Annotated in this window: 51 protein-coding genes (1 of these 51 only partly in view); 22 read left to right on the top strand and 29 right to left on the bottom strand. The window is 34.9% G+C overall.

Annotated features, from left to right (window positions below):
- The 9 genes from ABYK18_RS00555 to ABYK18_RS00515 form a co-directional block, all read right to left on the bottom strand.
- Window positions 1-1104: the 5' portion of a M3 family metallopeptidase gene (locus ABYK18_RS00555; protein ID WP_373034604.1), read on the bottom strand. The gene continues 861 nt to the left of window position 1, outside the view; only the first 1104 of its 1965 coding nucleotides appear in the window; the start codon lies at window positions 1102-1104; its stop codon lies off the left edge, out of view.
- Between the two features lie 55 nt (window positions 1105-1159).
- Entirely contained in the window at window positions 1160-2251 is a 1092-nt protein-coding gene (locus ABYK18_RS00550; RefSeq protein ID WP_373034603.1) for a trypsin-like peptidase domain-containing protein, read from the bottom strand.
- 5 nt (window positions 2252-2256) lie between these two features.
- On the bottom strand, window positions 2257-3573 hold the full coding sequence (locus tag ABYK18_RS00545; protein ID WP_373034602.1) for a hypothetical protein: 1317 nt from the start codon (window positions 3571-3573) through the stop codon (window positions 2257-2259).
- A 79-nt stretch (window positions 3574-3652) separates the two neighbouring features.
- Entirely contained in the window at window positions 3653-6838 is a 3186-nt protein-coding gene (locus tag ABYK18_RS00540; protein WP_373034601.1) for an NAD-glutamate dehydrogenase domain-containing protein, read from the bottom strand.
- 60 nt (window positions 6839-6898) lie between these two features.
- Window positions 6899-8536, bottom strand: coding sequence for a protein kinase (locus tag ABYK18_RS00535; RefSeq protein WP_373034600.1), 1638 nt, complete (start codon window positions 8534-8536; stop codon window positions 6899-6901).
- 1 nt (window position 8537) lies between these two features.
- Entirely contained in the window at window positions 8538-9398 is an 861-nt protein-coding gene (locus tag ABYK18_RS00530; protein WP_373034599.1) for a hypothetical protein, read from the bottom strand.
- Window positions 9399-9420: 22 nt separating this feature from the next.
- Window positions 9421-10215 carry an ABC transporter ATP-binding protein gene (locus ABYK18_RS00525; protein ID WP_373034598.1) on the bottom strand — a complete coding sequence of 265 codons (795 nt, stop codon included), beginning with the start codon at window positions 10213-10215 and terminating at the stop codon, window positions 9421-9423.
- A complete protein-coding gene (gene ntrB, locus ABYK18_RS00520; protein ID WP_373034597.1) occupies window positions 10215-11030 on the bottom strand; it encodes a nitrate ABC transporter permease in 816 nt (271 codons plus the stop codon). The genes ABYK18_RS00525 and ntrB overlap by 1 nt, the downstream gene beginning before the upstream one ends.
- A 67-nt stretch (window positions 11031-11097) precedes the next feature.
- Window positions 11098-12477, bottom strand: coding sequence for a CmpA/NrtA family ABC transporter substrate-binding protein (locus ABYK18_RS00515; protein WP_373034596.1), 1380 nt, complete (start codon window positions 12475-12477; stop codon window positions 11098-11100).
- A gap of 167 nt (window positions 12478-12644) precedes the next feature.
- Here ABYK18_RS00515 and ABYK18_RS00510 point away from each other — a divergent pair, with 167 nt between their 5' ends.
- Entirely contained in the window at window positions 12645-14630 is a 1986-nt protein-coding gene (locus ABYK18_RS00510) for a molybdopterin oxidoreductase family protein (protein WP_373034595.1), read from the top strand.
- A 42-nt stretch (window positions 14631-14672) separates the two neighbouring features.
- Here the strand turns inward: ABYK18_RS00510 and ABYK18_RS00505 are convergent, their stop codons facing one another.
- The 10 genes from ABYK18_RS00505 to ABYK18_RS00460 all read right to left on the bottom strand — a co-directional run bounded on the left by ABYK18_RS00505 (window position 14673) and on the right by ABYK18_RS00460 (window position 22462).
- Window positions 14673-15023 (bottom strand): DUF3147 family protein, encoded by a 351-nt coding sequence (locus ABYK18_RS00505; RefSeq protein WP_373034594.1) that lies wholly within the window; start codon window positions 15021-15023, stop codon window positions 14673-14675.
- Between the two features lie 46 nt (window positions 15024-15069).
- Window positions 15070-15417 carry a DUF6488 family protein gene (locus tag ABYK18_RS00500; protein ID WP_373034593.1) on the bottom strand — a complete coding sequence of 116 codons (348 nt, stop codon included), beginning with the start codon at window positions 15415-15417 and terminating at the stop codon, window positions 15070-15072.
- Window positions 15418-15428: 11 nt separating this feature from the next.
- Window positions 15429-16202, bottom strand: a complete 774-nt coding sequence (locus ABYK18_RS00495; RefSeq protein WP_373034591.1) for a HupE/UreJ family protein — start codon at window positions 16200-16202, stop codon at window positions 15429-15431.
- A 43-nt stretch (window positions 16203-16245) separates the two neighbouring features.
- Window positions 16246-16554, bottom strand: a complete 309-nt coding sequence (locus tag ABYK18_RS00490; RefSeq protein WP_373034589.1) for a hypothetical protein — start codon at window positions 16552-16554, stop codon at window positions 16246-16248.
- Between the two features lie 76 nt (window positions 16555-16630).
- A complete protein-coding gene (locus ABYK18_RS00485) occupies window positions 16631-17209 on the bottom strand; it encodes a hypothetical protein (protein ID WP_373034588.1) in 579 nt (192 codons plus the stop codon).
- 24 nt (window positions 17210-17233) lie between these two features.
- Window positions 17234-17854, bottom strand: coding sequence for an EAL domain-containing protein (locus tag ABYK18_RS00480; protein WP_373034586.1), 621 nt, complete (start codon window positions 17852-17854; stop codon window positions 17234-17236).
- Window positions 17855-17973: 119 nt separating this feature from the next.
- Window positions 17974-18663: an FKBP-type peptidyl-prolyl cis-trans isomerase gene (locus ABYK18_RS00475; protein ID WP_373034585.1), complete on the bottom strand. Its 690-nt coding sequence runs from the start codon at window positions 18661-18663 to the stop codon at window positions 17974-17976.
- A gap of 76 nt (window positions 18664-18739) precedes the next feature.
- Window positions 18740-19978 carry a DEAD/DEAH box helicase gene (locus tag ABYK18_RS00470; protein WP_373034583.1) on the bottom strand — a complete coding sequence of 413 codons (1239 nt, stop codon included), beginning with the start codon at window positions 19976-19978 and terminating at the stop codon, window positions 18740-18742.
- 61 nt (window positions 19979-20039) lie between these two features.
- Window positions 20040-21065, bottom strand: a complete 1026-nt coding sequence (locus tag ABYK18_RS00465; protein WP_373034581.1) for a polysaccharide deacetylase family protein — start codon at window positions 21063-21065, stop codon at window positions 20040-20042.
- Window positions 21066-21181: 116 nt separating this feature from the next.
- Entirely contained in the window at window positions 21182-22462 is a 1281-nt protein-coding gene (locus ABYK18_RS00460; protein WP_373034579.1) for a nitrate/nitrite transporter, read from the bottom strand.
- Between the two features lie 196 nt (window positions 22463-22658).
- On the opposite strand from ABYK18_RS00460, the gene ABYK18_RS00455 reads away from it, so the two are divergent.
- Both ABYK18_RS00455 and ABYK18_RS00450 read left to right on the top strand, forming a co-directional pair.
- On the top strand, window positions 22659-23237 hold the full coding sequence (locus ABYK18_RS00455) for a CheB methylesterase domain-containing protein (protein WP_373034577.1): 579 nt from the start codon (window positions 22659-22661) through the stop codon (window positions 23235-23237).
- A complete protein-coding gene (locus tag ABYK18_RS00450) occupies window positions 23237-24016 on the top strand; it encodes a protein-glutamate O-methyltransferase CheR (protein ID WP_373034575.1) in 780 nt (259 codons plus the stop codon). The genes ABYK18_RS00455 and ABYK18_RS00450 overlap by 1 nt, the downstream gene beginning before the upstream one ends.
- A gap of 5 nt (window positions 24017-24021) precedes the next feature.
- On the opposite strand, the gene ABYK18_RS00445 is transcribed toward ABYK18_RS00450, so the two are convergent.
- Complete coding sequence (locus ABYK18_RS00445; RefSeq protein ID WP_373034574.1) at window positions 24022-24903, bottom strand: diguanylate cyclase; 882 nt, start codon at window positions 24901-24903, stop codon at window positions 24022-24024.
- Window positions 24904-25026: 123 nt separating this feature from the next.
- Here ABYK18_RS00445 and ABYK18_RS00440 point away from each other — a divergent pair, with 123 nt between their 5' ends.
- A complete protein-coding gene (locus ABYK18_RS00440; RefSeq protein WP_373034572.1) occupies window positions 25027-25224 on the top strand; it encodes a hypothetical protein in 198 nt (65 codons plus the stop codon).
- A gap of 43 nt (window positions 25225-25267) precedes the next feature.
- Here ABYK18_RS00440 and ABYK18_RS00435 read toward each other — a convergent pair whose 3' ends face one another.
- Complete coding sequence (locus tag ABYK18_RS00435; RefSeq protein WP_373034571.1) at window positions 25268-25741, bottom strand: tetratricopeptide repeat protein; 474 nt, start codon at window positions 25739-25741, stop codon at window positions 25268-25270.
- 298 nt (window positions 25742-26039) lie between these two features.
- On the opposite strand from ABYK18_RS00435, the gene ABYK18_RS00430 reads away from it, so the two are divergent.
- The gene (locus ABYK18_RS00430; protein ID WP_373034569.1) at window positions 26040-27953 is read left to right on the top strand and encodes a ferredoxin--nitrite reductase; all 1914 of its coding nucleotides are present in this window, start codon (window positions 26040-26042) and stop codon (window positions 27951-27953) included.
- 6 nt (window positions 27954-27959) lie between these two features.
- Here the strand turns inward: ABYK18_RS00430 and ABYK18_RS00425 are convergent, their stop codons facing one another.
- Window positions 27960-29699: an EAL domain-containing protein gene (locus ABYK18_RS00425; RefSeq protein ID WP_373034567.1), complete on the bottom strand. Its 1740-nt coding sequence runs from the start codon at window positions 29697-29699 to the stop codon at window positions 27960-27962.
- Complete coding sequence (locus tag ABYK18_RS00420; protein WP_373034566.1) at window positions 29692-32610, bottom strand: PAS domain S-box protein; 2919 nt, start codon at window positions 32608-32610, stop codon at window positions 29692-29694. Before ABYK18_RS00420 ends, ABYK18_RS00425 begins: the two co-directional genes overlap by 8 nt.
- 143 nt (window positions 32611-32753) lie before the next feature.
- Between ABYK18_RS00420 and ABYK18_RS00415 the strand changes: the two genes are divergently transcribed.
- The 7 genes from ABYK18_RS00415 to ABYK18_RS00385 all read left to right on the top strand — a co-directional run bounded on the left by ABYK18_RS00415 (window position 32754) and on the right by ABYK18_RS00385 (window position 41023).
- Complete coding sequence (locus ABYK18_RS00415) at window positions 32754-34022, top strand: response regulator (protein ID WP_373034565.1); 1269 nt, start codon at window positions 32754-32756, stop codon at window positions 34020-34022.
- An 88-nt stretch (window positions 34023-34110) separates the two neighbouring features.
- Entirely contained in the window at window positions 34111-34821 is a 711-nt protein-coding gene (gene pyrH / locus ABYK18_RS00410; RefSeq protein ID WP_373034564.1) for a UMP kinase, read from the top strand.
- A 14-nt stretch (window positions 34822-34835) separates the two neighbouring features.
- The gene (locus ABYK18_RS00405) at window positions 34836-35057 is read left to right on the top strand and encodes a DNA-directed RNA polymerase subunit omega (RefSeq protein WP_373034562.1); all 222 of its coding nucleotides are present in this window, start codon (window positions 34836-34838) and stop codon (window positions 35055-35057) included.
- Window positions 35058-35061: 4 nt separating this feature from the next.
- Window positions 35062-37212, top strand: a complete 2151-nt coding sequence (locus ABYK18_RS00400; protein WP_373034560.1) for a bifunctional (p)ppGpp synthetase/guanosine-3',5'-bis(diphosphate) 3'-pyrophosphohydrolase — start codon at window positions 35062-35064, stop codon at window positions 37210-37212.
- 114 nt (window positions 37213-37326) lie between these two features.
- Complete coding sequence (gene tyrS / locus ABYK18_RS00395; protein ID WP_373034558.1) at window positions 37327-38526, top strand: tyrosine--tRNA ligase; 1200 nt, start codon at window positions 37327-37329, stop codon at window positions 38524-38526.
- Window positions 38527-39618, top strand: a complete 1092-nt coding sequence (locus ABYK18_RS00390; protein WP_373034557.1) for a nitronate monooxygenase — start codon at window positions 38527-38529, stop codon at window positions 39616-39618.
- 7 nt (window positions 39619-39625) lie between these two features.
- Window positions 39626-41023, top strand: a complete 1398-nt coding sequence (locus ABYK18_RS00385) for an N-acetylmuramoyl-L-alanine amidase (protein WP_373034556.1) — start codon at window positions 39626-39628, stop codon at window positions 41021-41023.
- Between the two features lie 4 nt (window positions 41024-41027).
- On the opposite strand, the gene ABYK18_RS00380 is transcribed toward ABYK18_RS00385, so the two are convergent.
- From ABYK18_RS00380 to ABYK18_RS00370, 3 genes are read right to left on the bottom strand one after another with little or no spacing between them, the layout of a single operon-like run.
- The gene (locus ABYK18_RS00380; RefSeq protein WP_373034555.1) at window positions 41028-42107 is read right to left on the bottom strand and encodes a DHH family phosphoesterase; all 1080 of its coding nucleotides are present in this window, start codon (window positions 42105-42107) and stop codon (window positions 41028-41030) included.
- A gap of 29 nt (window positions 42108-42136) precedes the next feature.
- Entirely contained in the window at window positions 42137-44308 is a 2172-nt protein-coding gene (flhA, locus tag ABYK18_RS00375) for a flagellar biosynthesis protein FlhA (RefSeq protein WP_373034554.1), read from the bottom strand.
- A 4-nt stretch (window positions 44309-44312) separates the two neighbouring features.
- Window positions 44313-44714: an Rrf2 family transcriptional regulator gene (locus tag ABYK18_RS00370; protein WP_373034553.1), complete on the bottom strand. Its 402-nt coding sequence runs from the start codon at window positions 44712-44714 to the stop codon at window positions 44313-44315.
- A 106-nt stretch (window positions 44715-44820) separates the two neighbouring features.
- On the opposite strand from ABYK18_RS00370, the gene ABYK18_RS00365 reads away from it, so the two are divergent.
- From ABYK18_RS00365 to ABYK18_RS00350, 4 genes are all read left to right on the top strand, one after another.
- On the top strand, window positions 44821-47160 hold the full coding sequence (locus tag ABYK18_RS00365) for an EAL domain-containing protein (RefSeq protein ID WP_373034552.1): 2340 nt from the start codon (window positions 44821-44823) through the stop codon (window positions 47158-47160).
- A 74-nt stretch (window positions 47161-47234) separates the two neighbouring features.
- A complete protein-coding gene (gene rpsO, locus ABYK18_RS00360; RefSeq protein WP_373034551.1) occupies window positions 47235-47510 on the top strand; it encodes a 30S ribosomal protein S15 in 276 nt (91 codons plus the stop codon).
- A 153-nt stretch (window positions 47511-47663) separates the two neighbouring features.
- Window positions 47664-48494 carry a protein-glutamate O-methyltransferase CheR gene (locus tag ABYK18_RS00355; RefSeq protein ID WP_373034550.1) on the top strand — a complete coding sequence of 277 codons (831 nt, stop codon included), beginning with the start codon at window positions 47664-47666 and terminating at the stop codon, window positions 48492-48494.
- A 75-nt stretch (window positions 48495-48569) separates the two neighbouring features.
- Complete coding sequence (locus tag ABYK18_RS00350; RefSeq protein ID WP_373034549.1) at window positions 48570-49355, top strand: response regulator; 786 nt, start codon at window positions 48570-48572, stop codon at window positions 49353-49355.
- A 17-nt stretch (window positions 49356-49372) separates the two neighbouring features.
- Here ABYK18_RS00350 and kdsB read toward each other — a convergent pair whose 3' ends face one another.
- Window positions 49373-50089, bottom strand: a complete 717-nt coding sequence (gene kdsB / locus ABYK18_RS00345; protein WP_373034548.1) for a 3-deoxy-manno-octulosonate cytidylyltransferase — start codon at window positions 50087-50089, stop codon at window positions 49373-49375.
- 78 nt (window positions 50090-50167) lie between these two features.
- Between kdsB and ABYK18_RS00340 the strand changes: the two genes are divergently transcribed.
- The 4 genes from ABYK18_RS00340 to trpC are packed head-to-tail and all read left to right on the top strand — an operon-like array spanning window position 50168 to window position 53310.
- Entirely contained in the window at window positions 50168-50863 is a 696-nt protein-coding gene (locus tag ABYK18_RS00340; protein WP_373034547.1) for a tRNA1(Val) (adenine(37)-N6)-methyltransferase, read from the top strand.
- Window positions 50851-51243, top strand: a complete 393-nt coding sequence (locus ABYK18_RS00335) for a YkgJ family cysteine cluster protein (RefSeq protein ID WP_373034546.1) — start codon at window positions 50851-50853, stop codon at window positions 51241-51243. The genes ABYK18_RS00340 and ABYK18_RS00335 overlap by 13 nt, the downstream gene beginning before the upstream one ends.
- Entirely contained in the window at window positions 51236-52528 is a 1293-nt protein-coding gene (locus tag ABYK18_RS00330; protein ID WP_373034545.1) for a hypothetical protein, read from the top strand. Before ABYK18_RS00335 ends, ABYK18_RS00330 begins: the two co-directional genes overlap by 8 nt.
- On the top strand, window positions 52525-53310 hold the full coding sequence (trpC, locus tag ABYK18_RS00325; RefSeq protein ID WP_373034544.1) for an indole-3-glycerol phosphate synthase TrpC: 786 nt from the start codon (window positions 52525-52527) through the stop codon (window positions 53308-53310). Before ABYK18_RS00330 ends, trpC begins: the two co-directional genes overlap by 4 nt.
- A gap of 52 nt (window positions 53311-53362) precedes the next feature.
- Here trpC and ABYK18_RS00320 read toward each other — a convergent pair whose 3' ends face one another.
- Complete coding sequence (locus tag ABYK18_RS00320) at window positions 53363-53806, bottom strand: GatB/YqeY domain-containing protein (protein WP_373034543.1); 444 nt, start codon at window positions 53804-53806, stop codon at window positions 53363-53365.
- Window positions 53807-53872: 66 nt separating this feature from the next.
- Between ABYK18_RS00320 and flgH the strand changes: the two genes are divergently transcribed.
- Both flgH and ABYK18_RS00310 read left to right on the top strand, forming a co-directional pair.
- Window positions 53873-54595 (top strand): flagellar basal body L-ring protein FlgH, encoded by a 723-nt coding sequence (flgH, locus tag ABYK18_RS00315; RefSeq protein ID WP_373034541.1) that lies wholly within the window; start codon window positions 53873-53875, stop codon window positions 54593-54595.
- Window positions 54540-56105 (top strand): hypothetical protein, encoded by a 1566-nt coding sequence (locus ABYK18_RS00310; protein WP_373034540.1) that lies wholly within the window; start codon window positions 54540-54542, stop codon window positions 56103-56105. The genes flgH and ABYK18_RS00310 overlap by 56 nt, the downstream gene beginning before the upstream one ends.
- Here ABYK18_RS00310 and ABYK18_RS00305 read toward each other — a convergent pair.
- The gene (locus ABYK18_RS00305; protein WP_373034539.1) at window positions 56102-57640 is read right to left on the bottom strand and encodes a SulP family inorganic anion transporter; all 1539 of its coding nucleotides are present in this window, start codon (window positions 57638-57640) and stop codon (window positions 56102-56104) included. The two genes, ABYK18_RS00310 and ABYK18_RS00305, sit on opposite strands and share 4 nt — an antisense overlap.
- Window positions 57641-57671: the final 31 nt, after the last annotated feature.

Raw genomic sequence — 57671 nt, 5'->3', positions numbered from 1 at the left:
CGCTTTTTCATCCCATAGTTTTTCATCTACTTTTTTAAAACTGATGCCAAAGAGTCTGTTTAAAAACTCAAACATCCCCTTTACGACACTAGTCTGTTCAAAGTATGGACGGTACAGCTCTTCGTCAATGTCATATTTTGCTTTTTTGAGTATCTCGCTGTAGTAAGCACTATCGAAGCTTTGTAGAGGCTCTGGTGCCATCTCTTGAACCTCTTTTAGCTCTTCTTGCGCCTGAGCTTTTGACTTTGTAACAAGAGTCTGTAAAAACTCTTCTACACTCTTCGTATCTTTTGCCATTTTAGATGCCAAAGAATACTCTGCATAATTGTTAAATCCGAGTATTTTACTCATCTCATCTTTTAGTGCCAAGAGTTCATCAATGATAGCTGCATTCTCAGGCGCTCTTGTGACATAAGCTTTATAAAGTTTTTCTCTGATTTTTGCATTTTTACCGTAGGTCATATATGCTATGTATGATGGCATCTGAAGAGTAAACCTGTATTTTGTCACTCCGTCTTCTTCATATTTCGCCGTCTCTATGTCGCTCTTTGGCAAGCCCTCTACATCTTCCTCATTTTCAGTAACATACTCATAAGCATTTGTAGCATCCAAAAGGTTTTGAGAGAAGTTATTTGAGAGTTCACTCTTTTTTATGTTTATCTCTTGAAGTCTCTCTTTAGCCTTTGCATCCAGATGGGCACCGCTTAGTTCAAAATTTAAAATATTTAACTCTAAAACTCTGTTTTGCTCATGATTAAGACTCTTTGCTTCATTTTTTTGTATCTCTTTGTAGGCATTATAAATGTCAAGGTTTTGAGATAATTTTGTAGAATATTCCGTTATGATAGGCAGTGAATCGGCATAAATTCTTTGTGTTTCATCAGAATTGTTTACAGAGTTTAGATGTGACAGCGGAGTGAAGAATAGTTCAAGGCGTTCTTCTAGCATCTGCAGTTGTTTTACAAAGTTGGCATATGTCTTATGCTCTATTTTTAAAAGTTCTTGTATCTTATCATAGTTTGATTTTACTCTTGTGTTTAAATCGTTTATAAAGTTGTCCAGATCTACACTGAACTTTAAAAATCTATTACGACTCGGCATCATCGTCCTCCTTTGTTGAGGGTTAGTGCCTCCCTGCATTGAACTTTAGTTCTTATCATTAGTTGTCTTCCTCGTCTCGTTTTAATTTTATGGTGTTATATTTGTTTATTAAAATCTCATCATATTTATCTGCGAGACTAAACAGTTTCTCCAGAGCTATCTTTCCCTCATCAAATGTCAATGATGAATCTACGATAAGATAAGAGAGATAAATGCTGTTTTCATTAATGGAAAACTGCAGATAGGTGAGTTTTTTATTTTCACTTAGCAGATAGTCGTAGATTTTGTTTATGTTCTCTTTTGGAAGTCTGCAAAGTTTCGCATCACCGATGATTATACCGTTTTCATAGTAGTTTATCTCTATTCTTGCACTTCCGTGATCTACTCTCCATGAAGCCTGTGAACGTCTTGCTAGTGTAACATTTACGTTTAAAGAGTCAAGTATCTCTTCCATAAGCTTTGTGGCACCTGTGGGATTGTAACCCTTTCGTCTTTGCTTTGCAACTTCAAGTTTTGTGCCACACTCCGGGCAGTAGTCATTTTTGATCTTTTTTTCTTTGATGAGGTTTTTACAAGAGGGACATTTTATGATGTTTGTGTCATTTTCACTTTTGAAATTTTTAATTGTTTCATCAACATAAAAGTAAGGAAGAGCAAAACCGAGATTGTTTGCATTTTGGATGATAAAAGTGTTTACACCGATGACTTCACCGTCTTCATTTAGAAGGGGTCCACCGCTGTTCCCTGGATTTATGGCTGCATCTATCTGAATATATTCCAAATCTTCATATAGCCTCGAAGCTTTTGAGACAATGCCTTCTGTTGCCGTATAGTTAAGCCCGTAGGGATGACCGATAGCAACAGCTATGTCACCGTTTTTTACCATTTTTGTAGATAGTTTCAGCGGATTTTTTAGTACCACATAATCTGAACTAATAAAAGCCAAATCATAATCCGGGTCATCATAAATTACTTGTGCAATTGCTCGTTTGATCTGTTTTGAACTTATCACCACTTCACTTAAACCGCCGACGACATGAGAATTTGTAATGATTAAGTCACCGATAATAAAACCTGTACCGGTACCGTAGGGTGTCATAATTTGAATGATGTTATCTACATATTTATCTAAAATGATTTGAGTATTCATATCTGTTATATCTCCTCAAAGTTTAGATGTTTTAGTTGAATAAGATAACTGTTGCTAAGTTCATTCAGTGATGAGAAGTTAAGCTCATCTCCAAAAGGTTTAAGTTCTTTATACTGACTTTGATGCGGAGTAATCGCATCTTCAATTTTTGAGATAATCGTTTTTTTGGCAAAAGTTTTTTTCTCTTCATCATAAAGCGGAGTATAATCCAGAGCTTTAAAAAATGCGGGATTTTGAATCTCTACAAGTGTATGCATAAGCGCTTTTGTTACTGGGTTTAGTCCATAATTATATAGAATATAAAAAGAGATATATTTATAGATAGTCGGTATGATTTGATTGTATCTGTTGTTTTTATACCATCTGATTTTTATAAATGATTCGCTGATAAAGTTACTTATTTCTTCATGAGAAGTCTTCTCCATCGGGTTGAAAGTATATTTTGCATTATAAAACTTTGTGCTGAAATCTTCAAAATTCATCTCTTTTAGTTTTACAATATATTTTCTAAGCTCTTCATTTTTGGACTCTGTAGTACTTCCTTCATCACTGAAATAAGTTTGTATCTTTCTACTTGTTTTTTGATATATCTCGCATTTTGGTACTAGCAGGTAGTCCATCTTAAAAAGAATATTCAGGTATAAAAAAGATTGCATTCCCGTATTGTCATTTGTCGGAAGTTTTGATATTTTGGTCTCAACTTCATCTATCCAATTATGTAAAAAATCATATTTTATTTGCAGTTCCTCGGCATCTAACTTGACTATGTGACCTGTGTCTTGAAGTATTACATCACTAAACTCTGTTTTGATGTACTCTTTGTCAAAGTCGGCATTGAGTGCTATCTCTCTAAGGGGAAAAAATATCTTTTGCGGAGATGCTGTTTTGTTATCGTGGTAGAGTTTTAGTTTTATGTACTCATCGTCACTGAAGTAGTAAGCATAAGTAAGTTGATAGTTTCTCTCTAATATATAACGCTTCAGAGCCACTTGTGCATCTGCAGTTTTTAACATGATGACTTCAGCATAAAGATTGTTTTGTGTAACGACACCGACTACTTTCGCACTTCCTTGATAAAGCACAAAGTTTAGTCTGTCACCGTCCAAGTCGGTTGTTATATTTTCATTTGAGATCTCACCTGAGAAATTTTCCAAAGATTTAAAAAAGCAGTTGTAAGCTTTTAAGATATCCTGCTTTTCAAATGCCTCGTAGGATTTGTTGAAAAGCTCTTCCTCGTTTGGAGATATATTTGCATTTATACCTCTTCCAAACGAGTGTCGTAGTTGTGTTGTTTTGTTGTAAAAAAAATTTAGCCAGTTCAATTGTCATCCAGATAGTTATCTTAAATTTATTCTTCTCATTATAATGAATAGAGCCTTATAAACAAGCAATATTTTATGCTTAAATAAGAGATGTCATAATCTGGTTTACCGTAATGCTGACTTCTTCAATAGTTTTTGTTTCTTTCGACATGAAGTCACTTATGTTGTTTTTTATCTCATTAAAATCTTCTTTTTTATTTTCAAGATAAGATACAAATGCCGTCTGAGGTGTCTCATTTATCCTTTGAAAGCCTAACACTTGCTCTGTATAGTGAACGACTATGTACTCTATATATTGAAGTATTTGGTGACGCAGAATTTTTTCGCTATTTGTTTTTATCTCTATTGTGTTTAACAGAGTAATCATCTCCAGGATTTTAAATTCATTCACTACAAGATAAAACAGCACAGCGACATTGTCAAACGTGTGAAATGAGTTTTCTTTAACCATAATTGCAGCTACTGCAAATTTCAGATAATCGATTGCACTGAAGAAGAGGTTGAAATGATGATTTTCAGGAATAATATTTATGATTTTGTCTTCATTTATATTTCCGAGTATTCTAAACAGGTCTTCTTGATAGTCAAGTATATGGTTTACATCGACTTTATGCTTATCCAGATATTTAAGCATCCATCTTGTGCTGAATCCAAGTGTACGTTCTATATCGTCAAGAAGCTTGTACTGCTGTTTTATATCCATATTAAAATCATTTCTGTATATCTCAAATCTAATGTCGTTTGCTTCAAAGAGCTGGTTTGTTATAAGGTATGATTTTATTTTCAATAAGAAATTCTCTTTGCCTCTTCTGGCAAAATCAGATACAAAGGTAGCACCCTGAAGGTTTACAATGGTATCGGCCATGACAGTTGCTATAATCTCGCGGCGAAGCGGATGATGTACAACCTCATGCTCATATGCACTAAGAAAAGATTTTGGAAAATACTTAAATAAAAACTGAGTAGCAAATGTCTCATCTATGAGCTTTGATTCTAGTAAAATATTTTTGATGAAAATCTTTGAATATGAAATTATTGAACTCAAAACCGGTCTTACAATAGAACCGTCAGAACAAAGGATCTCGTTAATGTTTTCATTTTTAGGTATGTAGAAATCATGTCTGCTAAAGCTTGAGAGATTAGTATCTAATATTTCAATGGTAGATAAGAAATCATCCAAGTAGCGTCTGCTAAGACTTGAATCTCTTGAGATTGCCAGAGATTGATGATAGTTGTTCCAAAGAACCAGGTTTACGACTTGCTCAGTCAAGTTTTGAAGGGACTGATTAGCTTCTTGCTCATTTAAGAGATGTTTTGATTTTATGATATTGAAAAGTATTTTAAGATTTACTTCATGATCAGACGTATTTACTCCGGCTGCGTTGTCAATGCCGTCTATGTTTATCTCTCCTCCGTTTTTTGCATACTCTATGCGTGCTTTTTGAGTAAAGCCAAGATTCCCGCCTTCACATACTACTTTTGCTTTTAGTTCATATGCATCCAGCCTTAGCGCTTCATTTTCTTTGTCGCCTAAGTCTATGTTACTCTCTTCAGAACTTTTAACATATGTTCCGACACCTCCGTTGAAAAGCATATCCACTTTCATCATCATAACTTTTCTGGCCAACTCTTCACCGCTAAGAGTTTTTTTAGTAGTTCCTATCATCTTTTTAATCTGCTCACTCAGTTCTATGCTTTTTTGAGAACGTGAAAAGACTCCTCCTCCGGTTGATATTAGTTTTTTGTCATAAGCACTCCAACTTCCGTTTTTTGAATGAAATAGACGAAAACGCTCATCAAAGCTTATTTGCGGATCGGGATCGGGATCTATAAATATATCTTTATGAGATATTGCAGCTAAGAGTTTGAATTTTTTGGAGTATATCATTCCGTTTCCAAACACATCACCGTTCATACTCCCTATACCTACGACGGTGATGGACTCTTTTTGAATATCAATGCCGCGCTGTATAAAAAATCTCTCTGAAGACATAATTGAACCCTTAGCCGTAATACCAAGTTTCTTGTGGCCAAATCCGTTACTCCCCCCGCTGGCAAAGGCATCTCCGAGCCAGTAACCGCGACTGACTGCTATTTCATTGGCAACATCGCTCATTGCAGCCGTCCCTTTGTCCGCCGCAACAACAAAGTAAGAATCATCACCGTCATAGGCTATGATATTTTTATCTCTTGCAATCTTGCCGTCAACCATATTATCAACAAGGTCAAGCATATTATGTATAAATTCGCTATAGATGCTCTTAAAGACATCAGGAGTTATCTCAGAAGCGTCTTTGTTGATAACAAAACCTCCTTTTGCACCGTCAGGGATGATTATAGAGTTCTTTCCTTCTTGGGTAATCATAAGTGATTTTATCTCTTGACGGTAATCTTCATGTCTTTCACTCCATCTAAGTCCGCCTCTGCTGATCTTGCTCATTCTTAGATGCAGACCGCTAAAGTCCGGATGATAAACAAAAGCTTCTATTTTTGGTTGAATCCCTCTGAGATTTTCTGAGTAAGACTCAGTGTCTATTTTAAATGATATAGCTCTGTTGTTTAAAAAGAAGTTGGTTCTGGTGAGATTTTTAATGAGAGCATATGTGAGTTTTAAAATCTTGTCATCCATAATATTTGGAACATCTTTTATAAGCTCTTCTATTTTGATCTCTAAATCTTTCATCAGCTTGTCACGTTTAATTGCCAAAGGGTCAAACTTTGCTATGAAATAATCTACAAAGAGTTTAGATATTTTTGAATAAGTCGTTATGGTGTGAAGTATTGTGCCTTGGTTGAGCGATATTATAGATTGGTCAATATATTCGATAATGGCACGAAGTAAAAGCACTTTTCTGATTGAGAAGTTTTGCTCATAGACAAGTGAGAAGAGTCTGCATCTAGGCAGTACTACACCGTTTAATGAATCCGATATTACATGTTCTATGTTATATTTAGATTCAGTTATATTATTAGTACTATCGAGTTTCAGATTAAACATGTTTATGTAAATATCTTTGTCGTTCTTTTTAATCTTGTAAGCGATTTCATCAATAATCGTAAAACCGAAGTCATGTAAAATAGGCACTATAGAAGAGAGATAGAGTTGTTCGGTTGCAAAAATATTGACGGAAGGTTGTTGCTCATCATCCATAATTTGAGTGATTATTTTCTTCTCTTGGATGCTGCCAAAGAGCTCGTTACTTATGGTAAGATCTTTTTTCGATAGTACACCTGAAAAGACAGCGTTCATTGAAGAGGATTGCATAAAATCTCCTTGGAAATTAACTTATATGCATCATTGTAACACAATGTTAATTCTAGTTTATTATGAATTCATCCAGATTAGCAGTGCAATATTGATTAGTAACATAATGATAAATCCGCTCTTGTAAAATGTAAGAGGTGAACGCTCGATAATGGTGGCATCTTTTGGAAAAAATGGTTTAACATTTTTTGGACGTTTAAGCTCATAATTCATCTCGGAATAGTGCTCATATCTACGCTCTTTATCTATGGCAATAGAACGAAGTATTACACTGTCTAACCAGTCTGGAATGTTGTTGTTGTAAAAGCTTGGTTTTTTTGCTTCTTTAAAAGCGGGTGTTTGAAAAGGCTCTATCTCACCGTATGGATATTTGCCTGTTAAAGAGAGGTAAAGCGTAACACCGATAGAAAATATCTCACTCGACTCACTTATGGCTTCGCCACTAAATCTCTCAGGAGATAAGAAACTTGGAGTTCCTGCTCTGGTGTTTTTAGAAAATATCTCGGTAATACTTCCAAAGTCGATTATTTTAAACTCCAGGTTTTCATCATTATCTTTTGCAATCATCACATTTTGAGGTTTTATATCTCCGTGGGCCAAATCATAATGGAGTAAAAACTGTGACATCTTCAAGAGAGTAGAAGCTAATTCAACTCCGTCATCTATGGTTAGTTGTTTATGAGTAAGATAACTGTCCAGATTTTCGCCGTGAAACAGCTGCATTACGTAGTATCTGGTAGATCTGTTTTTAGGGATTACAGCTTTTGGAAAAAAATCGGCTTTTAACCTTTTTGCATTCCAAGCTTCTTTTACAAACAGGTCAAGGATTGTCTCACTGTCGATAGCTTCTCTTGGAGCGAATTTAACAACGTACTGTTTTGTTTTTTTAGAACAAAGCCAAGTCCTTTCATTTTGAATCAGCGATTTTTCAAGTGTGTATCCATCGACTATCTGACCGACTTTTAGAGAGTCCAAAATCGGAAGGTTCTGTTGTTTTAACATTTGGATTTCATTTACATCCAAAATCTCCAAAACAACTGCCGTGGTATCATCAGGGAGATTGTCATCCAAAAGTTTAGAAGCTTTTTTTACTAACGATGAAGCCCCGAGTGAGATAGCATTCTCAAGGCGGTTTTCGCTCATAAGTGTATAAAGACCGTCACTGCACAGCAGAATCTTGTCATGTTTTTGAATAATGTTTTCAAAGTAGTAAGGCTCTACATCTTTGGCTATTCCTATAGCCTGAGTTAGTACATTCTCAAAGCATGCTTCATTCATACTATGGTCTAAAGAGAGTTGGTTGATTTTTTTGTCTCTGTAGAGATAGACTCTGGAATCTCCAACATTTGCACCGTAGAGTTTGTTCCCCTCGATTACTACAAGAGCAAGAGTCGTAACCAATTCTGTTCGCTCATAGTTTAGGATTGATTCTTCATATAAAATAGAGTTGATTGATTTTACAAATGTGTTGATAGATTTCTCAATACTCCACGTTTTTGGACGTATTTTGAAGTTGTTCATAAGATAAGTCGTAACTCTCTTGGCCGCTTCGGCACCTGCATCTGCACTTCCAACACCATCACAGACTATACCAACCGTCAAGTTTCCTATAGTCTTGATGTCGTAAAAATCATCACCCGTTAAATCTTTGCCTTTGGCAAGTGAAAAACCTGATGTTTTCATGTTGTTGTTTTGCATGTCAAGCTTTCTTTTTTGTAAAATATATAAACAGTCCTAAAGCTATAATCAAGACGGAAACACCGCCTATAAGATAAAAAGCATGAACCATGTGAGAATAATCGTCTATAGCAATTTTAAATACTACCATAAGAGATTCTATTAGTAAAGCAATAATTATGGTAATCGAGAATTTTGTTAGTACTTTATACTCTTCATGAGAGTTTTTGGAATAACTTTTAAATACAACCTCTTGTGCGAAAACCGTTTTTGCAAGGTCAAATATTGCAAGTCCGAGTGTTAATGCGATTACAGGTTTAAATATGGCTTCTATGGACAAGCCTTCTTTAAAGAGCAGTTCATACGCAAACTCATAGACAGAATATCCGATGGTAAAAAGTGCCAGAACCATCATGATATTTGCTGTAAGAAAATAAAAACTTTTACTTACAAAGTTAAAGCTTTTATGTATCTCTATGAGACCGAGCCTTTGAAGCAGGGCAGATAGATTGAAGTCTAAAAAATATACTTTATTGTTTTCTTTTTTTGCCACTGTTATACATGTCTCACCTGTAGCGCTGCTGATGTAAGGTTTAGTTGTCGCAATCAGGCTGTCATCAAAATCCAACTTGCTCAGGAGATACTCTCTGTTTCTTCCTATTGGCGTATCGCTTTTTTTGTTTTTGTAAATATTTGCAGAGATTTGAAGCATTGTCACTTCGTCGCAGGTGTATATGAGCTCCAAAGAAGGAAAGACTTTAAAGACTCGTTTGAAGTCATTGTTTTCTCTCTCTTGCAGATCTCCAAGATTGAAAACCGTCTCTATGAGAAAGTTTTCAATGTCAAGAACATTTTCCTTGTATGTGGTCATAAATTCTTGCATCATTTTTTCCTTTTAATTTGGATTATTCATCATCTTTTGCAAATTTTTCATATAAGAAGCTAAGTATTGCTTCACGGCATCTGATGTACTCAGGATCACTTTGAAGTGATACTCTGTCTCTTGGACGTTCAATGTTTACTTCTAAAATCTCTCCGATGGTCGCATCCGGACCGTTTGTCATCATGATGACTCTGTCACTGAGAAGTACCGCTTCATCGATATCGTGTGTAATGATGACTACCGTGTTTTTAACGTTTTGCTGGATTCTTATCAGATGCTCCTGCAGGTTTGCACGAGTAAGTGAATCAAGCGCTCCAAAAGGCTCATCCATCAGAAGGACTTTTGGTTTAATAGACAAGGCTCTTGCAATCCCTACACGCTGTTTCATACCGCCGCTTATCTCATCCGGCAGCTTGTCTTTTGCATGGTCAAGGTTTACCATAGAGACAAATTTTTCGACTCTCTCTCTAAGCTCGGCAGAACTCAGCTCAGGCATAACTTTTTTCACTGCCATCTCAATGTTTTGATAGACACTTAGCCAAGGAAGAAGCGAGTGGTTTTGAAAAACTACCGCACGTTCAGGTCCCGGACCTTGTACATGTTTGTTCTCTAAAAGTATATTTCCTTTTGTCTGTGCATCCAGCCCGGATATCATATTTAAAAGTGTACTTTTCCCGCATCCACTGTGTCCGATTATGGAGATGATCTCGTTTTTCTTTATTTCAAGACTTACGTCTGTTACTGCTACATAGTCATCTTTTCCCGGTATAGGAAACCTTTTTTCAATGTTTTTGAGGCTTAAAAATTTATCATTCATTACGATCTACCTTTCTTTGTATAGTCAAAATAATTTGCAAGTTTTCCCATCATTAGGTCTAAGAAGTAACCGATAAGACCGACTACGATAATACCGATGATGATGTTATGATAGTTGAGGTTGTTGTATTCATCCCAAATCCAAAAACCGATACCGATACCGCCAGTTAGCATCTCTGCTGCTACGATAACCAGCCATGCGATACCTAAAGAGAGTCTCATCCCTGTAAAGATATACGGAACTGAAACCGGCAGGATAATCTGTACGATCTTCTCCATAGGAGAGAATCTTAAAACTTTTGCAACGTTCATATAATCTTCGCTGACACTTTTAACACCTAAAGAGGTATTTATGATGATAGGCCAGATAGATGTTATAAATATAGTTGAGATCGCCGTCATGTTTATATCTTGAAATATAAACAAAAGCAGCGGCAGCCAAGCAAGCGGTGAGACAGGCTTAAATATCTGTATGAACGGGTCAAATGCGTACTGGGCACTCTTACTCATACCGATTAAAAGACCTAATGGAACACCTACTAGTATTGCTAAAACAAAACCTGCAAATACTCTCTTTAATGATTCGAGAACTTGCCAAAACAGACCTTTAACATCTTGATTTTCTACATAAAAAGGGTCAGATAAAACACCAATTATCTCATCGCCGTCACTATTTACTCCGCCAAATGCCGCCACATAAGTATCGCTTGGAGTCGGAAAATCTGCTACGACTGTAGCGATTCCCGACCAAATCTGAATGATTAGTGCAAATACCAAAAGCGGTAAGAATATTTTTTTTATTAGTTCATTGTTCATTTTTTTTCCTTCATGTTTAAACTCATTAGGCATCTAGCTGTGAGTAGATGCCTATCAATTTAAAAACTTATTTAGTCACATATTTCGGATCGGCACAACCTGCAGGTCCATAAGGACATACGTAGTCTGGCTGTTCAGTTTTAACTGTCCATTTGTTTGTTTTAAGAAGTTCTTCTTTTGAGACTTTTGATTCATCAATGCCTGTAGAGAAGATATACTCAACAGCTTTGTTTGGGTCCCAGACTTTTCCATCCATAAACATGTTGTACTTATCTACACCGTCTTTTTTCCAAGGGCTTGGAGGAAGGCTGTAACCTACTTCTTTAGCGACTTGTGCAAAAAGGTCAGGGCGGTAAACTGATTCGATAACCGCTTTCATGTCAACTGCTTTATCAATCTGTCCCCATCTGTACATCTGAGTTATAAACCACATACCGTGAGAGTAAAACGGATACGCCGCATAGTAGTTGGCAAAAACGTTAAACTGAGGGTTAGCTTCAGAGTTTTGACCTTTTAAGTACTGAAATGTACCTGTCATTGATTTCTCCAATACTTTTACAGGAGCTTTTACATAGTTAGGTTTACTAAGAATCTTTGCAGCCTCCTTACGGTTTTCCCATGAAGCGTCCAGCCACATCTGAGCTTCCAAAATCGCTTTCATTACAGCTTTTGTAGTCTCTGGGTTTTTCTTGATAAAGTCAGCACGAGTCTGAAGTACTTTTTCAGGGTTGTTGTTCCAAATATCGTAGTTTGTTACAAGAGTTGAACCTTTTTTCTTTAAAACGATTCTCTCATTCCAAGGCTCACCTACACAATAACCCTCTATATTTCCTGCAATCAAGTTAGAAGGCATTGTCGGTGGAGGAAAAGGTTTAATCGTTGTGTCACGATCAGGCACGATTCCAGAACTTGCCATCCAGTATCTTAACTCATAGTTATGAGTAGAAACCGGATGAACCATACCAAAAGATAGTGGTTGATAAGAAGAACCTTCCGCTTTATGTTTTGCATCTATATACTTTTTGAGTGATTCAGAACCAAGAGGTCTTTTAGTCTCATCCATTCCGTATTTTTTCATCTCTTTAATGATGTTATTTCCAAATGTAATTCCATTACCGTTAAAGTCAAGAGATAAAACAGCTTGAAGATTAGCGTTACCGTTGATACCAAGAGTTGCTGCAATAGGCATACCAGCTAAAGCATGTGAAAAATCATACTCTCCGCTTATTACTTTTTGCTGGATTCCAGGCCATCCGCCGCCTTCTTTAACAACATGAACATCTAAACCGTATTTGTCAAAAAAACCTTTTTCTTCAGCAATTACAATCGGTGCACAGTCAGTTAGAGCAATAAAACCTATGGTTAACTTTGTTTTTTCCGGTGCTGCCATAAGCGAGGCAGTAACAACTGAAAGACCTAATCCGATACTTACTAATTTCTTTAGCATGTGTTCTCCTTAAATTTACATTTTTAAAATGCTTGTAGAGAAATTGTACTATTAAAAATATACTAAATAAACAGTTTAGTGATTAAAAAGTAATCAACATAATCTTAGTTTTTCATTAAATTAGTTCTATAATACCTTTATGAATTAACTATATATGGATAACTATTATGATAATAAAGTCAGTATGCGGGTATTGCGGTGTTGGTTGCGGATTGGAATATGATAAAGAAAAACTGATAGGTGACGTTACATATCCGACGAATGAAGGAAAGCTTTGTTCTAAGGGTATATCAGAACTTATAAGTATTCAAACTTCTACAAGATTATTGAGACCCTTATATAGAGATAGCATCTATGATGAGTATAAAAGTACGGATTGGGATGATGTTGTTACAAAGATAGCAGATAAAATCAAAAGCACTTCTAAAGAAAAGATTGGTTTTTACCTATCGGGTCAACTTTTAACAGAAGATTATTACGTTGCAAATAAACTCGGCAAAGGATTTATAGGCACTAACAATGTAGATACAAATTCCCGTACTTGTATGTCAAGTGCGGTAGTCGCTTATAAAAAATCAATTGGGGCGGATTTTGTGCCTCTTAGAATGGATGATATCTTCAGCAGTGATTTACTTATACTTGTCGGTGCAAATACGGCGGAAGCTCATGTGGTTTTTCACAACCAGATAAAAAAAGCCAAAAAGCAGGGGCTTAAAGTTGTCGTTATAGACCCAAGACAAACAGATACCGCAAAAGCTGCTGATTTGTATCTTCCACTAAGAGCGGGAAGTGATATAGACTTTTTCAATCTTATTTCAAAACGACTCATTGATGAAGGACTTTATAATAAAGAGTTTATTGATAAGCACGTAAACAACTTTGAACAACTGAAAAACAAGTTCAAAAGAGCACCTGTTACAAAGATGCTAAAAAGAACGGGTCTTACAAAAGGGCAGTTTGAAGAGTTCTGGCAATTATATATCTCCAGTGAGAACATTGTGTCTGCTTGGACGATGGGACTGAATCAGTCTGCTCAGGGAGTAGACAAAAATCTGGCTCTTATAAACACGCATCTCTTAAGCGGCAAGATATTTAAAAAAGGAAACGGTCCTTTGAGTCTTACAGGTCAGCCAAATGCAATGGGAGGAAGAGAAGTCGGAGGTCTCTCGACTTCACTCGCTGTTCATCTGGACTTTGATGCAAGTTCCATTAAAAAAGTATCAAAGTTTTGGAAAACAAACAACATAGACAATAAACCAGGACTTACGGCTACACAGATGCTAGAAGCCGATTTGGATATTTTGATTATCTGTCATACCGATCCTGTTTACCACCTGCCAAACAGACATAAGGTAGAAAAATTAATTAAAAAAATACCGATGGTGGTTGAGATAAACGCTTACGATAACTCAGAGACATCAAAGTTTGCACATATAAAACTGCCAGCAGCTCCGTGGGGAGAAAAGGAGGGTACACAGACCAACCTTGACAGAAGCATCACAAAACAGGAAAAGCTTACCAGAACTTCCATCGACTGTAAGCCGGATTGGGAGATATTTCAACTTATAGCTAGGAAACTTGGATTTGAAAAAGAGTTTGATTATAAGCATCCAAAAGAGATATTTCAAGAGTATCAGGAAATGACAAAGCTCAATAAATATATGGATATGCATAAAGCGGATTATGACAAACTCTCTTATAAGCCTTTTGTATGGGGGCAGGATGTAAATAACTTTTTAACAAAAGATAAAAAAGCAAATCTTTATTTTGTAGAGAACAAACTACTCAGTGAAAAGACAAGTATGAAGTATCCGTTTGTCCTTTTAACAGGACGCACAAGAGATCAATGGCACAGTGGTACAAAGACAAATCTGCCTCAGACATTGCTTAAATATAAAGAACTTGATTTTGTAGAGATAAACAATGAAGATGCAAAAGAACTGGATATTAAAACAGATGATGTGGTGACTATATCATCTGTAAGAGGTCAGATAACTACAAAAGCCGTAGTAACTAACAAGATTAACAAAAATACTCTCTTTGTCCCTATAAGCAATAGAAGTGTGAACTATCTGACAAATGATTTGCTGGACAAAGAATCATTTGAGCCTGATTATAATCACAGTGCAGTTAAAATCTATAAAAAGGTTTGATACTTTTCATAATTTCGTGTCAATAATTCTCTAGCTTAATAGTTACATTTTTATTCCAAATTTTTCAAGAATTAAAATCATTAGATAATAAGCTATTATTGTAGATGCGACTGATATGGCCATGCTTGGATAAAAATGAATTCCTTTTTTTATTAAGATAGGAAACATTATAAACAGTGTCATTGATGGAGCAATCAACCAGACAATTTTATTTGAAAATTCTACTGCTGTATTGCTAGTGTTTGTATCTATATACATCCAAGTCATAGCTAATATGGATACTAACGGGACAGCTGCTAAGAGAGCACCAACTAAACTACTTCTTTTTGTTATTTCAGATATAAGTACGATTAAAAGTGTCGTAATGACAATTTTTGTAATGTAATAATACAAATTATTTTCCTTAATAATGCCAGCCTATAATAGACTGGCATAATGGCTACTCACCCGTAAAATTTGCACCTGTCATTGCACCATATTGATTTATAAAAATATATAAACTTTGTTGCTTTGGATTCGGTTCTTTTGGATTTTTAAATGTAAACACCCATTCTGGCATTGATTGGTAAGTTTGTTGTTTTACATTAGCAACTTTAACATTATTCCAACTTTTATCAATTTTACCATTAAGAGTATATTTTTTTACTTGTCCTACAGCAATCTTTTTTGCTTTTATCTCATTGATTTTTACACTTGAATGTTTATGTCCGTCTCCATGAGCATATAGCGGGTTTAACCCAAGTGTTATTATGACTACAAAAGTCACCAGTGTTATAATTTTTTTCATCTTTTTTTCCTTTATAATTTACCGTGTAAAGATTGTTTTGCTTCTTCAGCTTTCATATCCACATGAATGTGGTAATGCTCATCTCTATTAAATCCGAACTCTTCTTCGTTTGTTGTATGCAAATAACCATGTAGTTGCATAAGCAGCAACATAAATCCTGCAAACATAATAGCATGATTAGTTACCTTGCTATGTTGCATAAAGGACTCTTTTTGACGCCAAAGCATTAAAATGAAAAGTATTGGAACCAATGCAATTATCTGCCCAAATTCAACACCGATATTAAATGAAATAATTTTCATTAGTATCTCAAGACTATCTTCACCAAGCGGAAGCTGTTGAAGACGCGTTGAAAGCCCGAAACCATGAATGAGTCCAAATAAGAAGACCATCCACAGCATGTTTGGAGACTTAATGTGCAAATAGTTCTGAAAGCCTTTATTGTTATCAAATGCTTTGTAAATAACACTGATAGCAATTACAGCATCAATTAGATAATAGTTAGCATTAACTCCCATAAAAGTTGCCAATATCAATGTTATACTGTGTCCCAATGTAAAGACTGAAACGAACTTAACAATATCTTTAATCGTATTTAGGAAAAAAACCACTCCAAATAAAAAGAGTAAGTGGTCATATCCTGTAAGCATATGTGTTGCACCAAGCCAAATATATTTGAGGTTTCCTCCATCAAGCATTGCTTGTTTATCTGCAGCTGAAATACCATGTGCATAGGCTGTGGTATTGAGCAGAAACAATGCACTTAAAACTAAAAGTGTTCTCATAAATTTCCTTATATGAATTGTATATAATTAAAGTAATAATGATTTAGATGATAGGTGGGCGAAATATTCCTGGTGATATAGAATAAAAATGTTCTTGCGTAAATTCATAATTGTTCTTTTGGAGATAGGAAGATAGTTTTATTTCTATGATATCTGAGATATAAAAATCAACAAGGTTGATTTTATGACTATGATTATGTGTATGTTTCAAAGTATTGTGGGTATGTTGGTGTTCATGAAAAGAACAAGAACTACCGTGAATGTCGTGTTTATGAAGTCGTTCAACTGCAGCAAATAGGTTAAGGTTAAAAATAGAAAGAATAACGAAACTAATAATTATGTGTCGTTTCATTATTCTCCTTCATAACCGAATCTAAATAGTATTTGTTGAAGTATATCATATATTGAGAGTGTCGTATAATCTAGTTTCAAGTATTTTTTTCAACTAGTCTTCTATCGGATTGAGATGAGAGATACAGATCAAGGCAGAGTATCAACTCTTTATCATCATATGAAAATTTTCTTGTAAATGTACGGCACATGTTTCCAGACGCGCTTGAGATATATTTTTCAGATATGAACTTACCGTCAATAGAGTTTTTGCATATATAGAAATACTCTTTCAAAGAGTGGTCTTCACCGTCGGCAGAAGGTTCATAAAAGCTTTTTTGCTCAGCCAGAAAAATAGTCTCTCCGACTTGCTTAGACTCCTCTGCATCTATAAGATAGAGAGCTTCAATCTTTTTCTCTTGTTTTATCAGCTCCAAAATCTCTTTATTTTTGGCAATCTCTATAGTGTTTATCATAGAGATGATTTTTTGAGATATATCGGAAGCTTCAAGGTAGAAATTGTTTTTTTGTTTTGTGATTGATTCCAAATAATATCTGTGCTTATATCCGACATGCTGTATAGTTTCTAATATGTCTTGTCTATCAGGTGCATCTGCACTTGGATGAGCAAACAGATATCCTTGAAAAAGATCTATTCCATAGTTTAGAGACTTCAATACTTCACTCTCATATTCGACACCTTAAGACAGAGCAATTGCACCTATTTTGTAGCACATCCTTGCAATAGCTTTTAAAATCTCTGCATTTATGTCATTTATATCAATATCTCTTAAGAGAGATTTGTCTATCTTGACGATATCCGGTTTTACGATAGATAGCCTGTCAAACTGCGAATCGCCCGTTCCAAAATCATCTATGGCAATATTAAAGCCTCCCTCTCTATAATAATTGGCAAAACTCTTAAGTGACTCCGTGCACTCTATCTCATCTTCTTTGACTTCAAGGACAATGTTTTTTGCGGGAATTTCTAAAGAGTTTAATATCTCTTCAAAATAATATTGGTCGCTTTTAAACGTGTTGTTTATGGATGAAGATTCAAAGTTTAAAAAGAGCAGGACCTGATTGTCGCTGTCATAATACTCTTTAAATTTTTTTATAGATTCTATTCTTACCACTCTATCAAGCTCCAGGGCTAAACCGGCTTCTTTTGCTTCTTCAAATAAAAGATTCGGCGGTATGTAGTCTGCGTTTTTGTAGCCTCTTAAAAGTGCTTCATACCCGAAAATCTTTTTCTTTTTAACAGATACAATAGGTTGAAAATATATATCTATGCGGGTTATGCCTAGTTCTTCAAAATGCATGTTTAAGCCTGTTATCTTATTTTCTCATTAGAAGTAAATATTATAATTTTTGAAAAAAATGTTGATTATTAAATAAGCTTAGATGATGAAGTGTTCATCATCTAAGAAGCTGTAGATTATTAGTTGATTTTTAGCAGTTCAACGTCAAATATAAGTGTAGCATCAGGACCGATTGAAGGAGGAGCACCTTGCTCTCCGTATGCTAAGTTTGAAGGGATGACAACTTGCCATTTATCTCCGACTTTCATCTTTTGTAAAATCTCTGTCCAGCCTTTAATAACTGCATTTACAGGGAAGCTTACCGGTTGTCCACGATCGTAAGAACTGTCAAAAACAGTGCCGTCAATCAGAGTACCGTGATAGTGTGTTACTACTTTGTCTGTATCTTTTGGAGATATTTTTCCGTTACCTGATTTTAATACTTTGTATTGAAGACCGCTAGGAAGAGTTATGACACCTTTTTTCTTTTTATTGGCTGCTAGATATGCTGCACCCTCTTTTTTGTTATGGTTTGAAAACTTACTCATCATAGCCAGTTCTCTTTTTTTCTTACTCTCTTGAAAGTTTTTCATTGCCGTTTGCATCTCATCGTTTGTAAGTCTTGGTTGATGACCGCTAAAAATATCTTGCATCCCAAGTTTCATAGCATTCAAGTCAATATCATCTTTAGAAATCATTAGTTGTTTTCCAAGTTGCAGACCGATAACATAACTAGCTTTTGCTTCTTTGCTTTTAAGCGAAGTATTCGCCATTACAGAGGTTGTTATCAGTCCTATACAAACGATAACAGCGGGTAGAAATTTTGTCATAAATATCCTTCTTCATTTTATTTTAGTTTGTTGAAAAAGGATTATAGCAAGTAATATTGTCAAATGTAAACATATATTACTTCGACTCTCTTTGGGCTTTTTCTCGTAACTTGTCTTTTTTACTTTTTTTCTTCCCCTTTACGGGAGCAGGGCCTTTTTCTTTTTTTGGAGCTTCACCTTTGAGCTCAAAACCTTTTATCTGCTCTTTTTCTATTTTGACTTTGCATTTTTTCTCAATAAGATTAAAGTGGGCCTGATCTTCGTGAGAGATAAACGAGATGGCAAGTCCTGGTTTTCCTGCTCTTGCAGTACGTCCGATGCGGTGTATGTAGTCAGTTGGAGAGCGGGGCAGGTCATAATTTACAACGCACTCTATGTTGTCTATATCTAAACCTCTTGCTGCTATGTCGGTCGCAAATAAGATGCGGATTTTTTTATCTTTGAACTCATCAAGTGTATAAGTTCTATCTTCTTGAAGCAGGTCTCCGTGAAATGATTCGGATGCAAATCCGTACTTTCTAAACTTCTCTGCTATGTTGTCCGTCGCTCTTTTGTTCGCCATAAAAACCAATACATGTTCCAGTTTTTCTTCTTTTATGAGATGTCTTAAAAGAGGTCCGCGGTTGTCACGGTTTACTTCGATGGCTCTTTGGGTGATGCTCTCAACTGTAGGTACATCTTCTTGGATGCTTACTTCTACAGGGTTTAGAGTTATTTTAGATGCAATGTTTAAAATCTTCTGTGGATAAGTGGCTGAAAATAGAAGGTTTTGACGTTTTTTCGGGATGGATTCAAGTATCAGGTCAAGCTCCGCAGCAAACTCTAGGTTTAGCATCTTGTCTGCTTCATCGAGAACCAAAAACTCTAAGAATGAGAGATTCATCTGCTTTTTACTAAGTACATCCAAGAATCTTCCGGAGGTTGCTACCAAGATATCGCACCCTTGCTGGATTGCGTAAAGTTGGTCACCGATTCCCTCTCCGCCGATTAGGCTGACAACCTTTGGACTTTTGTCCATAAACTCACCGAATATCTCAAAAGTCTTGGCAACTTGAAGTGTCAACTCTCTTGTTGGAGTAAGTACAAGAACTTTTATCTTTGACTTTCCCTCTCCTTGTCTGTTTTGCAGCATCTGAAGTATTGGAAGTATATAGCCGGCACTCTTACCGCTTCCTGTTTTTGCTTTTGTCATCACATCTCTGCCCTCAAGCACAAGAGGAATGACTTTTTCTTGAATAGGTGTAGGCTCAATAAAGTTGTTTTTTACAAGTGCTTTTTGTATACTCGGAGATAGTTTAAGTGAAGAAAATGGCATTTGAGGTGTTCCTGAAATAATTTTACGTATTGTAGTGGGTTTGGGCTTTAGAAGAGGTTGATTACTCTTTTACAATCCAAAGATGACTGTACCAGTACCATTTTCCGTCTTTGCCCGGTGCGGTACAGGTGTATTTTTCCCTAGGCGGTTTTATCGGCTCATTTGCCGTTACTACAATCTCTGTCTGCGATATCCATTTAATATCTATTGCTTCACCGTTTGAGATATAACAGCCCATATTTTCAAGAGGTTCTTTTAGTTTTATGTAGAGTTTTGGAGAATTGTGCTTTTTGACAATAGATCCTTGATGCGAAACTGATTCTATGGGCATAGGTATAGTGTTTAGTTTGCTTATGAAGCTGTTTGGATTTGCAAAAGCTTCTGCCATAGGAAATCTTGGTATTGCTCTTAAATCGCAATTTTTTCCGAGGGGTCCTGAAGTCTGTGTGATGCCTATGTAACCGAGATTTCTGATAAGTTCTGAACTCTTTAGGTCATACTCTCCAAAAGGGTAGGACAAAAGACGCGGATTTTCATTTGTCTGCGCTCCAAGTTCTTGATGAAGTCTCTCCTGTGCTTTTTCTATATCCGCAGTTATTTTTTTCCTCCATATTGATTCCGTCTCACCGTTTTGCGCAAGAAGGAAGTCATGAGAGCTGGAATGGTTTGCAAATTCAGCACCGTTTTTTTGCATCTCCCGCATCTGATCCCATGTCATGTAGTTTTTAGAGTGGCTGTCTACCTGATTTGTACTGACAACCACGGTAAAAGGAAAATTTTTGCTCTTTAACATAGGGTAGGCATTTGTGTAAGTGCTGATATAAGCATCGTCGATGGTGAGTGCAACGGTCTTTGGCGGAATCTCTTGTTTGTTTATGATATGTCTTAGTATTTTTGATAGATGCCAGACATTGTAATCATTTTTTTGAAGGTAGTCTAACTGGTATTTAAACTGTTCTATTGTGATGTTAGTAGAAGGATATTTAAACTCGCCAAAGCGGTGATACATAAACACAACGGCACTGCCTGCAAATATTGGGGAAGTTATGAAAAAGAGCAGCAGCAATAAGATTTTCTTTGAATTCATAAATTTTATCCATCTTATAGTTAATAAAAGAACATTATATATGTCCTAACCTTAAATAACTAAAACAGTGTATTATCCAAATGAAGAACTCCGCATCAGCAGAGTCCTTTATCTTGTTAGATTCTACCGCCTGCCACAACACCCCAAGTGGTTCTCCATCTGGTTTTTACCAGGCTTATTCCCATAATGGCAACAAGAACGACTGCAGCAAATATCATGAAACCTGCCGTATAACCGTCAAACGTGCCTTTACTCCATCCAAGAGTCTTAATAAGCGCAGTACCGCCAAGACCGCCGGCAGCACCGATAATACCAGTCATGATTCCGATATCTTTACCAAATCTTTGAGGTACGAGTTGAAAAACTGCACCGTTTGCCATACCAAGGTTAGCCATGATTAGAAAAAGTACAAAAATCGCAACACCAAAAGGCAGAGCCACAGTAGCATTTAAAACAGCTAAAAGTGAAACCAGACCAAAGAAGATGTAAAGAGACTTGATTCCGCCTAGTTTATCTGCAATAGCTCCTCCGACGGGACGAAGAACAGCTCCTGCAAAGATACATAATGCACCAAAATATCCAGCGATTACTTTTACGTTTTCTTCATTAAACACATCAACGCCGAATGCACTCATATCTGCTTGATAAGTGTTCATAAGATATACCTTCATATATCCTGCAAAACCTACAAAACCGCCAAAACTTACTGCATAAAAAAGGTTAAACCACCAAGTGTCTTTGTCTTTTAAAAGCTTTGCGTAGTCTTTTAGTTTTTTAGGACGTGCCGTATAAACTTCTGATGGAGCATTTTTAGCTAAAAAAGCATAAGCTATAAATACAGCTATAGCCATAACAGCACCTACGCCAAACACTGACTCCCAACCCCAAAGCTCCGCTATTTTTGGGGCAAACAAGAAGTCGATTACAACACCGATGTTACCGGCACCTGCGATTCCTAAAACAACGCCCTGAAGTTTTGGCGGATACCATTGACCGGCTTGTGGAAGTGCCACGGCAAAAGAAGCTCCTGCAAAACCAAGACCAAGTGCTACAAGCAACAGTGTATTGTAAGATATAGTGTTACCTTGCATAAAAGCGGTGAGAAGTGCAATGATTACAACACTTTGAGCCAGTAAAGCCGTTACTTTAGCACCTAGTTTATCAACACCGAAACCAAGAAGTATTCTTAAAAGTGCGCCTGATAGAATAGGAAGTGATAGCAGTGTAGCTTTTTCACCGGCACTCATAATATGACCGCCTAGTGCCAATGCTTCAGCTATCTCTGTAGAGAGCGGACCGAGCATAGTCCAAACCATAAAACTCATATCGAAGTATAAAAAAGCCATGAACAGTGTCGGTGCATGTCCTTGACCTTTTAAATCCTTAAATCCTGCCATATTATTATCCTGTAATTAATTTATGAGAGAATTATAATGCAAGAGTGAACTAAAATATACTATATTATGATTAAATAATAATCATATTGTGAAATTCATTATGCTGAATATATGTGCAATAAAAATATTTTATCTGTTTTAAGTTATAAAAAACTATCTCTTGATATAATCATTCTATAAAGATTAAAGGCAGTTTTTGAAAGACTCAACTCCCAGTAAAATTGTTCTCTTAGGTGCTTCAACAGGAGGACCTGGGCAAATAGAAAAAATTATAAATGCTCTTCCTGAGCTGCATAATACAACCGTTATCATTGCTCAACATATGGCAATCGGGTTTATGTCTAGTTTTGCAAAAAGGCTGCAAGAGAACCATGTAAATATTATAGCAATCGCTGAGAATAATGACATCCTTAAAAGTGGGAGAATATATGTGTGTTGTGGATTGACAGGAATAAATAAAAAAGGTTCAGAGTTTATATTTTCTCAGGAAAAATCACCGCAAAACAGTTTCAATCCGGATATAAATAATATTTTTAACTCTTTTATTTCATTCACCAAAGAGATAGAAATACTAAGTGTGATATTGACCGGCATCGGGCATGATGGTGTTGAGGCTTGTAAAAGGTTGAGTGAGGGTGGAAGTCTATGTATAACAGAGAGTGAACATAGTGCTATAGTAGACGGTATGCCAAGTAGAGCAAGAAAAGAAATTCAAAATATTAGAGTTCAAGATATCAATGAGATAGTAAATACAATAAAGGAGTTTTGCAGTTAATGTTTAGTTTTTTTAAGAAGAAAAAATCAGTGCAAGCACAAGAGGTTGAAGTCATAGAAGAAACAGATTATAGAGATGCGACTATAGTAGCCGAGTATTTTAAAAATGAGACAGGCGTGACATTTGATAAACAATTAAGTATTCTTACAAATAAAGCAATGACCTTTTGTACCCAAAGAGGTATCAACTCATTTTCAAAACTTCTTACACTGGTAGACACAGATGCAAATATAAAACAAGAACTAATCGACTATCTGACTACGAACGAAACGTTCTTTTACCGTGAATTCAGGCAGGTGGAAGAGTTGGTAGGGCTTGTTAAAAATCATTTTAACAATGTAGATATACTTTGCGCTCCATCTGCAACGGGTGAAGAGCCTTACAGCATAGCCATAGCACTTCTTGAAGCAGGGGTGCCTTCGAGCAAATTTAAAATAGTCGGTATAGATATAAACTCAGAAGCATTGGAGAGGGCACAAATAGCTATATATAAAGAGAGAAATGTAAGAAATCTCTCAAAAGAGATCTTGACTAAATATTTTGATGAACAAGATGGACTCTATGTTTTAAGAAGCAGTGTCAAATCTCTTGTGACTTTTAAACTGCATAATCTGTTTGAACCGTCTTTTACAAATATTGGAAAATTTGATTTTATCTTTTCAAGAAATATGTTTATATATTTCGACAAAGAGACAAAAGTAAAAGCAAAGAAGATCTTAGAGAGCATGAGAAAAAATGAAAATCAGGAGATATTTTTCGGACATGCCGACCAACTGTAAAAAGTTTAAATAATTTTTACAACATTGTTACGTTTTTCTTTTGCTTTATACAGAGCTTCATCTACACGTTTTAAGCAGCTATTTATATTATCAGTGCTATTTACTTCAGTCACCCCGGCACTTATTGTGACTGAAGGCAGTTTCTTATTTACATAAGATTCTATACTCTTGCGTAATACTTCAGCTTTTATATAAGCACCGTTTACATCTGTTCTTGGTAGCAAAATTATAAACTCTTCACCGCCCCAGCGAGCAAAAATATCATTGATACGCAACTCTTTTTCAATGATTCCTACAATCGCAATAAGTACAAGATCACCGATAAGATGTCCATAAGTATCGTTGACTGTTTTAAAATGGTCTAAATCTATTAAAATCACAGAAAGTGTATCTCCGTATCGCTTTTTATTTTCAAATGCTTTTAAAAACAATTCATCAAATTTTTGTCTGTTAAATATTTTGGTTAGATGGTCATGGTATGCAAAATATTCATACTCATTTTTTTCAGAGATATATATGCTAATATCATTGAAAACAACAATATATTCTGATTCATCTTCTATTTTTTTCAAAGTTATTTCAAAATCTATTAGCTCATTATCACTATTCATAATAGACACAATACGATTTATTTCAGGTCGTAAGAATAGATAATCTGTCCAATATTCATTATTCTTAATATCAGATGGAGAGAAAAAATTATTATTTTTTATAAAAAGCTTGGCTACGGAACCATAGACAGCATTAAACTCTTCTATGGATGAGAGAGAAAAAAAATCCAAAAATGCATTGTTTGCACTTTGTAATTTGTCATTACTGACCACAATGACCGGATTTGGAATAGCGTTGATAACAGAAAATACTGTGTCATCTATATTATGTTTCATAGTATAAGTATATCTTTTTTTAAAATATTCTACTACATTTATGCTTGAAATTTAAGCATACTTTAGTGATACGAATAATCAAGATATAATTTTCACATTAACGAGTATATGGAGAATTAAGTCGTGCAGACAGCTTTAGATAGTTTCATAGATTACAAAGCTGATACTCTAATGCAGTGCGGTAATTACTCTATAGATATACCAAAACTGCAAGAGGGTGAACAGTGGCAGTTCCATTGGTTGCCCCTATCATTGCTTTTGATTTTTGCGAGAGAGTTTAGTGACAGATTTTTATTTTATTTTACTGTTGTTCCCCTTTGAATTGCAGGTGGATTCTTCGTAGGAAAGTCAAGATAGAACCGGTTTAGTAACCAGACTCTTCAAGAATTCTTTCTTCTTTACAACCTAGACGATTGTTGCCATCACAAGCTTTTGCAAAATACTCTTTAGCTTTTTTATAGTCTCTATGGAGTGTATGTGAATCTCTATGGAGTCGTCCAAGATATATGCATGATTCAGTATAACCTCCACTGCAAGCCTTGTCATAAAATTTTAGAGCTATATCTTTAATCGCTTTATTGTCACTTTTTGAGTAAGTTACTGCTACATTATGACAGGCAAAAGCATAGTCGCCTCCACAAGCTTTTGAGTATAGATTAAATGCTTTTTTCATATCTTGTTTAACAAGCAGGTCTTCTTCATATATGATGGCTAAATGAGAACAACTCACATAGTCATCTCTTTTACAAGCTTCTGTGTAAAATTCAAAATCTTCCATGTTGTAAGCATAAGAAGCGGTAAAAAATAAGATGCTAAGTATATAAATAATTTTCTTCAATGTAAATTCCTAACTGACTAATAAATGAGTTATTAGAAGGTCTTCCTATTTGTCATTTGCGCTAAAATTATATCAACTAAATATAAAGAGCCACTATGATAAATAAATTAAAAGATTTTTTAGGTTTTGATATATAAAGTGGAGAAATATCTGGACAGATAGAGCATGTAAAGAGCGCTTATAAAGGAATCAGTATTAAAGAAAAGCAAAAAATTGTATAAAATATAATCATAAAACTGCCTATCATGACCTGTAAAGTAGCTAATATTATATATATAAATAATATTGGAGCTTTACTATGGAAGCACTACAAAAAGCTTATGAAGCAAGAAGCAAAAAACTAAATAAAATTGAAGAAGTTAAAGAACTTAAAAACCCTCAAGAAGCATTTGACAAGCTTGAGGAGTATGCAAAAAACGGTTATGACTCTATCCCTGATGAAGACAAAAAATACTTTTTAAAATGTTTTGGCATCTACGACAGACCTGCGACACCTCAGAAGTTTATGATTAAACTTCGTATCCCCGGAGGATACCTAAATTCTGCTCAGGCAAGAGCAATAGGTGAGTGTGCTTTAGCATACGGTCAAGATTACATAGACCTCACTACAAGAGCTCAATGTGAACTCAGATATTTGGATATCAAAGATATTCCTACAATATTGCAAAAGCTAAAAGAAGTCGGAGTCGATTCTTATCAGACTGGTGTTGACAACTTCAGAAATATTATGACAGACCCTTTAGATACTCTTGGGTTTGATAATGTTCTGCCTTCGTACAATCTGCTCTTAAAACTCCAAGAGACTTTTCTCTATTCACCAGAGTGGATATCAACACTTCCTAGAAAGTTTAACACTTCAATATCTGGTTCACTCTCAAACAGATGTAATGTCTTTGGACATGACTGCTGTTTTGTTCTGGCTCAAAAAGATGGTGTTTACGGCTACAACATGTATCTTGGCGGAAAGGTTGGAAAGATAGCTAAGAGCGCAGACATATTTTTGACAAACGAGGATGAAGTCGTAAAAGCTTTTGAGTCAATCACAGATTTATTTAAAAGGTTCGGTTTTAGAGATAACAGAAACAAAAACAGACTTCACTTTCTTGTAGATGCCGTCGGCATGGATGAGATATCAAGTGCCATAAGAGAAAATGCCGGAATCGACTTTGCAAAAGCAGGCGAGACTATGACGAAGATAGACTTCAATGATTCTGATCAGGGAAAAGTGCAGCTTCGTGACGGCTCGTTTGGAGTTCACGTAGTAGTGCCTTCAGGAGTCTTTAGCGGAAGTGCTCTTGTAGAAGTCGCAGATCTTAGTGAGGTTTATGGAAACAAAGAGATACGTTTTGACATGGAGCAGAGCTTATATATACTCGGTGTCAAGGATGTAGACTCTTTACTAAGTCAAAAGTTTTTTGAAAAATACAAGAGTGTTAACTCTCCTTATTTTAACCATCTCATTGCTTGTGCGGGAACTGAGCATTGTCCTTTTGGAGTCATTGAGAACAAAAATGATGCTATTAACATGTCTACATATCTGGATGAAAAAGTTCCGCTAGAAAAAGGCAGAGTCAGAATGTACTGGTCTGCTTGTGTAAAAGGGTGTGGCATCCACGGTCTTGGAGATATCGGTTTTGAAGGTTGTAAGACTAAGGTAGATGGTGAAGCCGTAGGCGGTGTGAACATCTCTCTTGGAGGACAGCTTGTAAGTGAAGGCGTAGAAGGTTATACGGTGTTAAAGTCTGCTCCGCTTTCTCATGCCCACTTTTATGTCGAGTCTTTGATGTTAGAGTATAAAAAACACAAAAAAGAAGATGAAAACTTTGAGGGGTTTCACACAAGAGTTTTAAAGCAATATACTTCGGCATCTATTGGTTTTATGATGAAACTGGGCGCTTACTTAAGAGCTAAAAATATAACTGCAGAGTTTGGGTTTAGTGAAAAAACATATACTGGTAAAAATGAAGAGTTTGAAGTCTTTGAGACAGGACGCAGACTCTATTACGCTCTTTGTAAAAAAGAGGCGTACTCGGCATATGACAGATTTACAAATGTTCTTAAAAATGAAAAGCTTGAAGACATAAGGGATTTAGTTCCAAATATTGATGAAAATATTGCTTTGATGCTAGAGAAGATACTCTCTACAAAAGAGCAAGACAGAGCATTGGTTTTCTCTGAAATAGATTCAATTATAGCACTTTATGAGAGTTAAGATATGTTATATATCCCTTAGTGGTTCAGAGAAGTAATAACCTTGAAACTCATCGATTTTAAATCCTTGCAGAATATCGTGAATTGTTTTGCTGTGCACATACTCTGCAATAACTTTAATACCGAGTTCATGAAAGAACGAAACAATAGCATTTGTTAAAATAAAAGCATGAGAATCAATATCTATGTTTTCAATAAGTGTTCCGTCAATTTTAATATAATCAGGATGAATTTCAAGTATTTGACTAAAATTAGAATATCCGCTTCCAAAATCATCAATAGCAATTCGTACACCCAAACGGCGGAATTTTTTAATGCTGTTTTTTAGGATTTTATAGTCTTGTATACTTTCATTTTCGGTTATCTCGACGATGAGTCTATCCCCGATACCGTCTTTAGCGACTCTTTTATAAATACTATCCATAAAATCTTTATCTAAAATATCAAAATAGCTCAGATTAATAGAGATGATGTGCTCATTTGTTTTAAGAAAATCAAGGACTTTGTAAATCATCATGGCAGAGATTAGAGAATACTGCTTAGCTTCTATCGCAACATCCATAAAATGAATCGGTGAGATTAAATTCTCAATGCCATCTTCTACTTCAAGAATTCGCATAAGTGATTCATACTTGACGATTTCTCCTTTTGTGTTTACTATAGGTTGATATACGGGAACAATACGGTTATTTTCTATAGCATTTGTAACCCTCTGTCTCCATTGCATTTTTTGCTGTATCTCTTTTGTCGTATCTAATAGAGTATTGTAAACGGAGTAAGTCTTATGGTTTTGTTTTGCATTTTTTAATGCCATATCTGCATTTTTAAGTGAATATTCCTGTCCCATCGACATACCGATAGTGGCATTTACATCGAGCTCTTCTTGTGTGCCAGTTATGCAGTAAGTAAATTCTTTGATTTGTTTAAGTAAAAGCTCTAACTCTATTTCATATTTTTCTGTGTCTATATAAGCTACCTGATCTAAAAGGACAAATTGATCACCTGCAGTATGGTAGAGCTCATATGAGTTTTCTTTGGCAAAATTCTTTAGAAATTCAGAAAAACTTATAAGAACCTTGCTTCCGACTTCATTCCCATAAAGATCATTTATATATTGCAGGCTGTCAATATCTAAAAGAATTAAAACAGTAAATTCAAGATGTTTACGTTTGATTGAATCAGCGTTATACATGAAGGCACATAAGTTGTCTAGACCCGTCAAACTGTCTCTGTATATTTGGGTATTGATTATTTGACTCTTCTCTTCAAGACTTTTCTCAAGATCCATGTTTTGTTTTTTAATTGATACATGATAAAGATATGCCATTCTTTCATTGTGTTTAGCTTCTGCAAATCTAAAGATTACTTTCATTAGTTGTTTTATATCAACCGGCTTTAGAACATAGTACTCTATCCCCGTGTTTATTAGTTCCAGAAGATATTCGGATTCACTATATGCAGAGTTTATGATAATAGACTGGTTCGGTGTTTTCTCTAAGATTGCCTTAGTCATTTCTATGCCGTTCATATTTGGCATATTGATATCACTGATAACTAAATCATAAGTGCCTTTTTTATAAAGTTCAAGACCTTCTTTTCCATCATGCGCTAAATCCACAACAGGAAAAAATCTTTTTAAAAACTCATTCATCTCTTTTTGGATTAACGCGTCATCTTCAACATATAGGAGATGCATATCTTTTGTGTATTCTTTTAGTTTTTTATAATCAACCACGTTATTACTCATTAATACTCTTTAAGGGAAGTGATATCTTAAAACAAGCACCCCCATTAATATTTTGTGCTGTTATCATACCTTTAAGATGTTTTTCCACAATCATCTGAGACATATAAAGTCCCAAACCTGTGCCTCCCTTTTCATCTTTAGTAGTATAATACGGCTCGAATATTCTAGGCATGACGTCATCGGGAATACCTCCTGCATTATCACATATCTCAATATAAACATTCTCATCATCATTGTCTACAAGAATTTTAATTGTCCCTTTATCTATATTTTTAATGATTATAATATCTTTTGAATTGTTGATGATATTGAGCAATACTTGAATCACTTCACTAAAATATGTAACAATCTCCGTATCGTTGGTTATTGATTTTTCTATAGAGATATTGTTGTTTTCTAAACTTTTTCCGACAAGTCCGAGTGCGCCTTCTATTATCCTCGATGGTCTACATGTGTCAGGTTTTTTATTTGGTTTAAGGAAGTTTCTAAAGTCATCAATAGTATGAGATAAAAATGCAGTTTGTTCAACAATCTTAGTTAGTTTTTCATCAAATCGTTTTGGATCAATATCTTCCAATTCAAGATCAAGCTGCATATTTTGAGCACTCATACTTATGGCTGTAATCGGTTGGCGCCATTGATGCGCGATCATGCTTATCATATCTCCCATAGCAGCCTGGCGTGATTGAGCCAGCATAATATTATCTTTTTCTTTAAGTTCATTTTGCATTTTTTTAGTCTCGGTTATGTCACGCATAAATCCGATTCCATGCCACTTTCCATCTATTTGAACACCACTAAGTAAGAGTGAGACAGGAAATTCAATACCGCCTTTCCTAATAGCCGAGAGTTCTAATATTTTGCTAATTGCGTCTCCTTTACCGGTTTTGGCAAACTTTTCATACCCTTTTTTGGCAGCTTCATGAAAGGCTTCAGGAGCAACTATTTTATGAAAATCTTTTCCTAAAAGTTCTTCTTCTTCATAACCGAGTATTGCTTTTGCTTTTGGATTCCAAAATATAAATTTGCCTTCATGATCAAGCATAATAATGCCGTCTAGAGCAGAGTCTGTTATGGCTCTTAGTTTCGTTTCATTCTCTAAAAGAATTGCATTACTATTGTTTAGTTCGTTTTGTATGATTTGAATCTCTGTTACATCCGTAAATGTTACAACAGAGAGTTCTGCTTCATTTATATTATCTATAGGCAGTTTTTTTGCCTGAACAATAAAACGATGTATTTTACCTTTATGCATCATAGAAGCTTCATGTATATCAGCCGGATTTCTAAACATATACTCAAGCCAGGTCATATCATCCATAAGCGGCATAAGAGTGTTCTTTTCTTCAATAAAATAATCGCAAATGCAATCGTGTTCTTCTTTGAACTTATCTAAAGTGTTATATCCCGTAAAATCAAGCATGGTACGGTTTGCTCTTTTAATCTTTTCTCCGTCTGTAACTATAACTATATTTGGAATCACGTCTATAATATTTTGAAGATAGTCACGATTAAACTCTAATTCGTGTTGAAGCTCTTTTTGTTTTGTAATGTCTTCCAATGTACCTATAGATACTAAAGCATTACCATCTTTATTAAACGTAGTCTCACATCTCTCTTTTACAAACTTAACGCGTCCGTCTTTCATCAGCAAACGATGCTCTAAAGAGTAAGGTGTTTTATTTTGCAAAGATTCTTGATATTTGGTGTTGACAACTTCTCTGTCTAGCGGGTGTACAGCCTCTAAAAAGGCATCATATGTAGCATCGAAAAATTTTGGATCTATTTCAAATATCCTGAAAATCTCCTCTGACCAAATAAGCTCATCTGAAATAATGTCTAGTCTCCAACTGCCAATATGGGTAATTTGCTGCGACTTTGCAAGAAGATGCTCACTTTCATAAATCTTTCTGGTTTGCTCTTTATATATTTGTAAAACGCTTTTTTCATAGAGTCTAATGCGTCTGTAAACAATCCAAATTAGTAAAGCAAGAGATATTAATATTAAAGATGATTGGATTATTAATAAAAGATTTTCAAAAGTCCATTTTTCTATGATGCTATGAAAGATAAGGATTTTTATTTTTGGTTGATGTTTATAATCATTTAACGTAAAAATATGAACTTTGTAGTTATTTTCTTTTGCCTTGAGTATAACATCGTTTTTTTTGTAATTAATAGTCTTTAATTCTTTATAGATTGTCTCCAATTCTCCTTCAGGTTCGGATATCAATCTATACCCGTCTATAATCGGATAATTTGTTTGATTAAGGTCTGATAATTTTTCATCTTTAATAAATACAAGCCCGTTAATGCCATTTATATCATGAAGCTCGCGAATAATGAACTTTAGATCAAGTCCAAATTCAAGTGCTCCTATGTATACCTGATCTTCATCATATATAGGTGTTATTATTCTATATAACGAGGCATGTTTTCCAGTTTCATAACCACTCATGAACTTATGTGATTTGCCAACTTCATCTATCATATTTTTAAGATTTGAAAGTTCATCACCAAATGACTCAGGCATATGAATTCTCAAAAAAGTAATGCCGTCTTTCCTGTAAAAATGCATAGTCCTAAGAGAACTCTCTTGTTCTTTCATCAGATCCCACTTGGGCTTAAAGGTTGTGTAAATTGTTTCACAATCTTCTTCTTTAAGAAGTTGCACAAGATTAGTGGTTTGTATTATTCTTTTTGAAATATATTGATACTCTTTAACATAATGATCAATAACTTTATCAATACTTGTTTGAATTTTTTTTGAATGTGCTTGATCATCCACATTGTGAATATGTTTATGAACCAGATTAGTCACCACAATTATGACAATAATTAAAAAAAACATTGTAGCGGCAATATACGTAATTACACTTTTGCGGAGCGACGACGTATTTAGTTTTTTCATAAACTTCCTTTTTTTCGCTTGAGAGAGATGATAATTTAATAGGTGCACATAAATAATAACATAATAGTAATGATAAAAACATTATGCTAAAATACATGTAAATAAAATAAAAGCGATACCAAAAGAAAGATTTTGGAGCAAAAATGATTACTATTAGCAAGCTGATAAAATATGCATCTGATATAAAAGTGCTTTATGTTGAAGATGATGATAATATCCGAGAGGAAATACGAGACTTTTTAGGACGTTTTTTTCCAAGTATAGATTTAGCCGGGAACGGTGAAGAAGGATTGGAGCTTTATAAAAATGGAAACTATGACATTGTTATCAGTGATATAAATATGCCCAAGATGAATGGTATAGAGATGATTCATGCTATTAAAGAGATTAATGAAGAGCAAAAGATTATCGTTACTTCTGCATATAATGAACCAAAATATCTTGTAGAATTAATTGACAGCGGTGTTGATAAATTTGTATTAAAACCATTTAACAACAAGCAATTTTTACTTGTACTGTATAAAATAAGCGAGCAAATTTATAATAAAAAACAAAATGAACTTCTTCAAGAAGAAATAGCAAAAAATATATTGCAGGCACAAACAATAGTTGATATGATTGAACACGGTATTATAATCATAGATGCCGGAAAAATTACACAGGTTAATAAACAGTTTTTAAGTATGGCAGGTTATGAAAATCAAGAGGCTTTTTATCAAGAGATTGTACATGTATCATCGCTTTTTGAAGTTCGTAAAGAGTATATAAGCGCAAATAGCAACAAAGAACTTATTGAGCTTTTAGAATCTAAAAAAGATGAGATTAATAAAGTCATTATGAAAAAAGATACTCGAGAGAATATCTACTTGTTAAAATGTAAAAAAGTTCCTGCTGAGGATAAATATGTTATATCATTTACTGATATTACAGAAGAAGAGGAACTTATAAATATCGATATAAAGACGGGCTTGCCGAACAGGTATGCAATGACTTCAGAGATTGAATACAGACTTGGCAAAGGTGTACTTTTTGTAATTGATTTAGTTGTAATTGAAAATATAGAAAAAATGATTAAATGGCATGGAAAAGATATAAGAAAACATATTGATGAAAATGTTGCAAAAGTGCTCAAAAAAGAAAAAAAAGAGCTTGATGAACATTCTGTCTTTGTCTCTTATTACGGACATAACAGGTATGTGTTTGTTAGAGAACATAATCTAAAAGATATTGTAGATTATGTTATCAATAAAATATCCTATATATCGACCGTGGAAGATTACAATGACACTAGACTCGATAGAAGTAACATACTCTATCAGCCTATGCATCTATGCATAGATGCAAATATTTATTCGACAATAGATAATTTACTCAAAGAGATAGAGGAAAAATTTGATGATATGCTTTTATAAAAGAGTAAATAATATAGAGTAGATTCTCTCAAAGCAATATCAAAGACATTTTTGAATATAATTCGCGGATTAGATACAAAGGAATTTCATGGCTAACAAACGGGTATTGGTTAAGTTTTCAGGTGAAGCTCTTGCAGGTGAAGCAGGTCATGGGATTGACACACAGATTTTAAACTATATCTCTCAGGAGATAAAGTCACTGGTAAATGCAGGTATTGAAGTAGGTATCGTTATCGGTGGCGGAAATATTATCCGTGGTGTTACAGCAGCCCAAGATGGAATTATTAAAAGAACAAGCGGTGATTACATGGGAATGTTGGCAACCGTAATAAACGGTGTTGCGATGCAAGAGGCTTGTGAACATGCAGGACTCCAAGTTCGTATGCAGACAGCTATTAAAATGGAACAGATTGCAGAGCCTTACATAAATCGTCGTGCAGTTCGTCATTTGGAAAAAGGTCGTGTTGTTATTTTTGCAGCAGGAACAGGTAACCCTTTCTTTACAACAGATACGGCGGCAACGCTTAGAGCAGTCGAGATAGGTGCTGAGGTTATAATCAAAGCAACAAAAGTGGATGGTGTTTATGATAAAGACCCTTCAAAGTACAGCGATGCGGTAAAACTTTCAGAACTTACCTATGAACAAGCACTTAATGATCATATTAAAGTTATGGATGATACATCGATTGCTTTGGCAAAAGATAATAAACTACCGATAATCGTTTGTGATATGTCTAAAGAGGGTAATCTTTTAGACATCTTAAATGGCAATATGCAAAATTGCTCAATAGTAAAATAATCTGAGGAGATAAAATGAAAGTTGAAGAATTAACAGCAAAAATTTTAGAAGAAAACCAAAACATGGATCGTTACCAGTTAGCATTAGCCGTAGCAAAAAGAAGTGATGAACTTCTAAACGGTTCTACAAGTAAGTTAAATATTGACCCAAAAAGCATTAAAGCAGCTGATTTAGCTTTAATGGAGATTGCACAAGGCCTTATAAAAGTTAAAGGTTTTGTAGACGTACAAAAGTAACAATTTGAGTCTGAGTCAAGTAGATATAGAAAAAGTTAAGCATCTGCATGATGTTGACTCGGCACAAGAATATTTATTTTCTCAAATAACTCCAAGTGATAAGCTTCTTCAAGCTCTGGAATATTCTAAAACTGCGCACATTGAGCAGTTTAGAAAGAGTGGACAACCATACATAGTACACCCGATTTTAGTTGCAAGTATTGTCTCATCGATTACTAGTGATGAAGCTATGGCTATTGCAGCACTTTTACATGATGTTGTTGAAGACACGGATATAACCATTGAGAAAGTCACAGAGCTTTTCGGTCAGGATGTCGCACATTTAGTTGAGGGCTTGACTAAGATAGATACTATCAGAGATTCTGAGTTGATACCATCAACTTCAAATGAGAGACTGGTTGTCTCAGCTCTCTCCTTCCGTAAAATGCTCTTAGCGAGTATAGAAGATGTAAGAGTTTTGGTAGTAAAACTTTGCGACAGACTTCATAATATGCTTACATTAGAAGCACTTCCTGAACATAAACAAAACAGAATTGCGGAAGAAACGTTAGTCGTTTATGCCCCGATTGCTCACCGACTTGGTATCTCTTTTTTGAAAAACATATTAGAAGATTTAAGTTTCTCATATCTTTTCAAAGAAGAAAAACATCATATAGACAACTATCTTGACACAAACTATCATGCGATCGAGATGAAGCTCGAAGAGTTTAAAGAATCAATTCATAAGCTTTTATCTAAAAACGGTTTTTGTGAAGATGACTTTGAAATACTCTCTCGTGTTAAACACCGATATTCTATCTATTTGAAGATGCAAAGAAAAGGTGTTTCTATTGATGAAGTACTTGACCTTTTGGCTGTCAGGATCTTAACTACAGATCCTGTAAAATGCTATAACATCCTGGGGCTTATACACTTGCACTTCCAACCGCTATCTTCAAGGTTTAAAGACTATATAGCAGTAGCAAAAGATAACGGTTATCAAACGATTCATACTACGGTTTTTTATCATACTGCAATATTTGAAGTGCAAATCAGAACATTTGATATGCATAAAACTGCAGAACTGGGTGTAGCCGCACACTGGAAATATAAAAGTGGCGGAAATAATATTAAGCTGGACTGGTTACATAACTTAAGTTATCAAAATGAGTCTGTTGAAGATTTTTATGCGTTAATTAAAAACGATCTTTATTCTGAAGATATAGCTGTTTTTTCACCGCGTGGAGAACCGTTTACTCTTCCTCGCGGTGCAGTTGTACTGGATTTTGCTTATGCCGTTCATACGGCGGTCGGCAATACGGCAAAATCCGCACTTGTAAATAAAGTAAAAACACCTCTTCTTAGTGAATTGCATAATGGTGATATAGTTAGAATAAATGTAGCTAAAGAGGTTGTTACAAGATGCTCATGGATAGATGCGGTAAAAACATCTAAAGCAAAAACAAATATGAGACTTAACTGTAATGCTAGAGTCAGAGATATCAATGCAAAATCGAGTCTAAATATCGTAGCAGCTGCTATGAATCTAAACCATTCACGAGTTGAAGAGTGGTTTGACAGAAACAGCTGTGACAAAAGAGCAAATATTCCTACAGATATAGAGAGTTTTCGCGATGTAATCCATAAGTATACTTTGGAAATAAGTCAAAACTCAAGATTTAAAAGATTTCTTTCCCGTCATAGATTTAAGTTAAAACTATACAGTATCAGAGGAATAGAAGTATACAGCACTTCAAATATCAGTGATATTGTATTTGATTATTGCTGTCATCCAAAATCAGATGATGAGATAGTGGCATTTTTAGAAAAAGGCAAAGCTCATATTCACCATAAGATGTGTAAAAGCGCTGCAAAAATGATAGAAGCAAACGAACCTATGGTTTTTGTAAAATGGGAAAAACAGAATGTCTATAACTATAATATGATAGTTTCTCTTCACAGTGGAAAAGGAACTCTAGCAGATTTTTTAAACTTTTTAGTGAAACTAAATATAGATATAAACTCTATAGAATTAGGTAAAAACAGGAGTGAATCATCGCGTTTTTGTGAACTTGGCTTTGAATCAAAAGAAGCCGATATTAATTCACTTCGTGCTAGAATGGAGCAAAAAATAAAAGTTATACATCTTATACGAACCGATGATGCTTATCGTTAAATTAGTTGCGCAAAATGAACAAAGTCCATTTTACTGCGCTTGGACCGCTGAGGTCGCTGAAGCTAGGCTCTGTGAGCCAGAATATTTAAAAATTACAAAGGTGTGGTTATAGTTATGTTACAAGAAGCTTTAAGAGAAATAAACAGAGGCTCTGCCGAAATAATTGACAATGAAAGAATTGAAAAATTACTCAAGGCATACTTTGAAGAGGGAAAAACTTATACGGTAAAAGCCGGTTTTGACCCTACAGCGCCGGATTTGCATCTAGGTCATACGGTGCTTCTGCAAAAGCTTGCTACATTTCAAAAATATGGAGCTACCGTACAGTTTCTCATAGGTGATTTTACTGCGACAATAGGCGATCCTACTGGTAAAAATGTAACTAGAAAAGTTTTAAGCAAGGAAGATATTAAAAAGAATATTGCAAGTTACACTACACAGGCTTTTAAAATACTTGATGAGAGTAAAACAGAGATTGTTTACAATAATGACTGGCTTGAACCGCTCGGTGCAATCGGCATGCTTGAACTTGCTTCGACTCTTACTGTTGCAAGAATGCTTGAACGTGATGATTTTTCAAAAAGATATGCAGCTCAAACACCCATAGCGGTAAGTGAGTTTATGTATCCGCTTCTTCAAGGTTATGACAGCGTACATCTTAAAAGTGATATAGAAATAGGCGGAACCGATCAGAAGTTTAATCTTTTGATGGGAAGACAGCTTCAAAAAACTTATGATGTAAAAAAACAACAAGCAGTTTTGATGATGCCGATTTTAGAAGGTCTTGACGGTGTTCAAAAGATGAGTAAATCATTAAACAACTATGTAGGTGTGACTGATGAGCCTAATGATATGTTTGGAAAAGTCCTTAGCATCTCAGATGAGCTTATGTGGAGATTTTACGAACTACTGAGTACAAAATCTTTAGAAGAAATCCAAATGATTAAAAACGGCGTTCTTGATGGATCGCTTCATCCAAAAGCTGTCAAAGAGGATTTGGCATTAGAGATAACTGCCAGATTTCATAATGATGAGTTGGCAAAAAATGCAAAAGCAGAGTTTGACAGAGTTCATGCAAAAAGCCAGATTCCAACAGATATAGATGAATATAGTTGTGATGGGGAAATATGGATAGCGCAAGCCTTAGTAGATTGTAACATTGAGCCATCTACTTCACAAGCAAGAAGAGATATTAAGCAAGGTGCTGTTAAAATAAACCAAGAAAAGATATTGGATATGCAGTTACAACTCTCGAGTGGAGAATATATACTTCAAGTCGGAAAAAGAAAGTTTGCAAAATTAAAGGTTAATTAGATGAGTTTTAAGTCGTTAAAAATTGGAAAATATGTAATAGATAAACCTATAGTTCAAGGCGGTATGGGTGTCGGAATCAGTTGGGATAAACTAGCCGGCAATGTATCGAAAGAGGGTGGCTTAGGTGTTGTCAGTGCAGTCGGTACCGGTTATTACGAAGATAAAACATATGCAAAAAAACTTGTCTCTGATAGACCGCTAAGCGAGGCAAATTTCTACTCTCCTGAGGGACTTCATAAGATTGTAGAAAATGCAAGAAAGATATGCGGCGATAAACCGCTTGCGGCAAACATTCTGTACGCAATGAACGATTACGGCCGTGTTGTAAAAGATGCCTGTGAAGCAGGAGTAAATATAATTATTACAGGTGCGGGCCTTCCTACAAATATGCCTGAGTTTACAGAAGGTTTTCCAGATGTAGCACTTGTTCCTATCGTATCATCACCTAAAGCTCTTAAAATCATATGTAAAAGATGGCAAAAAAGATATAACAGACTTCCTGATGCCGTAGTTGTTGAAGGACCTAAGAGCGGTGGACATCAAGGTTTTACCTATGAGCAGTGCAAGCTTCCTGAAAATCAACTTGAAAATATTGTAGGTCCCGTTGTTGAAGAAGCTGCTACTTGGGGTGATATACCTGTAATAGCTGCCGGCGGTGTTTGGGATAAAAATGACATTGAGGAGATGCTCTCTCTTGGTGCATCCGGAGTTCAGATGGGAACACGTTTTATCGGTACTCATGAGTGTGATGCGCATATAAATCTTAAAAATGTCCTGATCAACGCTAAAAAGGAAGATATCAAACTGATGGGCTCTCCTGTCGGATATCCGGCACAAGGGGTTGTTACAAATCTTACTCATTTGGTTGAGAAAAGAGAAGGTCCTGCAATTAAGTGTATTTCAAACTGTGTCGCACCTTGTAACCGCGGTGAAGAAGCAAAAGAAGTCGGTTTTTGTATTGCTGACAGACTAAGTGACGCTTTTATGGGTAATACTGAAACTGGTTTGTTTTTCTCAGGGACTAACGGCTATAAGTTAAATGAGATTATCTCAGTTAAAGAGTTGATTGATAAATTGATGCAAGGCGAATAGACAAAGGATGTTTCGCTGGCTGAGTTTGCTTTTTATTGTTGTTACATTATATGCACAAAGTGATAGTGAGATTTTAAAACGAGCCGACGGCTTTATGAAAAGCAGTTCAAAATCAAATCAGTTTCGTGCATATAATGACTATAAAAATCTATATCTACGTGCTATTATGGCAGAAGATGACAATCTTAAAATCAGTGCCTTAAAAGGCATAGTAAAAAGTGGAAATAAACTTCATATAGATATTTCTCAATACTCGGATGAACTCTCAAAGATAAAACCAAAAACTTCATATCGAGCTCCGTCTCCAAAAGCTATAAAAAAATCCAAAAAAGCTAAAAACATAAAAATAACATCTTCTCATAAGCTAAAATCAGTGCGATGGAAAGGTGATGACCTGATCTTAAAGTTTGACAACAGCTTAAATAATAATCAAATAAATTACTTTACTTTGTATGATTCTAAAAAAGGCAGATATAGATATGTCTTTGATATTCATGCTTCGATGCTTACAAAGTCCCAGAACTTGAGAAAAAGTGATATAAACAGAATAAAATTGGCTCAATTTGACACAAATACTTTAAGACTGGTTATTGAAAATAGTGAGAAAGTAAAGGTAAAATTTAAAAGAGAGTCTACTAAGTTGGTTATTTATATTAAATCAGCATCTGGTAAGAAAATCTCAAAGACAGCATTGCCTTTACCCAAATCTACATCACCTAGAAGAGCGGATAGAAATAAGACAATAGTAATAGATGCAGGACATGGTGGAAAAGACCCTGGTGCTGTAGGATATAGAAAGTATAGAGAAAAAGTTGTAGTGTTTAAGATCTCACAGGAACTTAGAAAAATATTACGCTCTCGCGGTTATAAAGTATATATGACAAGAGACAGAGATAAATTTGTAAAACTAAGTAAAAGAACAGAGTACGCAAATAAGAGAAAAGCAGATATATTTGTAAGCATTCATGCTAATGCTGTCGGACATAAAAATGCGGATAAAGCCCACGGAATAGAGTGTTACTTTTTATCATCTTCGCGTTCTGCACGAGCTGAAAAAGTTGCTGCAAAAGAGAACTCGGCAGATTTGAGTGACATGAATAAATATGGAAAGAATACTTTTTTAAACTTTTTAAACCATCACAAGATTTTAGCATCAAATAAACTTGCGATAGACTTGCAAAGAGGAATGCTCGGTTCATTAAACAAAAAATATAAGGTCAGAGACGGCGGAGTCAGAGAAGGGCCTTTTTGGGTTTTAGTCGGTGCCCAGATGCCGGCAGTCTTGGTAGAAGTCGGTTTTATTTCTCATCCTAAGGAAGCAAAAAGATTAGTAGATAACAATTATAGAAAAACAATGGCTATAGGTTTAGCAAACGGTATTGAGAGATATTTTGCCAAGAATTAGGATGTTAGTCCTCTTTCTTGTACTCTAAGTCGCCGGCAACAGCTTCTTTATCATTTATGATTTTTTCTATCTGTTTTTTAACTTTATCGTAACGGTATTGCTCTTTAAATCCTATAATTCTTCCACCGGCAGCATTTGGATGCCCGCCACCGTTTGCCCACTCTTTTGAGATTTGAGAAACACTTACTTTGTCGTTTGCTCTTAAGCTCATAGTACCGCGGTAACTTACATCTACAATAAAATCATACTCAGGATAAGCAAGTAAAAAACCATTGCCTATGATAGACGTATTTCCGACACCGTAACTTAAAAAGCCTCTATAACCTTTATAGTATATAGTCTTTTCATCTCTTGCTTGGCCTAATAGTTTTACAATAAATTTTGTTGCTAAATTATCAAGAGTGTCATTTTTGTCTTCTTTAAAAAACTCTTTTTTAAGAAGATGAATTTTCTCATCTAAGACTATCGGAGCATTCTCCTCATCTATATACTTTGTTGCTTCAAGCAGTAGAGATATTTTATAGTTGTTATCTATATCTGCAAACATAACTTTGTTTAGTTCTCTTGTCTCATTGACAAGTTTCATACATACTTTGCCGTATTCAAAGTTTTCTACTTCTTCTTGTTTCCATAAATCAACTGCATTGACTATATTTACAAACTTATTCATCCATTTTGGTTCATCAAGTTCAAAATGTTCACGTGCATAATCGTATGTTATTTTTGTGGCACATCTAGAAGTGTCAAGATAATACCAGTCATATTTGTTTGCACTGTCTTCTCCGCTTCCATGATGGTCAAGCAGGATAAGGGTTACACTCTTTTTATTTTCATTGATTTTTTTTACTTCGTTATTAAGCCATCTGGATTCATCAAAAGTAAGGTTTAAGTCTGTTATTAGGATGATGGAGTCAGTATTGCTTTTGTTTATCTTCTCCAGTATAAGTTCCAGTTTTTGCTTGACTTCAGCCCCGTAGTTAGCGTTATAATTAAATAATTCATATGGAGTGAATTTCATCACTAACTGACAGCTATAACCATCTAAATCAATATGTGATAGATGGTAAATTGTTTTTTTCTTCATTATTTTCCTTGGAGGTATTATACTATAATTTATTGTCCGATTGAGATTGAGCCCATTACCTCAAAAGTTGCACTTGAATCTATTTCTGCATGTGAAAGTGTCACAACATCAAGAGAAAATCTCTCAAAGATTTCTGCTACACCGCGGCGAAGCTGAGGGTCTACGATTATGACAACAGGAGATACACCTTTTTGAAGCAGTTCATGTGCTTTTGCACTTGTTGCCTGAATAAGTTGGTTTATCTCTCCGACACTGAGTAAAAGATTTCTTACACCATCTTGTTCTTGTGATTTTTCTAACATAAGTTGCTCTGATGAAGTATCAAAAGTAAGAAGTCTTATGACTCCGTCATCGCTTGAGTACATCTGTGTAATAATGCGGGACAGTTTTGAGCGTACCTGTTCGGTTATGATATCTACATTTTTGGTAAACTCTGCGATATCCGCAATAGTCTCGAGTATAGTCAGCATATCTTTGAGCGGAATCTTTTCATGTAAAAGAGCTTTTAATATGCGTTGTATCAGACCGATAGAGGCGACCTTCTGGACATCATCCACTATAACAGGGAAATCAGTTTTGATTTTTTCTATGAGAGTTTGTACTTCTTGGCGAGTCAGAAGATCTTCTGCGTTTCGTTTAACAAGTTCGCTCATATGTGTAGATATGACAGTGGCAGGATCTACAACAGTGTAGCCGTTTATAATTGCATCCTCTTTTTGATCAGGGAGTATCCATATAGCATCTAAGCCAAAAGCCGGTTCTTTTGTAGGTTCTCCCTCAATTTCACCCGTTGCCATACCGCTGTCCATTGCTAAGAATTTATCAGGTTTGATACTGCCTTCACCAATCGAGATACCCTTTAGTAAAATCTGATATTGTTCAGGTTGCAGATGCAGGTTGTCTCTGATACGAACCTGAGGCATTAAAAAACCAAAATCAGATGCAATCTTACGCCTCATAGAGCGGATTCTCTCAAGTAAATCTCCACCTTGAGAATGGTCAGCAAGACGTATAAGCTGATAACCAAGTGTGAGTTCTAGCATCTCTACTTTGAGTATATCTTCTAATGCAGTCTCTTCTTCTTTTGCTATCTCTTCATTAGATTTTTCAGGTTTGGCAGCCGCCTCTTCACGTTCTTGTTGCTCTTGGTCCCTTGGAGAGAGTATTTTGCTAACATCAAGAATAGTCAGCTCACCTTTTTCAAATTTGTAAATAGACCAACCAAGAAGTGCAAATAAAATACCAACAAAACCCATAGAAGCAGTAGGAAGTCCTGGAACTAAAGCAAAAAGAATCATGATAAAACCAACTATCATAAGAATTTTTGAGTTCCCTATCATTTGGTTGATAGTACCCTCTGCGAAGTTGTCTCCCTCTCCTGAAGAGCGGGTAATCATAATACCTGTAGCAGTAGAGATAATAAGAGCAGGAATTTGACCAACTAAACCATCACCTATAGTGAGGAGTGTAAAAGTAGATGCACTATCTGAAACTGTCATATCATGTTGAAAAACACCTATAAGAAAACCGCCAATAATATTTATAAGTGTGATTACAATACCTGCAACTGCATCACCTTTTACAAACTTGGACGAACCGTCCATTGCTCCATAAAAGTTTGCATCTTGAAGGATTTCAGCACGACGTTGTTTAGCCTCAGCATCGTCAATAAGTCCGGCATTAAGGTCGGCATCAACTGCCATTTGTTTACCAGGCATCGAGTCCAGTGTAAAACGTGCAGCAACTTCTGCAACCCTTGTTGAACCTTTTGTTATAACCATAAAGTTAATAAGGACTAAGATTGAGAAGACTATAATACCTATTACAAAGTTACCACCAACAACAAAGTCACCAAAGGAGGTAATAATACTACTTACCGCCTGAGGTCCTTCGTGACCATGGCTTAAAATCATTCTAGTTGTTGCAATATTTAATGAGAGTCTAAAAAGAGTTAAAATTAAAATTAGAGTTGGAAAAGTTGTCAGATCCGTTGGTTTTGGAACATATAAAGAGATTAATAAAATCAAAACACCTAATGCCATAGATATTGTTAAAAGTACATCCAATAAGCCTGATGGAAGAGGAACGATAATGATGGCTAAAATCGCCATTACAAATAAAACTACACTTAAATCTCTCTGTCCAATTAGAAAGTTTAAGGTCGTACCGATTTGTTCTCTTGTCGTGAGTTTTCTTGCCAAATTATTACTCTAAAATATCGTCAAGGGATAAATCGGCTAAAAAATCATCTATTTTGCCTTGAAGCTTATTTAAAAACGGCCAGATAGAACATAATCCTGCTCTATCGCTTGGGCAATCTTTTGGAGACGGGGAACAATCAAACACAGTCGGTGCTTTTCCTTCTACAGCGCTCATTACATCAAGCATACTTATATCTTTTGCATCTTTTAAAAGGGTAAAACCGCCATTAACACCTTTATAAGACTTTAAGATGCCACTTTTTGCAAGAGACTGTAAAATTTTTGCCAAAAAACTTTTAGGTATGGAAAGCTGATTAGAAAGAGTTTCGCTATCCATAGGTGAATCTGCTTTTGACAAGACTATAAGAGAGAGTATTGCGTATTCACTTGCACGAGTTATTAACATAATATTTACTTTTTTTATTAGGATTTTAATTAGAAGAGATTATATCCAAAGAAGATAAATTTTTAATTGAAGTTTCTAATATAAAAAAAAGATGTATAATATCGTCATGTCATATAAAGTTATTTCAAAAAGATTAATCATAATAGTTCCTATTATGTTTTTTATTATCGCAATTGTCAGAATTTCCCTAAACTATCATGACAATAAGAAGAGTGTTGAACAATTTATATCTGAACAAGCAAAACTTGTAGATTCATTATATATGATTCACAGAGATTACTACCAAAATCTTTACCTGAACAAAACTATAAAACTTGATGAAAAAACCCTTGCCGGTCTGCCTGCATTTTCTGCTGCACAGATTTCTAAAACTTTTTCAGAGCAAAATAGATTGCAGATAACGATGCAAACAGTTAGCGACAGAGCTAGAAATCCAAAAAATCAAGCTGATAAGTATGAACTAAAAGCTATTAGTTATTTTAAAAATAAATCTGATGCAAAAGAATATTTTAGCGAAGAAGACAGTTTTTATCAATACGCCACACCACTAAAAATAGAAAAAAAATGTCTTACCTGCCATGGTAAAAGAGAAGAAGCTCCGGAATTTATATCTAAAAAATATGATAAGGCATATGGATATAAAGTAGGTGAAATCAGAGGTATTTTAAGTGTTAAAGTACCGACATATCATGTTGATAAAATAATAAATAAGCAATTTTTTGGATCACTGATATATGACTTTTTACTAATGTTGTTTGTTTCTTTTATAGCATTTTATTTGGTCAAGTTCTTTTCAAAATTGCAGGTTAAATTGGAAGATGAGCTTGATGAGAGAACTCATGAGTTAAAAGATTCTCTCTCTTTTCTTGAGAGTTACAAAGATGCTATAGACAGTAATCTGATAGTATCAAAGAGTAACTTAAATGGAAACATAACATATGTGAATGACAATTTTTGCAATATCACAGGATATAGCTCTGATGAAGTAATTGGTAAAAATCACAATATTTTAAGAGACAAATCAGCTCCTAAAGCCATTTATGAAGATTTATGGAGAACCATTACGGCTAAAGAGACTTGGCATGGTAGAATAAGAAATGTTAAAAAAGACGGCTCTCTTTACTGGGTGGATGCAACTGTCTCACCGATAGTAGATGCCAATAACGAGATAATTGAATATATTTCAATCAGACATGATATCACTCAACTCATCAATCAAAAAAATGAACTTCGTACGATTGCCAATACAGACGCTCTTACGAAACTCAGTAATAGAAATGCACTGAGAGAAGAGATGCAAAAATCTGATGGTCTTTCTTTGATACTTATAAATATAGACAGTTTTTCTCAGATAAACGATTTTTACGGACATGAACTCGGAGATGAAGTTTTAATAGCATTTGCCATAAAACTTTCAGAACTTTGCAAGACAAACGAAAATCTTAAAATGTTTAGATTAAACGGTGATGAATTTGCAATACTTACAATTGACATACCTGCTCACAGTGTTGTTCAAACGGCTCAGGAAATTGCAAGATTTGTTAACTCTCATGTTTATGAAGTAGAAGATGAGACTATAGAGTTAAATGCCACCATAAGTGTTTCTCTTGAAGAAAAAGAACAGTTGCTTATAACTGCAGATATGGCACTTAAAATAGCTAGAAGAGAGGCAAAAGACATTATTATCTATGACTCTAAGATGAGCTTGGATAAAGAGTATGAAAACAATATGTTTTGGACCAAAAAGATTAAAGAAGCTATAAAGAATGATAAAATTATTCTTTATTTTCAGCCAATAGTAAATAACAGCGACTCTAAAATAAATAGATATGAATCATTGATGAGATTAGTAGATGAAGATGATAAAATCATAACTCCGTATTTCTTTTTGGATATTGCGAAAAAAGCAAAACTCTACAAACAACTTACAAAAATTGTAATCCAAAAAAGTTTTGAAGAATTTAGAGAAAACAATTTTGAGTTTTCAATAAACCTTAGTATAGATGATATCTTAGACAAAGAGATAAATGATTATATTCTAGAGATGCTTGCAATTTACAATATATCTGAGAGAGTGATATTTGAGATAGTTGAATCTGAGAGTATTGAAAATTTCTATGAGATACAAAAGTTTATAAAAAATGTCAAAGTATTAGGTTGTAGGATTGCCATAGATGACTTTGGAACAGGTTACTCTAACTTTGAATACCTTATGCGCCTTGAAGCTGATTTTATAAAAATAGACGGTTCAATCATTAAAGAGATATTGCGTGATAAAAATTCTGAAATAATTACATCTGTTATAGTTGATTTTGCTAAAAAAATGAATATTCAGGTTGTCGCTGAATATGTCGAGAGTAAAGAGATTTTTGAAAAAGTAAAGGAATTAGGAATTGAAAAATCACAAGGATACTATTTTAGTGAGCCTAAACCATTTTTAATATAGTTTTGCTATAATCCCATTTCAACTTTATACATTGTGTATAAACGTTAGATTATTATACCCATCAGGAGGCTATTATGGCTTTAGATTCGGCTAAAAAACAAGAAATTGTAACAAAATACGGTCGCTCAGAGAGTGATACAGGTTCAAGTGAAGTTCAAATTGCACTTTTAACAGAAAGAATTCGTGAATTAACAGAGCACTTAAAAATATTTAAAAAAGATCATGCTTCTAGACTAGGTTTACTTAAACTAGTTGGTCAGCGTCGTCGTTTAATGAAATATTTCAAAAGAAAAGATAAAGACGCTTATCTTAAACTAGTAGAAGATTTAGGTATTAGAGATAACATCTAATTACTTTTTATACTCTATATCTTAGATTCCTCTTGCATGAGGAGTTTAAGAACAATCCCACACTCACTTAAAAAACATCCCATATATTTAAATTTATTTTTAGTGCCTAGACTGTAAGCTATACAAGAAGAAAAATTGTGCTAAAGGGCAGTAGTGTCATATCTTTTATCAAAAGAAGATTTTTTAAAGATCAGTGAATTTATTTATAGAAAAAGCGGAATATATCTCCAAGAGTACAAATACTATGAAGAGTTGGCTAAATATGTAGATGCAAGAGCATCTCTGCTTGATTTTAAAAAGTTTAAAGAGTATTTTTTTAAGCTTCGTTTTGAAGATCATGATGGGCAGGAATTTCAAGAACTTATAAACAGCCTTACTGTAAACGAAACCTATTTTTTTAGAGAAAAAAATCAGTTTGAGGTTTTAGTAAACAAAATATTGCCAAAAATAAATGAATCTTTGAGAGATCCAAAAAGAATAAGAATATTATCATCACCTTGTTCTTCTGGAGAAGAACCATACTCTATTGCTCTTCATATAGTTGAAAAAGACGCTGTTTCAAAAAAAAGAGATATTGAAATTATAGGAATAGATATTAATTCTGCCGTTATACAAAAAGCTAAAAGCGCAAACTATACTGAACGTTCAGTTGAAGCCATACCTAAAGAACTTTTATCGAAATGGTTTAAGAAAAAGAATTCATATTATGAGCTTAATAAAAAACTTCAAGAAAATGTGGATTTTCGGGTAGTAAATGTATTTGATAAAACTCAGATGAGAGAACTTGGTAAATTTGATATTATCTTTTCAAGAAATATGTTTGTTTATTTTGATGATGCATCAAGAGAAGAAGTAGCAATGAGATTTTATAACATGTTAAATCCAAGCGGCTATATTTTTTTGGGAGATGCCGAAAATATGGATAGAATAGTATCTGTTTTTAAGGCCAAAAAAATAGATAACACTTTATTTTATCAGAAATAGAAGATAAATTTTTGTTTGTTCCACTTCATTGAGGTATAATCAGTGTGTAAAAGAACTAATCAAAAGGATTAAAGTATGAATATACTAATAGTTGATGATAATGCAAATAACAGGGTAATATTAAAGTTCTTTTTGCAAAATTACGAAGTCGAACATGATGTTAAATTTATGATTGATGAAGCTACTGATGGATTAGAAGCAGTAGAAAAATGTAAAAAAGGTAATTTTAATATTGTCTTCATGGATATAATGATGCCTGATATGGACGGTATTGAAGCCACCAGAATCATAAGAGAGACTGACTTAGAGATAATGATTATAGCAGTTTCCGCACTTGATGATAGTGATAGAAAAAAAGAGATTCTAAATATTGGGGCAGAAGATTATATATCTAAACCCATAGATGCCAATATCTTTTCAAGCAGAATGGAAAATTATATCACTCTCATAGAATCCAGAGGACATGAAAAGCTGAACTCCAAATCTATAAATATTTTTACAAATGAGATATATTCGAGACATACAAATTTTATTATAAAATCAGAAGATTCATTATCTGAATTTTGGGAGTTTTTTCTTCTAAATATAACAAAGAAGAATGAGTTTTTAAGTGATGTTGTCAGAACAATATTTTCTATTGCAGAAGTGCAGGTGAAATTGTCTATAGAAAGCAGCATCTACATAGAAGAATCAGATAAATTACAATATTTCACTTTGACGAAAATAGATGAACTGCCTGAAAATGTAGTCAAACTTATTTTAAGTAAAAACAAACCCGATTGTGAATATAAAATCAGTGATTCAAAAATATCTTTTGAGCTTTGTAAAGTTTATCCTGAGTCAGATGCCGGGGCAGTTTAAAAACTTTATTTTAGAGGCTACAGAAATATTTCTATAGCTCTGGCTAAATCCTCCGGCGTGTCAATACCAAAACCTGTGCTTGAAACTTTTAACATAGTTATCTTTTTTTGATGGTAAATAGCGCGAAGTTGTTCCAAACCTTCGATATCTTCTATCGGCGCGTCACTTAAGTTACAAAATTCTTTTAGACTTTTTTTACTAAATCCATAGATTCCGATATGCCCAAAATAAGTAGCTCTTCCGCTACGGTTGTAAGGTATGAGAGACCTTGAAAAATATATTGCATTGTCTTTATCGTCTAAAACTACTTTAACAAGGTTCGGATCTTCTGCAGACTCTGCGTTGATAGCATTGTAACAACTTCCCATTATAAAAGGTTCATCTTTTTCTTGAAGCTCTTTGAGTTTATTTATAAGTGACTCCACAACTTCAGGCTCTATAAAAGGTTCATCCGCCTGTACATTGATTATTATCTCATTATCATCGAGTTTTAAGATGTTGGCACACTCATTTATACGGTCCGTGCCGCTTTTGTGAGTTGTAGAAGTAAGCATCGCCTCAACACCGTGTTCTTTACAGGTAGAAATGATTTTTTCATCATCTGCAGCCACTACTACTCTGTCAATATGAGAAACAGCTTTGGCAGTCCTGACAACCATAGGCAGACCACCTATATCTGCCAGAACTTTTTGCGGAAACCTTGTAGATGCCAGTCGTGCCGGAATAATAATCATAGTAAAAATGCCTTTATTTAATAGCTTTGAGATATAATAACAAAATTATATCCAAAATGTTTTCAAGGTACTCTAATTATGCTCCTCTACCAGCCTCAAGAAGGCTACTGTTATAACAGTGATTCAGTTTTTTTATATGATTTTATAGACTCTTTCAATCCAAAAGGCAAAATGTTGGATGTTGGTGCAGGATGTGGAATTGTAGGGCTGTTGGTCGCTCGTGATAATCCAAAAGTAGAACTTGAAGCAGTTGAGAAGCAAGATGCTTTTGTAGAGTATGCGACTATCAATGCAAGAGTAAATAAAATAGAATATAAGATTCATAAAACTGACTTTCTAGACCTTGATGAAAATGTAAAGTACGACTACATAATATCCAACCCTCCGTTCTATCATGACAATGTTTCGGTAAGTAAAAATGAGATGTTATTCAATGCAAGGTATAATATCAACTTACCTTTAAAAGCATTTTTTAAAAAAGTCTCAAGGCTCTTAAAACCTAGGTCCCATTTTATTTTTTGTTATGATGCATCGCAGTTTGGTTTAATATGTGCAGAACTGGATCGCGTAAAGTTAAGAGTAGTGGATGTTCAGTTTGTGCATCCAAAAGCAGACAGAGGAGCTACTTTAGTAATGTTGCATGTTAGAAACGGCTCTTCATCTCTTATGAATGTCCATAAGCCGCTGATAAGCTTTGATGGAAGTGAATTTTCCAAAGATGCAGCGCGCATCTATAAAAAAGCTTCAACACAGAGTATAAAATGTCATCTGTAATTAAAAAAGAGGGCTTTGAGTATGCTTTTGACGCTTCGGCTTGTTCCACCTGCGAAGGTAGATGCTGTACTGGTGAGAGCGGTTACATTTATGTAACTAAAAGTGAAATAGAAGAAATTAGTAAATTATTAGATTTAGATATTAGAGATTTTGTTAATGAGTATCTTTTTAAAAAGGGCTATAAGTATTCTATCAAAGAGATAAAGTATAATGACTCACACGAGTGTATCTTCTATGATAGAGATATAAATGGTTGCAAGATTTATGAAGCTCGTCCGTCTCAGTGCATAACTTTCCCGTTTTGGGATTATTATAAGCACAGAGTAGATGAATTGCAACAAGAATGCCCTGGAATAATAATAGGAAACAATGATGATTAAAATATTTATAACTCTGTTTTTAGCACTTCTTTTTAGCGGATGTTTCGGTGGGTTAGGCAGCCCTGCACCAAAACCGTATGAAAAGACCTTTGCAGAAGAAGATATATATATTTTATTTGCACTCAGGGCTGAACAGCTAAAAGATTATGAATCGGCTGCGACTATATTTAACTCTCTGTATGAAAAATCAGATAAAAAAGAGTATCTTTACCAATCCCTTCAAAACGAGTTAACTCTGCATAAAAATGCACAGGTTGTTGCTAAAATAGATGCAGTAACAGATGGAAGCATGGATGATTTTAAGCTTGTTAGACTAAAAATAATTGCCCTTATAGGGGATGAAAAGTTTGAAGAAGCCAGAGTACTTGCCATAAAACTGGTTGAAAAATCAAAAGAAGTCAATGATTATATACTAGTCAGTGAAATATATGTAAAACAAAAAAAATACGACACGGCGTTAAAGTATCTTGAGAGTGCATATACTAAAGATTACAATGAAAAAATACTAGATAGAATGTCAATCATTTTATATGTAAATCTGCAAAGAAATAAAGAAGCTATCGCACAGCTTGAGACTCATGCAAGAATACACGGCTGTTCAAAGATCATATGTACAAGACTTATAGGTTTTTACTCAAATGAAAACAATATTGACTCTCTTTTATCCGTATATTTAAGATATTATGAGATGGAAAAAAGTGATAATATTGCAAAGAAAATAGTTCAGATATATGCTTATAAAAAAGAGTACATTAAACTAATGGGCTTTTTAGAAAAAAGTAAAAGCGACAATGAACTGCTTTTGCAGGTGTATATAAATGCAAAAAACTATAAAAAAGCTTCAAAGTTGGCAAACACTCTTTATGAAGAGACAGGAGATGCCAACTATTTGGGGCAAAGTGCAATCTTTGAATATGAGAGTAATAAAAACAAAGCCGACAAGAAGATGCAGGACTCTGTTATTGAAAAATTAAAAGAAGCAGTAAGCGCAGAAAAAAAACCACTATATTTAAACTACCTAGGTTATCTGCTTATAGACCATTCTATAGATATTAAAGGCGGTATGAAGTATATAAGAGAGGCATTAAAACTACAGCCTAACTCTGCTTTTTATCTTGATTCTCTTGCTTGGGGATATTATAAATTAGGCAATTGTGAAAAAGCGTACAAAATCATTTCTGAAGTAAGAAAGTTAGATGGTGGGGATGATTCTGAAGTAATCGCACATGAAAAAGCTATACATGAATGTATAAATAAAAAAAACAAGGGTAAAAATAAAAAATGATTCTAGATGATATTATAAAAAAGACCAAAGAAGATTTAGTAAAAAGGGAAAAAGAGTTTTCAATGGACTGGCTTGGTCGTTCACTTGCCTTTAATGCAAGAGTTCCAAGAGATGTCTTTCCTTATTTAAAAGCGACGGAGGAAGATCCGTATAGAATTATCTCAGAAGTAAAAAAAGCTTCTCCTTCTAAGGGTGTCATACGTGAGAATTTTGACCCTTTAGCAATTGCTCAAGCTTATGAGAGAGGAGGGGCGAGTGCTATATCGGTACTTACAGAGCCTCACTTTTTTCAAGGTTCACTGGATTATCTTGGCGGCATCAGAAGATATGTAGGTATTCCGCTTTTAAGAAAAGATTTTATTGTCTCAAAATATCAGATATTAGAGGCAATGGTTCACGGTGCAGACTTTATTTTACTGATTGCTGCAGCACTTAGTAAAAAAGAGCTAAAAGAGCTTTTAGGATATACAAGACATCTAGGGATGGAAGCTTTGGTAGAAGTTCATGACAAGTCAGACTTGGTAAAAGCTATTTATGCAGGAAGTGATATCATAGGCATTAACCATAGAAATCTTCAAACTTTTGAGATGAATATGAATCTCTCATACGAGTTGATTCCAATGATTCCAAACGGTAAAATTATCGTGGCTGAGAGCGGCATCTATGAGCATGGACAGTTAGAGGATCTTAGTAAAGCAGGTGTAGATGCCTTCTTGGTAGGTGAGTCTCTAATGCGTCAAGATGATGAGGAAGCAGCTCTTAGAAAACTAAAGTTTGGTTAAAAAGTAGAGTGATGTCTCACGCCTCAGGAGAGGTGTGAGAAGAGGTGTTAGATTATTGAAGTAGTGTTTTTACACACTCGCTGATTCTTTTTCCATCAGCTTTTCCGGCTAACTCTTTACTGGCTGTTCCCATGACTTTTCCCATATCTTTAGCAGTCGTAGCGCCAACTTTAGAGATTATATTTTTTAGCGCAGATGAGAGTTCATCATCGCTCAGCTGAACAGGAAGGTATGGAGTATAAAAAGCAATCTCATCAAGTTCTATTTGCATCAAATCGTCACGGCCTGCATCTTTGTATTGGTAAGCGGCATCATTTCTTCTTTTTACCTGAGTCTGTATTATTTTGATAACGTCATCATCGTTTAATTCTTTTCTCTCATCAACTTCTATCTGCTTAAATGCACTTGTAAGAAGACGAAGAGCATCTCTTTTTTTTGTATCTTTAGCTTTCATAGCATCTTTTACATCTTGATTGATCGTTTCTCTTATAGTCATAAATATCCTTTGGAACTATTATTGCTGGTATTATAGCAAAATCTATTATTTATAAATGAGACAATAATGCAAAAACTAATTTTAATACTCGTCATGCCTTTTTATGCTATACTTTTTTTATCTGGATGTACAGCAAATCTTACAGATCCAGAGATAGACTTTGCGCCTCCCGCATATGTAGAACAGATGCCGGCTAAAGAAGATAAGCAGGATTATGTCTCAACAGGAAGTATCTTCGGGCAGGGGGATAACCCTCTGTTTTCAGATCATAAAGCGATGCATGTAAATGATATAGTCAGAGTAGTGATATCTGAAACAGCAACAAGTTCAACCAGTGCGGCAAAAGATTTAAGTGAAGAAGATAGCAGTACTTTAGGTGGCGGTGCATTTACCGCAACTGGAGGAAATCCCGCTGTCAGTGCATACGCGAATAAGCTTAACGGCTTATCTAACATAGGCTTTACGGGAGGTTCTACCAGCGCTTTTTCAGGATCCGGCAGTGCTTCAAAAGATGCTTCTTTTACTACGACTGTTTCTGCCAGAATAGTAAAAGTATTACAAAATGGAAACTACTTTATCTCTGGCAAAAGAGAGATATTGGTTGATGATCAAAAGCAGATTATTCAAATCAGTGGTGTTATTCGTCCTTACGATATAGACCAATATAACAAAATAACTTCTGCTCAGATGAGCGAAGCTAAAATTCTTTATAGAACTCAGGGGGATGTGGACCGTGCGACAAAACAAGGATGGGGAACCAAAATTATTCAGGCTGCTTGGCCATTTTAGTATAGTAATTCTGCTCTGTGCATCTGCACTGAGTGCTCAAAGTTTTGAAGATTTTAAACGGTCTCAAGCTGAATCCTTTACCAAGTACAAAGATGAACGTGACAATGCTTTTAATAAGTATCTAAAACAACAGTGGGAAGCTTACAATGTTTACAAAGGCAAACCATTATATGAAAAACCGAAACCGCGAGAAATACCTTCTGCAAAACCTAAAAAAATCAAAAGTGTCGGACCGAAGATAAGTATTAAAGTTAAAAAAATTGAACATGTTGAACCAAAACCTGTTCAAGAATTTACAATAGTAAAAAAACCAGAAGTAAAAGAAAAAATAGTTAAAAAAGAAATTGTTACTCCTAAAGAACAAATCAAAATTGTAAAAATAGAACCTAAAAAAGAAGAGCCAAAAGTCAAGGTTGTTTCTAAAGATATAAATTTTGATTTTTACGGCTCTAAGCTTGGTTTTGATGTGTCCTCAGGTATTAAAAAGGCAAAATTTTATCCCCAAAATCAAGAAGGTATTAGAAACTTTTTTGACAGTGTTGCATCAAGCGAATATGATAGTTTGATCAATGAGATAAAAAGAGTAAGTAGTGTTATGAATCTAAACGACTGGGGGGTATATCTGCTTGTTTTAGATATTGCAAAAAATGTATACAAAGATCAAGATAACTCAAACCTTCTTAGCTGGTTCATATTTAATAAGCTTGGATATGCTGTAAAAGTAGGACTTGCCAAAAGACATATCATTTTAATGCATTATTCTAAAAAAACAATTTATTCAACTCCAAACTATAATTTTTCAAATAAAAAGTTTTACGTAGTTGCTAATTATGCAAAAGGAAGTGTAGGCAGATTATATTCATATAAACAAAACTACCCAGGTGCGGATAAGCCGATGGATCTCTCATTGAAAACACTTCCAAATCTCATGTCGGATATGAAGCAAAAAACACTTTCTTTCAGTGATTATGGGAAAAAATACAGTGTTTCGTTTGAGTATAACAAAAATCTTATAGATTTTATGTCTACATATCCGCAAGCTGATTATGAAACGTATTTTAATGCTCCGATAGACAGCAGGACTTATGAGTCGATTGCAAAAGATATAAAGAAATATGTTGATGGGAAAAAAGCAGGAGATGCAATGAACTTTGTACTTCATTTTGTACAAAAATCTTTCAAGTATGAAAGAGACGATCAACAGTTTGGAAGAGAAAAGGTTATGTTTGCGAACGAGACACTTTATTTTGATAAATCGGATTGTGAAGATAGAGCTGTACTTTTTTCTTATCTTGTAAAGGAGCTCTTTGGCATCAGTGTTGTAGGTGTTAAATACAAAGATCATATGGCGACGGCTCTTTATGTTCCTATGGAAGGTGACAGTGTAAAAACAGGGCGAAGAAAGTTAATTATAGCCGATCCTACATATATTAATGCCAGTATCGGTCAGAGCATGCCAAAATACAAATCTCTCATGCCTGAGAGTTTTGTAGTAGTTAGAAAAGATTAATAATTATATGCAACTTTGTAAGTAGGATCGTCCTCTTCGTATGCACAATGTGGACCGGCTTTTTTAAGTATTGCTTTACAGTCTGCTGATAGGTGACGAAGAAGAAGGTTTTTACCTGCATCTTCGTATTTTTTAGTTATGGCATCTATCGCTTCCACGCCTGAAGAGTCCATAACTCTTGCATCTTTAAAGTCTATGACTACTTTTGGAGGATCATTTGGAATATCAAAATTATCTGCAAACGTAGTAGCTGAACCGAAGAAAAGCGGACCTTCAAGCTCATAGACTCTGGTACCGTCTGCTTCTGTGTGAAATTTTGCAAAGATTCTCGCATGTTTCCAGGCAAAAGCAAGTGCAGAGATAATCACACCTGCTATAACGGCAATAGCCAAATCTTCAACGACTGTAATGATTGTAACGGCTAGCATTACGAAAGCATCAGTTTTTGGCATACGGCTCAAACGGGAGAAGCTAGACCACTCAAAAGTACCAATACTAACCATAAACATGATTCCGACCAAGACAGCTACGGGAATAGCGTTTAAAACACCAGACATTGACACGACCAAAGTGATTAGACCTACTGCTGCAACAAATGAAGAGAGTCTTCCTATACCGCCTGATGTATAGTTGATGATGCTTTGACCAATCATAGCACAACCTGCCATACCTCCAAAGAAACCACAAGTAATATTTCCAGTACCTTGAGCGATACATTCTTTGTTCGCTGAACCGCGAGTATTGCTGAGTTCATCTAAAACAGAGAGAGTAAGCAGTGATTCTATAATACCAACAAGAGCAACGATTACGGCATATGGAAGAATCATGATAATGGCATCTAGACTCAATAGTTTTTCTGGTATAACAAATGAAGGAAGTTGTCCTGCAAACTGACTCATATCTGCTAAACCGCTAAGCAAAAGTGTGTCTACTTTGGCAAAATAAACTGCTAATGTTATAGTTATGATAGCAATTAAACCCGCCGGAACAGCTTTTGTGTACTTAGGAAGAATATACATGATAAGCATTGTAACAGCTACTAAGATATACATCATATATCCTTGTCCATCAAAAAACTTGAACTGAGCGGTAGCGATGACGATAGCTAGACCGTTTACAAAGCCGTGAATTGCGGGAGTAGGAACCAAGCGTATAAATTTACCAAGTTTGAGCATGCCAATTGCTATCTGGATTAAACCTGCAACTATAGTAGCAAGTAAGATATAGTGAAGAACTCCCATGGCAAGAGCTTCTCCAGCTAAACCCTGAGATGATAGAAGTGCATTTGCTTCTAGGCTGAGACCGACCAGAACGATAGCGACAGCACCAGTAGCACCGGATATCATACCTGGCTTACCACCGATAAGAGAAGTAATCAGACCTAGGATAAAAGCAGTGTAAAGACCGACAACAGGACTGACTCCTGCAATAAAACTAAATGCTATAGCTTCCGGAACTAATGCAACAGCTACAACTAAACCAGATAGAATATCATTTTTGATATTGGCAGATGAGTATTTTTTTAAATCAAACAATTGAGAGATGCCTTAAAGGTAGTATTTTTAA

This window comes from Sulfurimonas sp. (assembly GCF_041563495.1).
Lineage (GTDB): Bacteria > Campylobacterota > Campylobacteria > Campylobacterales > Sulfurimonadaceae > Sulfurimonas.
This window is presented reverse-complemented; position numbering and strand designations above follow the sequence as displayed.

Coding starts and splice junctions, on each gene's coding strand:
- ABYK18_RS00550 (WP_373034603.1), bottom strand. CDS start 2,251: ATGAATACTCAAATCATTTTAGATAAATATGTAGATAACATCATTCAA.
- ABYK18_RS00540 (WP_373034601.1), bottom strand. CDS start 6,838: ATGCAATCCTCTTCAATGAACGCTGTCTTTTCAGGTGTACTATCGAAA.
- ABYK18_RS00535 (WP_373034600.1), bottom strand. CDS start 8,536: ATGCAAAACAACAACATGAAAACATCAGGTTTTTCACTTGCCAAAGGC.
- ABYK18_RS00530 (WP_373034599.1), bottom strand. CDS start 9,398: ATGCAAGAATTTATGACCACATACAAGGAAAATGTTCTTGACATTGAA.
- ABYK18_RS00525 (WP_373034598.1), bottom strand. CDS start 10,215: ATGAATGATAAATTTTTAAGCCTCAAAAACATTGAAAAAAGGTTTCCT.
- ntrB (WP_373034597.1), bottom strand. CDS start 11,030: ATGAACAATGAACTAATAAAAAAAATATTCTTACCGCTTTTGGTATTT.
- ABYK18_RS00515 (WP_373034596.1), bottom strand. CDS start 12,477: ATGCTAAAGAAATTAGTAAGTATCGGATTAGGTCTTTCAGTTGTTACT.
- ABYK18_RS00510 (WP_373034595.1), top strand. CDS start 12,645: ATGATAATAAAGTCAGTATGCGGGTATTGCGGTGTTGGTTGCGGATTG.
- ABYK18_RS00500 (WP_373034593.1), bottom strand. CDS start 15,417: ATGAAAAAAATTATAACACTGGTGACTTTTGTAGTCATAATAACACTT.
- ABYK18_RS00495 (WP_373034591.1), bottom strand. CDS start 16,202: ATGAGAACACTTTTAGTTTTAAGTGCATTGTTTCTGCTCAATACCACA.
- ABYK18_RS00490 (WP_373034589.1), bottom strand. CDS start 16,554: ATGAAACGACACATAATTATTAGTTTCGTTATTCTTTCTATTTTTAAC.
- ABYK18_RS00480 (WP_373034586.1), bottom strand. CDS start 17,854: ATGCATTTTGAAGAACTAGGCATAACCCGCATAGATATATATTTTCAA.
- ABYK18_RS00475 (WP_373034585.1), bottom strand. CDS start 18,663: ATGACAAAATTTCTACCCGCTGTTATCGTTTGTATAGGACTGATAACA.
- ABYK18_RS00470 (WP_373034583.1), bottom strand. CDS start 19,978: ATGCCATTTTCTTCACTTAAACTATCTCCGAGTATACAAAAAGCACTT.
- ABYK18_RS00465 (WP_373034581.1), bottom strand. CDS start 21,065: ATGAATTCAAAGAAAATCTTATTGCTGCTGCTCTTTTTCATAACTTCC.
- ABYK18_RS00460 (WP_373034579.1), bottom strand. CDS start 22,462: ATGGCAGGATTTAAGGATTTAAAAGGTCAAGGACATGCACCGACACTG.
- ABYK18_RS00450 (WP_373034575.1), top strand. CDS start 23,237: ATGTTTAGTTTTTTTAAGAAGAAAAAATCAGTGCAAGCACAAGAGGTT.
- ABYK18_RS00445 (WP_373034574.1), bottom strand. CDS start 24,903: ATGAAACATAATATAGATGACACAGTATTTTCTGTTATCAACGCTATT.
- ABYK18_RS00430 (WP_373034569.1), top strand. CDS start 26,040: ATGGAAGCACTACAAAAAGCTTATGAAGCAAGAAGCAAAAAACTAAAT.
- ABYK18_RS00425 (WP_373034567.1), bottom strand. CDS start 29,699: ATGAGTAATAACGTGGTTGATTATAAAAAACTAAAAGAATACACAAAA.
- ABYK18_RS00420 (WP_373034566.1), bottom strand. CDS start 32,610: ATGAAAAAACTAAATACGTCGTCGCTCCGCAAAAGTGTAATTACGTAT.
- ABYK18_RS00415 (WP_373034565.1), top strand. CDS start 32,754: ATGATTACTATTAGCAAGCTGATAAAATATGCATCTGATATAAAAGTG.
- pyrH (WP_373034564.1), top strand. CDS start 34,111: ATGGCTAACAAACGGGTATTGGTTAAGTTTTCAGGTGAAGCTCTTGCA.
- ABYK18_RS00405 (WP_373034562.1), top strand. CDS start 34,836: ATGAAAGTTGAAGAATTAACAGCAAAAATTTTAGAAGAAAACCAAAAC.
- tyrS (WP_373034558.1), top strand. CDS start 37,327: ATGTTACAAGAAGCTTTAAGAGAAATAAACAGAGGCTCTGCCGAAATA.
- ABYK18_RS00390 (WP_373034557.1), top strand. CDS start 38,527: ATGAGTTTTAAGTCGTTAAAAATTGGAAAATATGTAATAGATAAACCT.
- ABYK18_RS00385 (WP_373034556.1), top strand. CDS start 39,626: ATGTTTCGCTGGCTGAGTTTGCTTTTTATTGTTGTTACATTATATGCA.
- ABYK18_RS00380 (WP_373034555.1), bottom strand. CDS start 42,107: ATGAAGAAAAAAACAATTTACCATCTATCACATATTGATTTAGATGGT.
- ABYK18_RS00370 (WP_373034553.1), bottom strand. CDS start 44,714: ATGTTAATAACTCGTGCAAGTGAATACGCAATACTCTCTCTTATAGTC.
- ABYK18_RS00365 (WP_373034552.1), top strand. CDS start 44,821: ATGTCATATAAAGTTATTTCAAAAAGATTAATCATAATAGTTCCTATT.
- rpsO (WP_373034551.1), top strand. CDS start 47,235: ATGGCTTTAGATTCGGCTAAAAAACAAGAAATTGTAACAAAATACGGT.
- ABYK18_RS00350 (WP_373034549.1), top strand. CDS start 48,570: ATGAATATACTAATAGTTGATGATAATGCAAATAACAGGGTAATATTA.
- kdsB (WP_373034548.1), bottom strand. CDS start 50,089: ATGATTATTATTCCGGCACGACTGGCATCTACAAGGTTTCCGCAAAAA.
- ABYK18_RS00340 (WP_373034547.1), top strand. CDS start 50,168: ATGCTCCTCTACCAGCCTCAAGAAGGCTACTGTTATAACAGTGATTCA.
- ABYK18_RS00335 (WP_373034546.1), top strand. CDS start 50,851: ATGTCATCTGTAATTAAAAAAGAGGGCTTTGAGTATGCTTTTGACGCT.
- ABYK18_RS00330 (WP_373034545.1), top strand. CDS start 51,236: ATGATTAAAATATTTATAACTCTGTTTTTAGCACTTCTTTTTAGCGGA.
- trpC (WP_373034544.1), top strand. CDS start 52,525: ATGATTCTAGATGATATTATAAAAAAGACCAAAGAAGATTTAGTAAAA.
- ABYK18_RS00320 (WP_373034543.1), bottom strand. CDS start 53,806: ATGACTATAAGAGAAACGATCAATCAAGATGTAAAAGATGCTATGAAA.
- flgH (WP_373034541.1), top strand. CDS start 53,873: ATGCAAAAACTAATTTTAATACTCGTCATGCCTTTTTATGCTATACTT.